This is a genomic window from Providencia stuartii (assembly GCF_029277985.1).
Lineage (GTDB): Bacteria > Pseudomonadota > Gammaproteobacteria > Enterobacterales > Enterobacteriaceae > Providencia > Providencia zhejiangensis.
Map to the genome: position 1 here is coordinate 230686 of NZ_CP119546.1, position 57671 is coordinate 288356.

At 42.7% G+C, this 57671-nt stretch carries 50 protein-coding genes (1 of these 50 running past the window's edge); 27 read left to right on the forward strand and 23 right to left on the reverse strand.

Annotation, left to right across the window (positions count from 1 at the left end; genetic code table 11):
• Positions 1-855: 855 nt before the first annotated feature.
• Positions 856-2580: a ubiquinone-dependent pyruvate dehydrogenase gene (poxB, locus tag P2E05_RS00990; protein ID WP_154622234.1), complete on the forward strand. Its 1725-nt coding sequence runs from the start codon at positions 856-858 to the stop codon at positions 2578-2580.
• Positions 2581-2656: 76 nt separating this feature from the next.
• Here the strand turns inward: poxB and P2E05_RS00995 are convergent, their stop codons facing one another.
• Positions 2657-3556, reverse strand: coding sequence for a DNA-3-methyladenine glycosylase family protein (locus tag P2E05_RS00995; protein WP_276122978.1), 900 nt, complete (start codon positions 3554-3556; stop codon positions 2657-2659).
• Positions 3557-3749: 193 nt separating this feature from the next.
• On the opposite strand from P2E05_RS00995, the gene P2E05_RS01000 reads away from it, so the two are divergent.
• Genes P2E05_RS01000 through P2E05_RS01010 form a run of 3 tightly spaced genes read left to right on the forward strand, consistent with a single transcriptional unit; the run spans position 3750 to position 5204 of the window.
• On the forward strand, positions 3750-4295 hold the full coding sequence (locus tag P2E05_RS01000; protein ID WP_276122979.1) for a DUF2569 domain-containing protein: 546 nt from the start codon (positions 3750-3752) through the stop codon (positions 4293-4295).
• A 38-nt stretch (positions 4296-4333) separates the two neighbouring features.
• Positions 4334-4696 (forward strand): DUF488 domain-containing protein, encoded by a 363-nt coding sequence (locus P2E05_RS01005; protein ID WP_154622231.1) that lies wholly within the window; start codon positions 4334-4336, stop codon positions 4694-4696.
• A gap of 13 nt (positions 4697-4709) precedes the next feature.
• On the forward strand, positions 4710-5204 hold the full coding sequence (locus P2E05_RS01010; RefSeq protein WP_154622230.1) for a DUF2569 domain-containing protein: 495 nt from the start codon (positions 4710-4712) through the stop codon (positions 5202-5204).
• Positions 5205-5245: 41 nt separating this feature from the next.
• On the opposite strand, the gene P2E05_RS01015 is transcribed toward P2E05_RS01010, so the two are convergent.
• From P2E05_RS01015 to P2E05_RS01045, 7 genes are all read right to left on the reverse strand, one after another.
• Positions 5246-6814, reverse strand: coding sequence for an ATP-binding cassette domain-containing protein (locus P2E05_RS01015; protein WP_249999665.1), 1569 nt, complete (start codon positions 6812-6814; stop codon positions 5246-5248).
• Between the two features lie 326 nt (positions 6815-7140).
• Positions 7141-8655 carry a glycerol-3-phosphate dehydrogenase gene (glpD, locus tag P2E05_RS01020; RefSeq protein ID WP_154622228.1) on the reverse strand — a complete coding sequence of 505 codons (1515 nt, stop codon included), beginning with the start codon at positions 8653-8655 and terminating at the stop codon, positions 7141-7143.
• Between the two features lie 460 nt (positions 8656-9115).
• Positions 9116-9874 (reverse strand): DeoR/GlpR family transcriptional regulator, encoded by a 759-nt coding sequence (locus tag P2E05_RS01025; protein WP_163860523.1) that lies wholly within the window; start codon positions 9872-9874, stop codon positions 9116-9118.
• 26 nt (positions 9875-9900) lie between these two features.
• Entirely contained in the window at positions 9901-10746 is an 846-nt protein-coding gene (gene glpG, locus P2E05_RS01030; RefSeq protein WP_249999667.1) for a rhomboid family intramembrane serine protease GlpG, read from the reverse strand.
• Between the two features lie 16 nt (positions 10747-10762).
• Positions 10763-11086 carry a thiosulfate sulfurtransferase GlpE gene (gene glpE, locus P2E05_RS01035; protein WP_154622226.1) on the reverse strand — a complete coding sequence of 108 codons (324 nt, stop codon included), beginning with the start codon at positions 11084-11086 and terminating at the stop codon, positions 10763-10765.
• 90 nt (positions 11087-11176) lie between these two features.
• Positions 11177-11755: a Fe-S biogenesis protein NfuA gene (gene nfuA / locus P2E05_RS01040; protein WP_154622225.1), complete on the reverse strand. Its 579-nt coding sequence runs from the start codon at positions 11753-11755 to the stop codon at positions 11177-11179.
• Between the two features lie 63 nt (positions 11756-11818).
• On the reverse strand, positions 11819-12502 hold the full coding sequence (locus tag P2E05_RS01045; protein WP_154622224.1) for a phosphoribosyltransferase family protein: 684 nt from the start codon (positions 12500-12502) through the stop codon (positions 11819-11821).
• 33 nt (positions 12503-12535) lie between these two features.
• On the opposite strand from P2E05_RS01045, the gene bioH reads away from it, so the two are divergent.
• A complete protein-coding gene (bioH, locus tag P2E05_RS01050) occupies positions 12536-13315 on the forward strand; it encodes a pimeloyl-ACP methyl ester esterase BioH (RefSeq protein ID WP_154622223.1) in 780 nt (259 codons plus the stop codon).
• Positions 13316-13365: 50 nt separating this feature from the next.
• Here bioH and P2E05_RS01055 read toward each other — a convergent pair whose 3' ends face one another.
• The 5 genes from P2E05_RS01055 to P2E05_RS01075 form a co-directional block, all read right to left on the reverse strand.
• Positions 13366-14571, reverse strand: coding sequence for a hypothetical protein (locus P2E05_RS01055; protein ID WP_249999669.1), 1206 nt, complete (start codon positions 14569-14571; stop codon positions 13366-13368).
• 109 nt (positions 14572-14680) lie between these two features.
• The gene (locus P2E05_RS01060; RefSeq protein ID WP_154622221.1) at positions 14681-14914 is read right to left on the reverse strand and encodes a FeoC-like transcriptional regulator; all 234 of its coding nucleotides are present in this window, start codon (positions 14912-14914) and stop codon (positions 14681-14683) included.
• A gap of 10 nt (positions 14915-14924) precedes the next feature.
• Positions 14925-17243: a Fe(2+) transporter permease subunit FeoB gene (gene feoB / locus P2E05_RS01065; protein ID WP_154622220.1), complete on the reverse strand. Its 2319-nt coding sequence runs from the start codon at positions 17241-17243 to the stop codon at positions 14925-14927.
• Positions 17244-17299: 56 nt separating this feature from the next.
• Complete coding sequence (feoA, locus tag P2E05_RS01070; protein ID WP_154622219.1) at positions 17300-17530, reverse strand: ferrous iron transporter A; 231 nt, start codon at positions 17528-17530, stop codon at positions 17300-17302.
• A 352-nt stretch (positions 17531-17882) separates the two neighbouring features.
• Positions 17883-20216 (reverse strand): Tex family protein, encoded by a 2334-nt coding sequence (locus tag P2E05_RS01075; RefSeq protein ID WP_249999671.1) that lies wholly within the window; start codon positions 20214-20216, stop codon positions 17883-17885.
• Between the two features lie 157 nt (positions 20217-20373).
• Here P2E05_RS01075 and greB point away from each other — a divergent pair, with 157 nt between their 5' ends.
• The 15 genes from greB to hemN all read left to right on the forward strand — a co-directional run bounded on the left by greB (position 20374) and on the right by hemN (position 36113).
• Complete coding sequence (gene greB / locus P2E05_RS01080) at positions 20374-20859, forward strand: transcription elongation factor GreB (protein WP_154624386.1); 486 nt, start codon at positions 20374-20376, stop codon at positions 20857-20859.
• A gap of 249 nt (positions 20860-21108) precedes the next feature.
• Positions 21109-21828, forward strand: coding sequence for a two-component system response regulator OmpR (ompR, locus tag P2E05_RS21570; protein WP_004923581.1), 720 nt, complete (start codon positions 21109-21111; stop codon positions 21826-21828).
• Positions 21825-23156, forward strand: a complete 1332-nt coding sequence (gene envZ / locus P2E05_RS01090; protein ID WP_154624387.1) for a two-component system sensor histidine kinase EnvZ — start codon at positions 21825-21827, stop codon at positions 23154-23156. The genes ompR and envZ overlap by 4 nt, the downstream gene beginning before the upstream one ends.
• Positions 23157-23343: 187 nt before the next feature.
• Positions 23344-24264 carry a hypothetical protein gene (locus P2E05_RS01095; protein WP_249999675.1) on the forward strand — a complete coding sequence of 307 codons (921 nt, stop codon included), beginning with the start codon at positions 23344-23346 and terminating at the stop codon, positions 24262-24264.
• Positions 24265-24783: 519 nt separating this feature from the next.
• On the forward strand, positions 24784-25827 hold the full coding sequence (gene pstS / locus P2E05_RS01100) for a phosphate ABC transporter substrate-binding protein PstS (RefSeq protein WP_154624389.1): 1044 nt from the start codon (positions 24784-24786) through the stop codon (positions 25825-25827).
• A gap of 111 nt (positions 25828-25938) precedes the next feature.
• Positions 25939-26895: a phosphate ABC transporter permease PstC gene (gene pstC, locus P2E05_RS01105; RefSeq protein ID WP_154624390.1), complete on the forward strand. Its 957-nt coding sequence runs from the start codon at positions 25939-25941 to the stop codon at positions 26893-26895.
• Position 26896: 1 nt separating this feature from the next.
• Positions 26897-27778 (forward strand): phosphate ABC transporter permease PstA, encoded by an 882-nt coding sequence (gene pstA / locus P2E05_RS01110; protein WP_154624391.1) that lies wholly within the window; start codon positions 26897-26899, stop codon positions 27776-27778.
• Between the two features lie 38 nt (positions 27779-27816).
• Complete coding sequence (gene pstB / locus P2E05_RS01115) at positions 27817-28593, forward strand: phosphate ABC transporter ATP-binding protein PstB (RefSeq protein ID WP_154624392.1); 777 nt, start codon at positions 27817-27819, stop codon at positions 28591-28593.
• Between the two features lie 13 nt (positions 28594-28606).
• The gene (phoU, locus tag P2E05_RS01120) at positions 28607-29320 is read left to right on the forward strand and encodes a phosphate signaling complex protein PhoU (protein WP_154624393.1); all 714 of its coding nucleotides are present in this window, start codon (positions 28607-28609) and stop codon (positions 29318-29320) included.
• Positions 29321-29809: 489 nt separating this feature from the next.
• Complete coding sequence (locus P2E05_RS01125) at positions 29810-30640, forward strand: ABC transporter substrate-binding protein (RefSeq protein ID WP_154624394.1); 831 nt, start codon at positions 29810-29812, stop codon at positions 30638-30640.
• Positions 30641-30742: 102 nt separating this feature from the next.
• Positions 30743-31495 (forward strand): amino acid ABC transporter permease, encoded by a 753-nt coding sequence (locus P2E05_RS01130; protein ID WP_272657826.1) that lies wholly within the window; start codon positions 30743-30745, stop codon positions 31493-31495.
• Between the two features lies 1 nt (position 31496).
• A complete protein-coding gene (locus P2E05_RS01135; protein ID WP_154624396.1) occupies positions 31497-32249 on the forward strand; it encodes an amino acid ABC transporter permease in 753 nt (250 codons plus the stop codon).
• Between the two features lie 218 nt (positions 32250-32467).
• Entirely contained in the window at positions 32468-33802 is a 1335-nt protein-coding gene (locus P2E05_RS01140) for an NCS2 family permease (protein ID WP_154624397.1), read from the forward strand.
• 203 nt (positions 33803-34005) lie between these two features.
• Positions 34006-34533 (forward strand): Der GTPase-activating protein YihI, encoded by a 528-nt coding sequence (gene yihI, locus P2E05_RS01145; RefSeq protein ID WP_154624398.1) that lies wholly within the window; start codon positions 34006-34008, stop codon positions 34531-34533.
• 206 nt (positions 34534-34739) lie between these two features.
• Positions 34740-36113, forward strand: coding sequence for an oxygen-independent coproporphyrinogen III oxidase (gene hemN, locus P2E05_RS01150; RefSeq protein WP_154624399.1), 1374 nt, complete (start codon positions 34740-34742; stop codon positions 36111-36113).
• A 38-nt stretch (positions 36114-36151) separates the two neighbouring features.
• Here hemN and ampC read toward each other — a convergent pair whose 3' ends face one another.
• The gene (gene ampC / locus P2E05_RS01155) at positions 36152-37285 is read right to left on the reverse strand and encodes a class C beta-lactamase (RefSeq protein ID WP_410242007.1); all 1134 of its coding nucleotides are present in this window, start codon (positions 37283-37285) and stop codon (positions 36152-36154) included.
• Between the two features lie 193 nt (positions 37286-37478).
• On the opposite strand from ampC, the gene P2E05_RS01160 reads away from it, so the two are divergent.
• The gene (locus P2E05_RS01160; protein ID WP_272657827.1) at positions 37479-38357 is read left to right on the forward strand and encodes a LysR family transcriptional regulator; all 879 of its coding nucleotides are present in this window, start codon (positions 37479-37481) and stop codon (positions 38355-38357) included.
• Positions 38358-38364: 7 nt separating this feature from the next.
• On the opposite strand, the gene glnG is transcribed toward P2E05_RS01160, so the two are convergent.
• The 4 genes from glnG to P2E05_RS01180 form a co-directional block, all read right to left on the reverse strand.
• Complete coding sequence (glnG, locus tag P2E05_RS01165; protein ID WP_272657828.1) at positions 38365-39810, reverse strand: nitrogen regulation protein NR(I); 1446 nt, start codon at positions 39808-39810, stop codon at positions 38365-38367.
• 9 nt (positions 39811-39819) lie between these two features.
• Positions 39820-40869, reverse strand: a complete 1050-nt coding sequence (gene glnL / locus P2E05_RS01170; protein ID WP_154624403.1) for a nitrogen regulation protein NR(II) — start codon at positions 40867-40869, stop codon at positions 39820-39822.
• A gap of 171 nt (positions 40870-41040) precedes the next feature.
• Positions 41041-42450, reverse strand: a complete 1410-nt coding sequence (glnA, locus tag P2E05_RS01175; protein WP_154624404.1) for a glutamate--ammonia ligase — start codon at positions 42448-42450, stop codon at positions 41041-41043.
• 377 nt (positions 42451-42827) lie between these two features.
• A complete protein-coding gene (locus P2E05_RS01180) occupies positions 42828-43484 on the reverse strand; it encodes a PadR family transcriptional regulator (RefSeq protein ID WP_230085891.1) in 657 nt (218 codons plus the stop codon).
• Between the two features lie 421 nt (positions 43485-43905).
• Here P2E05_RS01180 and typA point away from each other — a divergent pair, with 421 nt between their 5' ends.
• Positions 43906-45729: a ribosome-dependent GTPase TypA gene (gene typA, locus P2E05_RS01185; RefSeq protein WP_163860532.1), complete on the forward strand. Its 1824-nt coding sequence runs from the start codon at positions 43906-43908 to the stop codon at positions 45727-45729.
• A gap of 73 nt (positions 45730-45802) precedes the next feature.
• On the opposite strand, the gene abgT is transcribed toward typA, so the two are convergent.
• From abgT to P2E05_RS01200, 3 genes are all read right to left on the reverse strand, one after another.
• Positions 45803-47332 carry a p-aminobenzoyl-glutamate transporter gene (abgT, locus tag P2E05_RS01190; protein WP_154624406.1) on the reverse strand — a complete coding sequence of 510 codons (1530 nt, stop codon included), beginning with the start codon at positions 47330-47332 and terminating at the stop codon, positions 45803-45805.
• An 87-nt stretch (positions 47333-47419) separates the two neighbouring features.
• Positions 47420-48868 (reverse strand): M20 family metallopeptidase, encoded by a 1449-nt coding sequence (locus P2E05_RS01195; RefSeq protein WP_163860533.1) that lies wholly within the window; start codon positions 48866-48868, stop codon positions 47420-47422.
• A complete protein-coding gene (locus tag P2E05_RS01200) occupies positions 48861-50186 on the reverse strand; it encodes a M20 family metallo-hydrolase (RefSeq protein ID WP_163860534.1) in 1326 nt (441 codons plus the stop codon). The genes P2E05_RS01195 and P2E05_RS01200 overlap by 8 nt, the downstream gene beginning before the upstream one ends.
• Before the next feature lie 269 nt (positions 50187-50455).
• On the opposite strand from P2E05_RS01200, the gene P2E05_RS01205 reads away from it, so the two are divergent.
• From P2E05_RS01205 to fabY, 4 genes are all read left to right on the forward strand, one after another.
• Positions 50456-51379, forward strand: coding sequence for a LysR family transcriptional regulator (locus P2E05_RS01205; protein WP_163860535.1), 924 nt, complete (start codon positions 50456-50458; stop codon positions 51377-51379).
• An 87-nt stretch (positions 51380-51466) separates the two neighbouring features.
• Positions 51467-52081 carry a glucose-1-phosphatase gene (gene yihX / locus P2E05_RS01210; protein ID WP_154622469.1) on the forward strand — a complete coding sequence of 205 codons (615 nt, stop codon included), beginning with the start codon at positions 51467-51469 and terminating at the stop codon, positions 52079-52081.
• Between the two features lie 60 nt (positions 52082-52141).
• Positions 52142-52579, forward strand: a complete 438-nt coding sequence (gene dtd, locus P2E05_RS01215) for a D-aminoacyl-tRNA deacylase (protein WP_154622470.1) — start codon at positions 52142-52144, stop codon at positions 52577-52579.
• Between the two features lie 22 nt (positions 52580-52601).
• Positions 52602-53525, forward strand: a complete 924-nt coding sequence (fabY, locus tag P2E05_RS01220) for a fatty acid biosynthesis protein FabY (protein ID WP_154622471.1) — start codon at positions 52602-52604, stop codon at positions 53523-53525.
• 62 nt (positions 53526-53587) lie between these two features.
• Here fabY and P2E05_RS01225 read toward each other — a convergent pair whose 3' ends face one another.
• Complete coding sequence (locus tag P2E05_RS01225; RefSeq protein ID WP_249999677.1) at positions 53588-55387, reverse strand: AsmA family protein; 1800 nt, start codon at positions 55385-55387, stop codon at positions 53588-53590.
• Positions 55388-55503: 116 nt separating this feature from the next.
• Entirely contained in the window at positions 55504-56886 is a 1383-nt protein-coding gene (locus P2E05_RS01230; protein ID WP_163860537.1) for a uracil-xanthine permease family protein, read from the reverse strand.
• 235 nt (positions 56887-57121) lie between these two features.
• Between P2E05_RS01230 and gltS the strand changes: the two genes are divergently transcribed.
• Positions 57122-57671 carry the start of a sodium/glutamate symporter gene (gene gltS, locus P2E05_RS01235; protein WP_154622474.1) on the forward strand. Its footprint extends 665 nt past the window's final position, so the window shows 550 of its 1215 coding nt (coding positions 1-550); the start codon lies at positions 57122-57124; its stop codon lies off the right edge, out of view.

Consider the following 57671-nt stretch of genomic DNA (forward strand, 5'->3'; position numbering starts at 1 on the left):
CTTTTATGCTACTTTTTGTGGCGTTATTGACTTTTTAATCTCGCAATGAGTGCTTAATTAGGGGTGGTATTTATGCTGTTGTTTTTTAAAGAAAAAATAAGTGTGAATTCGACTTTGTTATATACGGTTTTTCGCCTTCCATTTGCAGATAATAAAATCCTGAGATAAGCCGACATCAATCATTCTGTGTTGAAAACAAAAGCCCGTTAAAATACCTTCAGGGTTATCTGATTATTTGGCAGGTTATTGCGTTGAATAATGAGCTGATAGGAAAATGGTATAAAGATAAAAAGCGTGACTAGCTGTTCTTTCTATTTGTGTCACAGTGAGTGGTCCTTTTGACCACCCTGAATGATTCAGCTTATATATTATCAGTCTGCTTATTCTACATTAAGTTGAATGAATATTGCTGGAATATTGCAGTATCATGACCATTGTGGCAATCGTCGATAATATTCATGTTTCAATAATTCCCAGCAAAATGAAAAGTGAAGGGGCATTTTATTTTTAGGATGACTAAGGGGCTGTTTTCAATTCGTGATGATAGCCAATAGGAACCTTATATAATCTTATTTCGATTTGTTGTTAAGTTATTGTTAATGCGGTTTATTTTTGTTATTTCATCTTTTCGCTATATTTAATTTATTCTGTATCCAGACTCTTCTTTTGATATTAGTGGATGATTATCCTGTTCTTACTAGCGATGGGTTTTCGCTGGTATGAACAGCAGATTTAATTAGTTACACTAAGTTAAGTAAATATACATTGGTTTAATAATGATGAAGTGTCACAGCGAGCATGATTTTGACTTGTTGTGAGTGATTTTAACTTAATCTGACTTAAAAGAGTGCCATTATGAAAAAACAGACTGTTGCATCCTATGTCGCGAAGGTCCTAGAAAATGCAGGTGTTAAGCGTATTTGGGGCGTTACTGGTGATTCACTGAATGGTTTAAGTGATAGCTTACGCCGTCTTGGCACAATTGAATGGTTAGGCACTCGTCACGAAGAGGTTGCGGCATTTGCAGCGGGTGCTGAAGCACAAATGACTGGTAACCTTACAGTTTGTGCAGGTTCATGTGGACCCGGTAATATGCACCTGATTAATGGTTTGTATGATTGCCATCGTAACCGTGTACCTGTATTGGCAATTGCGGCACATATCCCATCAAGCGAAATTGGTAGCAACTATTTTCAGGAAACACACCCAACAGAGTTATTCCGTGAATGTAGCCACTACTGTGAGATGATCTCTAACCCTGAGCAGCTTCCCCAAGTGCTTGGCATTGCTATGCGTAAAGCAATTCTGGAAAAAGGTGTGTCTGTGATTGTATTGCCTGGTGATATCGCGTTACGTGACGCACCAGAAACCGCTAATGATACATGGTATCAGCCGCAAGCTCCGTTGATCATGCCACAAACGTCTGAAATAGCTAAATTAGCGGATGCACTGAATCAATCAGAAAATATTACACTATTCTGTGGTGCGGGATGTGCAGGGGCACACGATGAAGTGGTTAAACTCGCAGAAACATTAAAGGCACCTGTCGTACATGCCTTGCGAGGTAAAGAGCATATTGAATGGGATAACCCATATAGCGTTGGGATGACAGGACTCATTGGCTTCTCATCGGGTTACCATGCGATGATGAATGCGGATACCGTTGTCTTACTCGGCACTCAATTTCCATACCGCGCATTCTACCCACAAGGGGCTAAAATTATTCAGATCGATATCAATGCGGGCAGCTTAGGCTCTCATTGCCATATTGATATGGGATTGATCGGTGATATTAAAGCGACTTTGACAGCCTTACAGCCGCATTTAACAGTGAAACAAGATCGCCACCATTTAGATAGCGCATTAAAACATTATCAAGAAGCTCGTAAAGGCCTTGATGATCTAGCGAAACCGGGGCATGAAGATGTGATTCATCCACAGTATTTGGCTAGTCGAATCAGTGCACTTGCAAATGATGATGCTGTATTCACGTGTGACGTCGGTACACCAACGGTTTGGGCTGCTCGTTATTTAAAAATGAACGGTAAGCGCCGTTTAATTGGTTCGTTCAACCATGGCTCAATGGCGAATGCAATGCCACAGGCAATGGGGATCCAATCCGTCGATAAAACTCGTCAGGTCATTACAATGAGTGGTGACGGTGGCTTTAGTATGTTGATGGGGGATCTGTTATCGCTAGCGCAAATGAATTTACCGGTAAAAGTGATCGTTCTGAATAATAGTGTTTTGGGCTTTGTTGCGATGGAGATGAAAGTCGGTGGCTTCTTAACTGAAGGTACAGACCTCCATAATCCTAACTTTGCTGCTGTGGCTAACGCCGCCGGTATCAAAGGAATTCGTGTTGAGAAAAGCGAAGACGTGGATGCGGCATTGAAAGAAGCATTTGCACATGATGGCCCTGTTGTGGTCGATGTGGTGACTGCAAAACAAGAGCTCTCTATGCCACCAACCATTAATCTGCAAGAAGCTAAAGGCTTTAGTTTGTATATGCTGAAGGCGATTTTAAGCGGTCGTGGTGATGAAGTTGTTGAACTCGCGAAGACAAACTGGATACGTTAATTCATCTATCGCTTTGCTGTTAGATTGACCGTTTAAGCCAACCAACCTTAGCCGGTTGGTTGGTATTTATAGGCCATTAATATCCTGCCGCAGATTGGCTACGCCATAAGTGTGCTGCCACTAAAGCACGCCATGGAGTGAACTCCTCAAGCCATTTTTCAGTTTCTTTCGCTGTAGGTTGCGTTTCCATACCAAGTAGTGATTGCAAGTTGCGCCGAACAGCAACATCGCCATGCAACGAGCCATCAAGATAATTAAAACCACGTAACAAGGCATAACTTACCGTCCATGGGCCAATACCTTTTAGGCTAACCAGTTGGCTGGATAATTTTTGTACCTCTTCAGCGTTGATTGGTGATGTGAGGTCGATGTGATGATTTAAGAGCGCTGCACATAGGGCTCTGAGCGCCGTCAATTTACTGGCCGAAAGCCCTGTCTGCCGTAGTGTCAGATCATCGACCGCAGTCACTTGTTGTGCATCTGGAAAACACCAAATTCCAGATGAATGCCTAGACCCTGTGGCTTGAATAAAACGCCGGCGTATTGCGATTGCCGCGGTAACACTAATTTGCTGACCGATAATAGCCCAAATTAAAGCTTCAAATGGGCTAGTCGATTGATAGATGCGCAGGCCTTGCTGTTGTTGAATTAATTTACCAAGAATGGGATGAGATAAATATTGTGCTTCAAATTGTTCGACCGCTTGTTGTAATCCAAGCATGTGCTTGCCTATCTCAACCAATTTTTGTTCGCAAGGTTGCGTTTCCCCCTTATCTATTTCAAGACTCATCGTGGCTTGATTGCCATCAATAGCAATGAGCAGCTGAGCAGGGGAGCGACCCCACAGTATGCCTTTACGTAATAAGTTTCCCTCAACAATTTCTGCAATATTGTGTTGGTCCCGTAAATGGAAGGCAAAAAAATCATCTGCCCGAAAATGGGAAGGCAAACGTAGTTGGGTGGTTATTTTTTGCATCACATAGGCCTTATCGGTGTCATTTTTGTCATATGTAGGGAGGCAAGCTGCATTTATTATTCAAAACCATTTTGGCATTTTAAATTTGAATTTCAAAGGTGATCTCTTAGCAAAAAAGAGTTAGATTTAAATCAAATATGAGTTACGCTTCAGCTGCTTTTGTTGTCTATAAATGAAAAGCAAGGATGTGATGATGAATGAATTAGAAGAACGCTCTACACAACGCGATGATCATAAGGTATTGAGTCAAAATACGCCTAATTCGTCTTTAAACGATAACAGGGAACTTAAACCCGCGGGCTTTGGTGGGTGGTTGATATTACCAATGTTGGGGATCATTATTTCTCTTTTTTATCTCCCTTATACATTTTGGCGTTCATATGCGGCAACATTTGAATATTGGGGACTTTTAACGGATCCTCTTTCTCCTTCTTTTATGCCAATGTTCAAAGAGCTTATCTATTTTGAAGTACTGGGTAACATAATTGTTTATGGAACATTGTTATTTTTATGTTATCTCTTTTTTACTAAAAAGAAATTAACGATAAAAGTCATTATTTTCTTTTATGTCTTTTCTTTAGTCTTAGTCATTGCCGATGTTATTCTTGTGAAAGAGCTTCTTTCCGTTCCTGTCGATGACGATGACACCAGAAATATTATTCGTGCGATGAGTGCCTGCGCTATTTGGATCCCTTATTTTTTGAAATCTGTTAGGGTAAAAAATACCTTTGTGAATTAAATCATCAGTCAATATTAAAGTGACTAACGAGAGGGTGCATGATTGACTGTAAAAGAGTTTATGATGCTGTCTCACCAAGCGATGGTTATCGTGTGCTGATTGACCGATTATGGCCAAGAGGAATTAAAAAAACAGATTTGCAATATGATGAATGGAAAAAAGAAGTGGCTCCGTCTAATGAGCTGCGAAAGTGGTTTCATCAAAACACCGATCAGTTTGATAAATTCGTTGAAAGATATCAGCAGGAACTGAATGATAATCCATCGGCATGGATCCCACTGGTCGAAAAAGCTCAGCAAGGTAATCTGACATTACTGTATAGTGCTAAAGATAAGCAGCATAATCAGGCACTGGTCTTAAAATCATATCTAGAAACAGCGCTAAGTCATAAAAAGAAATAAGGTTATTAATAAGATGGATGTAAATCAGCCGGCGACTTCAACGGCTCCTCAGAAAGCACCACTTCAGGGAATTGGTGGATGGCTTATTTTTCCTACGATAGGTTTGTTTTATATGCTGTATCAAACCATCATGATGATGCTGTTCGATATTAATCAAGTCAAATTAGCTTGGCATCTTGCGACTAATGTCAATTCTGATTTTTATGTCAGCGGATTTTCAACGGCCTTTTATTTGCTACAAATGAGTCATGGCATATTGATTGTCTTGTTGTTGTGGACTTTTATTGCCGCGTTAAAATGGCGGAAAAGTGCAAAGCTGCTTTTCATTATTTCTATGCTATTTTATATCGTAATGATTATTGGCTCGCGTTTTATCTTTCCTAGCGTTTTTGGTTTGGAAATTAAATATAGCTATATTATGAATGTGGCAAATAGCAGTTTTTATTGTTTGATTTGGATACCTTATTTTTTAGTGTCTGAAAGAGTTAAACAAACATTCATTAAGTAACCACAAGCTTATAGGCTGCCCGTTGGCAGCCTATAAGCTTATTAATCTGAGAGCACGAATTCATTTGTGATCCCACAGTTCTCGACAAAGGTGTCATCATGGGACACCAAAAATAAGGTTCCCTTGTAATCACTGAGCAATCCCTCTAATAAGTTCTTTGAATCTAAATCGAGATGGTTATCCGGTTCATCGAGTAGTAATACGGCTGGTGGAGTAGGGCTATGTGTTAGAGCCAATAGTGTTGTTTTTAGCTGTTCACCACCACTGAGATGCTTTATAGGTTGCAGTGATTTATCACCTCTGATCCTTAACATACCCAATTGCGTTCGCCATTGTTCAATGGTAAATGCAGGTTGATAATTATGCAGCGCTTCGGCGGCGGGTAAATCTTTATTCAATAAATTAAGATGTTGATCAAGATAGCAAAATGCAGGATTGATTCGATATTCACCTGATATGGCTCGTATTTCTCCTGATAATATTTTTAATAAGGTCGATTTCCCACTGCCGTTGCGTCCTTTAATGTGCCAATGTTCTCCCGTATAGGCCGTGAAGGAAAGTGGCGTGGTATGCCCATAAGGTAATTGCAATTGGGAAGCAAAAAGGGTGACTTTGCTGCCATCAGGTTGGTAATTTAGGGTCATCTTTTGTTGCTTGCTATGAATTTGTTTATCTTGGGTTTCCTGTAATTGCCCTTGCAAATCACTCATGACACGTTGGTGCCGTTCAGCGACATTGGATTGCCTTTTCTGTGCACGATTGGTTTTCATATCCAATAACAGCAGAGATTGGGAACCGCTATAACGAATCTTCTCACCTTGTTTACGACGCTGTTCCGCTTTTTGTATCGTGAGGTGCTGTTGACGTTTTTCTTGGCGGATTTGGTGATCGAGTCGCTCTGTTTTGGCTTCAATCGCGGCCATGGCAAACTGTTTTTGCTGCTCATAAAGCGCAAAATCCCCCCCGTACTCATGTAGGCCTTTATCCGTTAATTCAAAGATGGTTTGCATCTGCCCCAGTAACGAGCGGCTATGGGTGATCACTAAAGACCCAGCCTTATGTTCAGCTAGCTTGTTGCTTAACCATTGACGCCCTTCATGATCAAGATGGTTATCGGGTTCATCTAAGAGTAAGAAATGATTTTTATGGAGGAAGGCACGACATAGCGCTAGGCGTGTGCGTTCACCACCACTAAGATGATTAATAGGCTCATCTACCATAATGGGCAATTTGGCCGAGTCTAACAAGCTTTGCCACTCAGCGGGTAGGTGCCATTTATCTTCTAATAGCTCAAAATCTTCCATCGTCGCATTCCCTGTATCGACGCGTGTGAATGCATCGACTAATGCACTAACGCCTAAAGCATCCGCAATAGAATTCCCTTCAAGGCGAGTCAACTGCTCTACATGAATAAAAGGCATCATCCAATTGATATGACCTGTTGTGGGTATCATTTGTTGGGCAAGCAGGCGCATTAATACGGATTTTCCTTTGCCATTATTCCCAATGAGTGCATTTTGTTGGCACTGCAAGGTTCCGCTCAGAGGAGAAAACAGCGCATTTTGGTTAAATTCGATATTGAGTTGTGAGAAATGACAAGCAACAGTCATGTGTACCTCCTGAGTACAGGGGGCAGACAATACAACATAGTGCGTTCATTTCACGAAATGAGGGGCTGAGCGATTATTGTCTGCCAAAATCAGAAAAAGTTATACCGTTAAGGTATCTGTAAGCATTTTCTGGCAGATCTCAAATCATCGTCGGGGAATACCTTTAGTGAGGTTGAAGGAAAGCAACGTCATTATTTAATCAGACTAAATAGCTTTAAGCAACTGATAAAATACAATGACATTCACGACATAAAAAAGAAAAAGCCGGTCAGTGATAAACTGACCGGCTTTGACTGCATTGCCAACGAGATTTTTACAATTGTTTCTTATGACGCAATTGTGACTGGTTGAGCCGCTTTCATTTGCTCTGCCAGCCATTGTGCGATGCGCTGTTTTTCACTTTCATTCAGCCACATGCCCAATTTGGTACGACGCCAGATGGCATCATCTAATTCAGTTACCCACTCATGCTCGACTAAGTAACGTAGTTCTGCTTCATACAGGTTATGGCCAAAGGCTTCACCTAGGTCAGTGAGTGAGTTTGCACCCTCTAAGATGAGTTTGCTTTGGCTGCCGTAAGTTCTCGCAAAACGTAGTGCAAGGCCTTCAGGTAACCAATCATAACGTTGACGGAGTAAGCGTGCGTAACCATCACGATCACAACCTTCAATGTCGCCACCAGGCAAGACACCATTTTTAGTCCATGCAGCACCTGCGTTTGGATAATAAGGCGCCAGTTTTCCAACCGCTGCTTCTGCTAACTTACGGTAAGTTGTTAATTTACCACCAAAGACAGAGAGCAATGGCGCTTGGCCATTTTCATCGTGAATATCTAATGTGTAATCACGAGTAATGGCTTGTGGAGAGTCAGACTCATCGTCACATAATGGGCGAACGCCTGAGTAATCCCATACGATATCATCTTTGCTTAACTGTTTTTTGAAGTGGTCATTATAGACTTTCAGTAGATAAGCGACTTCATTGTCATCAATGCGCACATCTTTTGGATCCCCTTTATATTCGACATCGGTCGTACCGATAATGGAGAATTCATCCATCCAAGGGATCACGAAAACAATACGATTGTCTTCATTTTGTAAAATATAGGCTTGAGGCTCGTCATGCGCACGTGGTACGACAATATGGCTACCTTTAATAAGGCGAATGCCATAAGGTGATTTCAGTTTCAAACCATCGTCAAAAAATTCTTTCACCCATGGGCCTGTCGCGTTAACTAAGCCTTTAGCTCGCCATGTTTCTTTTGTGCCAGTCAGAAGGTCTTCTGCCTCAACAACCCATAGGCCGTTTTCACGGTAGGCTTTAGTTACTTTTGTCCGCGTACGAACTTCACCTTTTTTACGTACCACTTCTTGAGCGTTTAGTACAACTAAACGCGCATCATCGACCCAGCAGTCAGAATATTCGAAACCTTTATTGAGTTCAGGTTTGAGCACTGAATTTTGACCAAACTTCAATCCTTTACTACCCGGTAAACTGGTACGTTTGCCTAAATGGTCATACAAGAACAAACCGATACGGATCATCCAAGCTGGACGTAGATGAGGTTGGTGCGGCAGACGGAAGCGCATTGGAAATGCGATATGTGGCGCAAGTTTTAATAATACTTCACGCTCAGCTAATGCTTCGCTGACGAGGCGGAATTCGTAATGCTCAAGATAACGTAAACCACCGTGGATCAGTTTTGAACTCGCAGATGATGTCGCACTGGCTAAGTCTTGAGCCTCAAGCAGCAATACAGATAGTCCACGGCCAGCGGCATCTGCCGCGATACCAGCGCCGTTGATACCGCCGCCGATTACAATCAAGTCTTTAGTTTCCATGCATCCCCCTGAGATGTTCGAAACAAGTTCTATAATGTTCGTTTTCGCTCATTTGATTGTAATCAAAATTGGCTAATATGCCAACTACTAACCAATAAAAAACAACAACTGCGTGATAAAGATAACAAAACAGTCTCATTAACCATAATAATAGTGTGTTTATTTTTACAAAATGAACATGTTCGAGCATTAACGAAAGGTCGTCATTGGGTGAGTAATCGTATGAGAGGCAAAGAATAAGTCGCTTGAAAGGCGACAGAGATTCCAAAAAGGTTCAGAGAGATGCAGACTGCTGACAAACCTATTATGTTTGGCGGCAAGTCGAATAGGTTTTGAAAATAAACGAGAAAATCAATTTATTGATTTTCGGCTGATAACACAAAGCGGGAAAAACTACGCTTTTATCCCACTTTGTCAACAACCTCAGATGGTCGCTTAAGCCACCATCTGGAGGCGTGATTTAGCACAGTTCTAGTTGTACATTGTGTTGCTCAATGACTTTTTGAATACTGTCGGGGGGGAGTTTATCGGTAAATAAGTAGTCGATAAGGTTCATGTTACCAAGGTTGACCATCGCATTACGGCCAAATTTTGAATGGTCTGTCACTAACATGACACAGCGTGAATTTTCAATAATGGCACGTTTAGTGCGCACCTCATGATAGTCAAACTCAAGTAATGAGCCATCCATATCAATTCCACTGATGCCTAAGATGCCGTAATCCAGCCTAAATTGGGAAATAAAGTCTAGAGTCGCTTCACCTACAATACCACCATCTCGTGAACGCACCTCGCCGCCTGCTAAAATCAAACGAAAATCTTCTTTTGGCATGAGGAGTGTTGCGACATTCAAATTATTCGTCACGACTCGGAGGTTTTTATGATTCACTAACGCATGCGCAACCGCTTCTGGGGTTGTACCGATATCGATAAATAAGGTCGCACCGTCAGGGATCTGGCTCGCGACGCGTTGTGCAATCCGCGCTTTTTCATTTGACCACATAATCTTACGGTCATGGTAGGCCGTATTGACAGAGCTAGAAGGCAACGCGGCACCACCATGGTGGCGCTGGATTTTGTTTTGTTCAGCAAGGTCATTGAGGTCACGACGGATCGTCTGAGGGCTAACCTCGAAATGTTCGACAAGCTCCTCAGTGCTCACATAGCCCTGAAGGCGAACGAGTTCAATGATTGCATCATGTCTCTGGGTCTGTTTCACGGTGTTAGCCTCTAATTATATATGTTCTATCTGGAGCTCTGGTGTTTAAAAGTATGCTTATTATCCCATATTCCCATCAATAATCCGATAATTAACCCTGAGATATGTGAGGCATTGGCGATATCGTTACCTAGAACACCTAAGTTACCTAAAAAGAGCCAGACGATGACAAAAATCATTAATCCCCGAGGGGCACTTACTTCTTTTTCCGGTTGACGCTCACCCGTTAACCAAGCATAACTGATAAGAGCATAGACCACACCGGATAACCCACCAAAATTAGACTCACTGTACAGAGATTGAGCCCAATTACAGAATAGGGCAGAAACGAGAAAAATGGTGAGCAGTTTTCCAAAGCCTAATCGACGTTCAACCTGACTGGCTAAATACCACCATAAAACCAGATTAAAAACGAGTTGGGAAAGTGAAAACTGAACGAATACAGGGCTAAACCAGCGCCACAACTCAAATTGTTGATCTTCTCTTGGCCATGCAAAATAACGCAATACATCAAGGTGTTGAGTCATATCTAGCCAAAAATAGACCCCGATGCAGATGAGTATTACAGCGATGGTTAAAGGGCCTGATTGCGCTTTTAAGTTCGCGAGTGTCAGGGTATTGCGATATTTAAACCCTGCTTCTGTAGTGCCTGTTTCCCAACTTGCTGCGATATAACGTGGATTTGTCGGGTCTTGCAAAAAACGCTCGAGTTCATGTTGTACTTTCGCTAGGTGCTCTTCGTCATTGAGCCAAAGTTCAACTTGTTGCTGTTCTGGGACTGTGTGTATTTTTAATGGAATATGTTGGCTTGCCATATAATCGACAAAAGCCTGAGCCATTCTGGGATTTTCGAATGAAACAACGTGGATCATGAATGGATGTTCTCGCTTAGAGAGCCGTGACGGCTTGTGGATATTCCCTTAACCAAGCTTCGAAACCACCGTTTATGCTATAAACGGATTCGAAACCAATATTAATCAGATACTGTGCAGCGCCTTGGCTACTATGACCGTGATAGCACATCACCATGATAGTTTGTTCATAATCAGTTTGTTCTAGGAAGGTGCTCAGTGTTTCATTGGTCAAATGATAGGCGCCACTCGCGTGACCCGCACGAAAACTTTGTGGATCACGAACGTCCACTAATATTGCGGAGCCATCAACCCAATGTTGGTATGCCTGTGCAGGCGTTAGCGTCTCAAATTGTTCCATAACATACCGGATAGTAAAGGTGGTTTAATAATAAGAGACACCCGCAGTACAATACGGGTGTCGTAAAAACAGGTTAAATCGCGTGAACATTTAGTAGAATGAGTGTTCACCACGTTGGTGTTCAGTCAAGTCTTTCACACCTTTCAACTCACCTTCAAACATTTTCAGAAGTTCTTTTTCAATCCCTTCTTTTAAGGTGACATCGACCATAGAACAACCGTTGCAACCCCCACCAAACTGTAAAATAGCAAAGCCATCATCGGTAATTTCCATCAGTGATACGCGACCACCATGGCTAGCCAGTTGTGGGTTAATTTGTGATTGTAAAACGTACTCAACACGTTCGATAAGTGGTGCATCATCAGCCACTTTACGCATTTTTGCATTAGGTGCTTTAAGTGTGAGTTGTGAACCTAATTGGTCAGTCACGAAATCAATTTCAGCGTCTTCTAAGAATGGCGCACTGATTTCATCAACATAAGCCGATAAAAGCTCGAATTTCAGCTCTTGGTCTGTTGCTTCAACAGCGTCTGGTGGACAGTAGGAGACACCGCACTCAGCAGAAGGTGTACCCGGGTTAATGACAAATACGCGAATTTGGGTTCCAGGCTCTTGATTTTCCAGTAATTTGGCAAAATGAGCTTGTGCTGCTTCAGTAATATTAATCATAATCATTTGCTCAATAATAGTTGACCGCTTTAGTTGGTTATAATACGCCCATTTGCCCCCTTTCTACAAGGTGCGACACAGGGACCAAGCCTGTACTGTCTGTACACCCGCACAAATCAGCAATTGTGCAGCGGCTTGCATGGTGGCTCCTGTCGTTAATACATCATCTAAAATCGCGACTCGCTGACCTGTTATAGGCCTCGTCAGGGTAAATGCACCATTAAGATTACTGTAGCGGTATTTACGTTTTAATGTTATCTGAGTCAGTGTATCACGAGTGCGTAATAATGAATTTCTTGAATAGGTGATATTTAACCATTTGGATAAATATTCGCCAATAAAGGCAACATGGTCAAACCCACGAGACCACAGGCGTTTAGAGTGTGGTGGGATTGTCAGCAGTAAATCAGGTTTAGGCCAAAGTGATTGACGATAGCCATTTAGCCAATGTAAGGCATAGATCTTTGCAAGGGTAAAAGCCAGCTGAGGTTGTGGATGAAATTTATAACGATGGATTAACTTTCTCAACGGGGCTTGATATGGGCTTACCGTAATCAATGTATGCCAAGCGGGGGGATGCTTCAAACAGCGGCCACACATGATGCTGCCTTGTTCGGTAGGGAGTGCGCAACGATGGCAGCAATTAGGCATTGACGGCAAGTGCCTTATGCAAAATGAACAGATTCCTTGGTCAGCTAATTTTAATGGCTGTTGGCATAGCCAACAGGCACCTTGCATTGCTAGCATAGACATATTCCTGTGAAAAAAGAGAGTGTAACCATGACACAACTGTATTGGGAGACAATTGGGGAAGGTTCTCAAGATCTTGTGCTGCTGCACGGATGGGGGTTGAATGCTGAGGTATGGCGTTCAATTATTCCGCGAATCGCCCCGCATTTTCGTTTACATCTGGTTGATATGCCGGGTTATGGCCGTAGCCAAGGTTTTGAGGCGATGGATCTACAAACAATGGCCAATACGCTGTGGCAAAATGCCCCCGAAGGCGCTATTTGGCTGGGTTGGTCTCTCGGTGGGCTAGTTGCTAGTCGTATCGCACTTGACCATCCATTCCAGATAAAAGGGTTAATCACTGTCGCTTCATCTCCCTGCTTTCAAGCTCATGCGAGTGATTGGCCGGGAATAAGATCCGAAGTATTAGTTGGGTTTGAACATCAATTAGCAACAGATTTTCAGCGCACAGTCGAACGTTTTCTGGCATTACAAACATTAGGAACAGAGAGTGCTCGTAATGATGCTAGGTTACTTAAAGCCATTGTTACCGATCAGCCTGTGCCGAAAGTAGAGACCCTCAATGCCGGATTGGAAATGTTGCGCGTTGTCGATTTACGCGATGAGTTAAAACAGCTCACAGTTCCGTTTTTACGCCTTTATGGTTATCTCGATGGACTCGTGCCACGCAAGGTAGCTGCCTTATTGGATGATAGGTATCCCAACTCCCCTTCCGTAGTGATGCGTCACAGTGCGCATGCGCCATTTATCTCCCATCCAGATGAGTTTTGTGAATACTTACTCGATTTTTTGGCGCGTTTAGAAGGATAAAGCCGTAGGAGCAGTGGTCAAAAGACCACTGACTAGCGATAACAAACAGGTTATGAACTAAAAAGACTGTCATAAGAGGGCAGTGGTGCAGGCGTATGGGAGGCGTTTGACTCCCTCATCACTAACTCGCTTGGGGGAGCCGATGGTTCAAAGCGGAATGGAGGAGCAGAAGGTTCAAAAGCGGTTGCATGCCGATTGAACGATTGCGGTTGGTTGACCGATGGACGAATGTGATAAAACTTTTTGTATTTCAATGTGTCAATTGAAAGGCCATGTTGATGGCTATAGGTTTTGGCTTTCGTGATTAGGCTATTCAAAAAGGTATCTAAGTTATTGAAGGTCTTGATGCCCACATTAGGGTCAAAGAGTGTAAAAAGGGGGGTATCCTTTTTAGGATCCTTACGAATATAACCCGCTAAGGTATCTTCACCGATAAAAATTTGTATCCCTGTTTCTTTACGGCTGGTTTTGGCAAGCTGGGCGTCTTCACGTAGCATATTCTCAATGTCTACGGGAGCGCTGATTTGAAATAAATAGGTTAACGTTGTCTTGCTTTCTGCGTTTAAACCATTTTCTTTCATCGATTGATCATACTGTTTTAATTTAGGGCAGCGCATTTGCTCTGCGGCGATATTAAGACAGGCTTGTATTAACGCATCATTAGGCTTTCGAACCAATTCTGCAAGATTACCGACAACACTATTTTCCAGTTTTTCAAAGAAAATGTGGCTTAAAGAGGGGGGTAATTTATTAACGTTGTGCAGCACTTTAAATTTTAGTGCTACGAAATATTGATATGCTAATTGATGAACTCTGTCATTATACTTTTCAAAATGTTGGTGTTGCACGAATGGATTATGCGGGTTACTCGCATCCGCTCTTTTATGTTTTATGAGTGACTGTTCGGGGGTTAACGCTTTACCCTCAATCTTAGCGGAACAGGAATAGTACTCTTGATAGCGTTTTATTTTATCTAATGGTTTCTGAGTTTCGAGTATTTTTTGGATACTTGCGGTCATTAACTCATGAGAAATAGCCGTTTTACTTTGTGACCTGCCATCAGATTTAAGATAATTTTGAGCATGAGATAATAAGTTAATATAACTATTCCCTTTATTTTTGACTGAGGTGATCAGGAAGTAAGCGGTAAGTCCTTTACTTAAGTTATATTGTGCTTCTGGTGGGATCGTTTGGTTCTGTTGGCGAAAGTAGTTTTCGGTGTGATTTACAAATAATTGTTTATCAAAGTGTGGCATAAATACATCCTCTTTTTCATTGAATGAGATGATGTATTTTAGTGATCAGCTTGATGAAAACTTTAAAAAAGAGACAATGCCAAAATATTATTGCTCTCTCAATAATCTGTTATTTGATTTTATAGATAGGGTGTGAACAGCCGGTACTTTCGGGGCAACCTTTACAACTTGTGCTGGTTAAACAAGCACTAACATCCACTTTTTCTAATTTTCCCATCGCGACTAACTTTTCCAACATGGCTTGCACCATAGGTTGAGGCGCATGGGAGTGTTTACAGAGTAAGTCAATGTCAGCTTGCCCATACAGTGCAATTAAGTCTCTGATTTGTAACAAGCTGACCATGATTAACCCCTTAGTGACACGTTTTGCCTGAGCAATCGGAACATGATTTAGCGGTAGCACTGGCTAAATTCAGAGTGACTCGACTGCGCGCTCGGCGTAATAAGGCAAAGAGCACCATATTAAATATAATGACTGTAACAATGGTTATTAAGCTACTTTGTGGATGCAGGCTGAATGTCGCGGTTTGGTAAAATAGAGCCGCTAAACTGTAAGCGACATTGAGTCCCCATAAAATCGAGAAGCTCATCCAGCTTTTATTGGTTTCTCGCGCAATGGCTCCCATAACCGAAACACACGGGACATACAGCAACACAAAGATGAGGTAGCTGTATGCCGCGATGTCAGAACCAAATTTAGCCGCCATGGTTCCCATCGAACCGGATTCCATTTCGCCATCACCTTTACTGGCTTCGATAGGATTTGAAAGGGCACTTAGGGTAAAGGTCTCTTTCAAGCTATCCCATGTTTCGACTACTGCATCTTCAAGTTCTGCTAGCAAATCAAATGACTCAGCATCGAAAGGTTCTGCCGTAATACTTTCCGCGGTATACAGGGTGTTTAAGGTCCCCACAACGACCTCTTTTGCCATTGCCCCCGTAATTAAGCCCACTGTGGCTTGCCAGTTATCTGTGTGCACCCCAATCGGTTGTAAAACAGGCGTGATCACTTTACTGACGGAAGCTAAAGCAGAGTCATTAATATTATCAACGGGTTTGCCGGATAAAGAGAAACTATTCAAGGCACCAATAAACATACTGGCGATAACGATCACTTTACCTGCACGAACCACAAACCCTTTTAAGCGCTGCCATGTTTGGATCAATAAGGTTTTAAGGTGTGGAACATGATAAACCGGTAGTTCCATGACAAAGGGGGAAGCTTCACCACGCATGAGTGTATGTTTGAGCAGGAGACCCGTTAAGATAGCCACCACGATCCCCAAAATGTAGAGTGAAAAAACAATACTCGCCCCATTTTTACCAAAGAATGCCGCCGCAAATACGGCAAAAATTGCCAAACGTGCACCACAGGACATAAACGGTGCCATGAGCACGGTAATTAAACGTTCACGTGGTGCATCCAGTGTACGCGCCCCCATAATAGAAGGAACGTTACAACCAAAGCCAACAATCAGTGGTACGAAGGATTTACCGGGTAGGCCTAACGCTTGCATTAACCTGTCCATCACAAATGCGGCGCGAGCCATATAGCCTGAATCTTCTAAGACCGATAAAAATAGGTACATCATACCGATTTGCGGTACGAGTGGGAGAACGGTATTAATACCTCCACCAATCCCTTGGGCGAGGAATACTGTTAGCCAATCAGGGAAACTAAAATAATCACCAATCCATTGTATGCCATGAATAAAAATGGCTTCTGAAGCCCCTTCAAAGAACGGTTGTAGTGCACCGCCAATATTAATGGCCAGAACAAACATCAGATACATGACAAATAGGAAAATCGGCACCCCAAGCCAACGATTTAAAATAATTTTATCCAGTGACTGAGTTAATTGATTAGGTTCAGCAGCACTATTGTTTATCGCTTTTTCACAGATAGCGGCGATGGATTGATAACGCGCATCCGCTATTAGCAGTTCAGGTTCTTCATTTAAGCTATTTTTTAAGTTTTGCTGAGTAGCATGTAGTTGTGCTTCTGTAATATTTGCACGTTGGCGACTATAAATATCACCTTCAAGAATTTGCAACGCCAGCCAACGACGCTGCTGTTGACTGAATTGTTGTGCTGAAATTTGTTCTGATAATGTATCGACCGCTTGTAATAGCGCCGTGGGATACTCAACCAAGGCTGTCATGTTATTTTGTGGGTGATTATCAATAGCTTGTTTGAGCTTATCAATGCCCGTTGCTCGAGTTGAAACTAAAGGAATAACAGGGCAGCCTAATTGTTGCTGTAATTTTTCCACATCGATTTCAATATGTTGGCTTTGTGCGATGTCCAGCATATTCAGCGCCACAATACAGGGCACGCCTAATTCAACTAATTGTAATGTCAGATAGAGATTACGCTCTAAATTAGAGGCATCTACGACGTTGATGAGCATATCGGCTTCACCGCTGAGGATAAAATAGCACGCGATTTGCTCATCCAGCGATGTTTGCTCAGAAATCGTTGTTAAAGAGTAAGTCCCCGGTAGGTCGACTAACTCAATATGATGTTGCGTTGTATTAAAGCGCCCAACCTTTCTTTCGACAGTCACCCCTGCCCAGTTACCAACACGTTGGCGAGACCCTGTTAATTGGTTAAACAGTGTGGTCTTACCTGCGTTTGGATTGCCAATTAGACCGATAGTTAATGGTTTCATAGTGTTTACCAGTAATAAAAATTTAAGATAACGACCTGGTGCAGTAATCCGTGATGTTAGGTGGCTGTGGTTTCGTCAAGGTTAAGTAACGCTAAATCTTTTTTGCGTAATACAAGACTCACTCGATGTGTTTCGATTTGAATCGGATCACCGAAAGGAGCACAACGCACCACCTTAAAGATAGAGCCGGGTAATAGACCAAGTGAAAGCAATTTTTGTCGGTAAGCGGGGCTTATCTGTGGTGAGAAACCGAGTATTTTGTAGCTATGTTGAGGAAGTAATGACATAACGCCTTCCGTTTATCATGAGTAGTAATGATAATTATTAAAAATATAATTTTTTATGGACCAAAAAAGACAGTAAGTAGTAATAAATCTAATTAATAATGAGAATTATAATCATCAACTATTCACTATATTTAGCCTCTTTTTTCGTCAAGCTGAATTGATATGGATCAACTAAGCATTGAGTATACGGGCACTTCGGATTGATGAACCTAAGTTGTGCAGGTAAATAAAAACAGTTTAATGTATTCGTTTTGTTAAATATTAACGTAATGAAATTGTCGGGGTGGGATTAAAAACCTCTACAATCAAAGAGAAAGTCGATTGTAGAGGTGTTTTTATTGCGGAGTCTGACTTAGCGTTTTTTGCCAAATGCGGCGGCGAGGGCATCGCTCATCGCACTGTTTCCCGCGGAACTATTATTTTTTCGTGAAGTATCGCGAGGTGTCGACGGTGTTTTCCGTGAGTTTCTATCTTGCGAATGGTTCGTTCTACGCGATGGACTATGGCTATCACCCGGTTGCTCATCTAAGCGCATAGTGAGCGCGATGCGTTTACGCGGAATATCAACGTCGATCACTTTGACTTTTACAATATCGCCAGCTTTGACCACTTTATGCGGGTCATCGACATAACTGTTAGACAGCGATGAAATATGGACTAAACCATCTTGGTGAACACCGATATCGACGAACGCACCGAAGTTAGTGACATTAGTGACTGAGCCTTCAAGGATCATGCCCAATGTCAAATCATTCATGGTTTCGACACCTTCAGCAAAGGTTGCCGTTTTAAACTCAGGCCGAGGGTCTCGACCCGGTTTATCTAGCTCTTTGATAATATCCGTGACGGTAGGAACACCAAACTGCTCTGTTGTAAAATCATGGGGGCTTAAACTATTCAAGGCTTGTGAGTTGCCCATGATCTCTTTGAGAGGTTGACGAACGGCATCGAGAATTTTTTCAACGACAGGATAAGCCTCTGGGTGGACTCCAGACGCATCAAGTGGGTTGTCACCGTTAGTGATACGTAAGAAACCGGCACATTGTTCAAAGGCTTTTGGCCCTAAACGAGTCACTTTCAAGAGCTGTTTTCGGTCGTTAAAACGGCCATTCTCATCTCGCCAATTCACGACATTCTGAGCGATCATTTTGCTCAAACCAGCAACACGCGTAAGCAAAGCGACAGATGCCGTGTTTAAGTCAACCCCGACTGAGTTTACACAATCCTCGACTACCGCATCGAGTTTACGGGCTAGTTGCGTTTGGCTGACGTCGTGCTGATACTGACCAACGCCAATCGATTTCGGATCGATTTTTACTAATTCAGCGAGGGGGTCTTGCAGACGACGCGCGATAGAAACGGCCCCACGTAGTGATACATCAAGGTCTGGGAACTCTTGTGCTGCCAGCTCTGAAGCGGAATAGACGGATGCGCCCGCTTCACTCACAATGACTTTTTGTGCCGTCACTTCAGGATACTGTTTTTGCACTTCGGCAAAGAAACGCTCTGTCTCTCTAGAAGCGGTACCATTACCAATGGCCACCAATTCCACTTGGTGCTTTTGGCATAAGGCAGCAACCACGGCGGCGGCTTTCGCTGCTTGCCCCGTATGTGGATAGATAGTCTCTGTTGCGATGAGTTTACCTGTTGCATCGACGACCGCGACTTTAACGCCGGTACGTAAGCCGGGATCGAGGCCCATCGTTGCGCGCATCCCAGCGGGTGCGGCCATTAATAGGTCATGGAGGTTACGCGCAAATACATTGATTGCTTCATCTTCTGCTTTTTCTCGCAAGGAACTCATGATTTCCGTTTCAAGATGAAGCAGCACTTTGACACGCCATGTCCAACTGATGACGGCTTTACGCCATTGGTCGGCTGGTGCATTGTTTAACCTAACATCAAGGTGACGTGTAATGATTTCTTCACAGTAACTCTCTTTAGGCGGCTCTTCGAATTGTGGGTCACAATTCAGTGACAGTTGTAAGATCCCTTCATTACGACCGCGGAACATGGCTAATGCGCGGTGAGAGGGAACGGAAGAAACAGGCTCTTGATGATCAAAATAGTCGCTAAATTTTGCTCCCTCCGTTTGTTTTCCGTCAGCAACTTTGGAAACAATGTGGGCATTTTTTAGCAAATAGTCACGCACTTTGGCTAATAATGTCGCATCTTCAGCGAAACGTTCCATTAAAATATAACGGGCGCCATCAAGTGCCGCTTTGACGTCAGCAACCCCTTTTTCTTCATTGATATAGGCTTGTGCTAAATCATCCGGTGATTGGCTAGGGTCATGCCATAAGGCTTCCGCTAATGGCTCTAAACCTGCTTCAATCGCGATTTGTCCACGAGTACGGCGTTTAGGTTTAAAGGGTAAGTAAAGGTCTTCTAGTTCGGTTTTATTGAGGGTATTGTTGATGGCAGCGGCGAGTTCAGGGGTGAGTTTCTCTTGTTCTTCTATTGACTTAAGGATAGTTTGCTTACGCTCATTCAACTCTCGTAGATACCCTAAACGGCTCTCCAGTTGACGAAGTTGGGTATCATCTAGCCCACCGGTCACTTCTTTACGATAACGGGCAATAAAAGGAACAGTGTTTCCTTCATCCAGCAGTGTGATAGCAGAAAATACCTGTTTCGTCTGAACTTGTAGCTCTGCTGCAATTATTTGGCTTAGAGTTTCATTCATGTCGCTTTTAATACCTAATCAATGAATAATAAAAAAATTTATGGCACTGTTATACTTGCACAGAGGCAGAATTTCTAGGGCGAACTTTATTAAAGTCAAAGAATAATTCTGTATATAATTTATAATTATCTAACTTGCTTACTAATTTATAAAGGTTATGAATAAGAGTCTGTTAATCACACGCGAAGGCTGGGATGCTCTGGACAAAGAACTTAAGTACCTTTGGAAAGAAGAGCGTCCAAGAGTGACCCAATCCGTTTCTGAAGCCGCAGCACAAGGCGACCGCTCAGAGAATGCGGAATATATTTACGGCAAAAAACGCTTGCGAGAAATTGATCGTCGAGTTCGTTTTTTATCTAAAAGATTGGATCAACTCAGGATTGTCGAACCTGACCCACGGCAAGAAGGGCGTGTTTTTTTTGGGGCATGGGTTAAACTAGAAGATGATGATGAAAATATCAGAATATTCCGGTTAGTGGGTGCTGACGAATTTAATCCCTCTAAAAATTGGATTTCGATTGACTCTCCAGTAGCTCGAGCACTAGTTGGTAAGCAGGTTGACGATGAAATTACTGTCAACACGCCGGGGGGGATTGTGACCTATTCGATATTAGAAATTAGTTATAAACCTCTAGCCCTATAACGCGTAAAATTATTCATTAAATTTCAAGTTGATGGTAAATTAGAGCATTAACTATTTTATATTTAACTTATACGCAAAATAATTAAGTTATATACCACTATCACAGGCTAGCGAAAAAACGCATTAATATGATGAGGCGATCATTTAGATAACTGTGAATTTGGTGACACCCATAATTTTTGGGAATGGTGGGTATGCTCTTATTTTTAAAGATAATTTCAATAGATTGCACATCTTGAGGGCTACAAAATGCAAGAAAGTTATAAAGTTCTTGTTGTCGATGATGATATGCGTTTACGTGCCTTACTAGAACGCTATCTCACGGAACAAGGGTTTCAGGTACGTAGTGCCGCCAATGCAGAACAAATGGATAGGATCCTCACGCGAGAATCTATTCATCTTATTGTTTTAGATTTAATGTTGCCGGGTGAAGATGGCCTGTCAATTTGTCGCCGTTTGCGTAGTCAAAATAATCCGATTCCGATTATTATGGTGACGGCAAAAGGTGAAGAAGTTGATCGTATTGTCGGTTTAGAAATTGGTGCCGATGACTACATCCCGAAACCATTTAACCCGCGTGAATTATTGGCGCGTATCCGTGCGGTATTACGTCGTCAAGCAAACGAACTACCTGGTGCACCATCTCAGGATGATGCCATTATCACATTCGGTAAATTTAAACTTAACCTTGGTACTCGTGAAATGTTCCAAGGCGAAGAAAATATGCCTTTAACCAGTGGTGAGTTTGCCGTACTAAAAGTGCTGGTTTCGCATCCAAGGGAACCATTATCTCGTGATAAGCTGATGAGCTTGGCGAGAGGCCGTGAATACAGTGCGATGGAACGTTCAATTGACGTGCAAATCTCACGTTTACGCCGTATGGTTGAAGAAGATCCTGCTCATCCCCGCTATATCCAAACAGTTTGGGGACTGGGTTACGTGTTTGTACCGGACGGTAGTAAAGCATGAAGCGATTGAGGTTCTCTCGCCGTAGTACATTTTCTCGTTCGTTATTTTTGTTCGTTGCCTTATTGTTTGCCAGCCTTGTCACCAGCTATATGGTGGTATTGAACTTTGTTGTGATGCCAAGTTTGCAACAGTTTAATAAAGTACTGGCTTATGAAGTACGAACTTTAATGACGGAAAAGATGGTGCTGCAAGATGGAACCACTGTGCGGGTTTCTCCTGCATTGCGTAAAAAGATTTATAATGAGTTAGGGATCACATTTTATGCCCAATCAGCTGCCATGGAAGAAGGCTTAAATTGGGCTAAAGAATATGATTTCCTCAGTGAAAACATGTCTGAATATATTGGCGGTGAAGCTAAAGTCCGTTTAGAACTTGGCCGCGAATATCCTATTCTTTGGCTAACGTCTTATCTTGCCCCCGATATCTGGGTACGGGTACCTTTGACCGAAATAGGGCAAAACCAATTCTCGCTAGTATTCCGTTATACATTAGCAATCTTTCTGTTTATTTTTGCCGGTGTTTGGCTCTATATCCGTTATCAAAATAAACCCTTACTGGAGCTTGAATACCATGCTGGTCAAGTAGGTAAAGGGGTTATTCTGCCTGCTATGCAGGAAAAAGGCGCCGCAGAGGTAAGAGCCGCAATTCGCTCCTTTAACCATATGGCAGCCGGCATCAAAACACTTGAAAATGACCGTACTATATTAATGGCAGGGGTCAGCCACGACCTCCGTACACCATTAACACGCATACGTTTAGCGACGGAAATGATGAGTCCAGAAGATGGTTATCTTGCTGAATCCATCAATAAAGATATTGAAGAGTGCGATGCGATCATTGGTCAATTCATGGACTACCTGAAGACCGGTCAAGAAATGAATATGGAGTTCTGTGACCTGAATGCAATCTTAAATGAAGCCGTCACCGCGGAAAGCAGTGTTACAGGTGAAATTGAAACGGCATTTGAGCCAGGTAATCTGATTGTGAATGCCAATCCATTGGCGATTAAGCGGGCAATTACGAATATGATCGTGAATGCCTATCGTTATGGTAATGGTTGGATTAAAGTCAGCAGTGGTAAAAACGAAGACTCAGTCTGGTTCCAAGTGGAAGATGATGGTGCAGGAATTAAGGAAGAGGATATCCAACGTCTCTTTCAACCGTTTGTGCAAGGGGAAAAAGCGCGTAGCAATAAGGGAACAGGCCTTGGCTTAGCGATTATCCGCCGTATTGTCGACGCCCATGAGGGCAGTATCGAAATTCATAAAAGCGAACGGGGGGGTTTTGCCATTCGCGCGCTGTTACCATTGAAAGAAAAAGAAGAATAACAGGCTGTTAGTGAAATGAGCTGTCAGCCTATCTCATCTCTTTAACTAAAATATTCTTAAATTGTATTCATTCCTAATTATTTACCTCATAAAACATGCCGTTTATAAATAAAATAATCGTTATATAAAAGACTCAGCAATTGTTTCGTTTGGATAATAGATCCAAATAAAATAATTGGGTGAATCTATGCAGATTAATTTTTTTAAAACGATCCGTTCTTCTCAAAGTCAAAATGCATGCGCGAGGATAGAAGGAAAGGGAGACCAATCTGCCCTATTTCAAAAAATAAAGCGTACACGATGTACCATAATAGGGTTCTTTCAAGAACCTAAAAAGGTGGCTACACCGGTGACGTGGGGTCGACAACTGACCGCGGTTATCCAATCACCGGAACATCAATTGGCAACATCAAAATCACCGCTATCTATTCCAGTACCGCCGCCAATGCCTGAGTTTGGTACTCCGCTTGCTCAACCAACAAAAGCAGGGAAAATAGGGATGGGGCAAGTGTTTGCGGAGCTAAAAAGTTGTCAGGCTTTTATCAATCATGCCAAAAAGCGTGAGGGGCTTGAAAAAAACGCAGTGGCTTCAACCGATACGCCACCGCCCCCTCCGCCGATGGCAAAGTTTCTGGGTATTGGCAAAATGACTGTTGCTCCGCAAACTCAGGGGGAAAAAACCGGCATGGCGCAAGTGCTGGCGGAGCTAAAAAACCATCAGGTTTTTATCAATAATGCCAAAAAGTGTGAGGGAGTTGAAGAGACCTCAGTGGCTCCAACCGATACGCCACCGCCCCCTCCGCCGATGGCAAAGTTTCTGGGCATTGGCAAAATGGCTGTTGCTCCGCAAACTCAGGGGGAGAAAACCGGTATGACGCAAGTGCTGGCAGAACTGAAAAATCATCAAGTTTTTATCAATAATGCCAAAAAGTATGAGGGGCTTGAAGAAACCTCAGTGACTTCAATCGATACGCCACCGCCCCCTCCGCCACTGAAAGGCATCCACAAAATGACGACGCCCTCTCAAACTCAGGGAAAGAAAGTCGGTATGGAGCAAGTGCTGGCTGAGCTTAAGGAGTATATGCTGCACAAAGCAAATAAAGAATAATGTCGGTCTATGTGTATTTTGAAATTGGATATAAGATCGATTATTGTCGCTAACGTGCTCATTTTACGCGTCAATGGGCACGTCATGGCGGTTTGCTTGTTAGGTGTTTAACCATCGTTATTTGCTGTAGCGCTTAGAAAATCATAAAGCGCGTATCTTGCAATGAACTGTTATCTATCCCCTCATGACAAGTGTATGCGCTTTTTGCTATGGTGAGCAGAGCAGTATTGATCGATCCTGAGAGGCGGCAAAAAAGAATTGTGCGACTTTTTTATGACAGAGTGTCATTTTTGCCTCATGACAGATTGGCCGAGTATTATATTTCTTACCATCTGATTTTATTGTTAATTTTTTTTATTGGCCTTCCGCTTTGCTTCAATAAATACGCTAAAATAATCAATTGTCATAAAACTGTCATAAATCAGACATGTTGTTGTCATCAAATTGTCCTATTTTTCCTACCGTGACATTTCACCAACAATTTACACTTAATTGTTTCTATACATCCCCGGAGGGATTATGAAAATGATGCGTACAACCTTAGCTAGCGTAATGGCAGCAACTCTTTCAATGACTGCGATGTCTTCTTTTGCTGCCACAAGCTTAACTGGCGCGGGTGCAACATTCCCTGCCCCTGTTTACGCTAAGTGGGCGGACTCTTATCAGAAAGAAACAGGTAATAAAGTGAACTACCAGGGAATCGGTTCTTCTGGTGGCGTTAAACAAATTAATGCGAAAACAGTTGATTTCGGTGCATCTGATGCGCCATTGACTGATGAAAAATTGAAGCAAGATGGCCTGTTCCAGTTCCCAACAGTTATCGGCGGCGTTGTCTTGGCCGTTAATGTGAAAGGTATCCAGTCTGGTCAATTGACATTAGACGGAACGACGTTGGGTGACATCTATCTTGGCAAAATCACCAAATGGAATGACCCCGCAATTGCTAAGCTGAACCCTGATGTTAACTTACCAGACCAAAATATTGCGGTAGTAAGACGTTCTGATGGTTCCGGTACCACTTTTGTCTTCACTAGCTATTTATCGAAAGTGAGTTCAAATTGGAAAAATGACATCGGTGCGGGTTCAACGGTTAATTGGCCGAAAAACAGCGTAGGTGGTAAAGGTAATGATGGCGTTGCAGCCTTCGTTCAACGTCTACCAGGCTCTATCGGTTATGTTGAATATGCTTATGCAAAACAGAATAATCTTGCTTATACTAAACTCGTTTCAGCGGATGGTAAGGTGGTTTCACCAACAGGTGAAAGCTTCAGTGCGGCAGCGAAAAAAGTGGACTGGTCTAAGTCATTCGCTCAAGACCTGACTAACCGTGATGGTGAAAATGCATGGCCAATCACATCCACCACATTTATCTTAGTTCATAAAGATCAAGCGAATGCAGAAAAAGGAAAAGCGGTGCTCGACTTCTTTAACTGGGCTTACGAAAAAGGTGGTCAACAAGCTGAAGCATTAGATTACGCTGTACTACCCGCAGAAGTTGTGACAGCAATACGTGCAGCATGGAAAACAGAAGTTAAAGATAGCCAAGGTAAACCACTGTTTTAATCAGTGAACCTCGGGTTGGCAATGGATGGCGGATGCTTAGGATTAACATCCGCCTTCTGACGTAGTAACTAAATCCTACTAATAAAGTAGGTGTAGGATGAGACAAAGCGCATGGCCGAGAAAACAACGGCATTTAAAGCACCGAGCAAGTCAGGCGATGTGATATTTAGCGCATTGGTAAAAATTGCCGCACTAATCACTTTGTTAATGCTTGGTGGCATCATTATTTCCCTTATTTTTGCCTCGTGGCCGAGTATGCAAAAATTTGGGTTTTCGTTTTTATGGACTAAGGAATGGGATGCACCCGCGGAGGAGTTTGGGGCATTAGTGCCAATTTATGGCACCATTGTGACGTCATTGATCGCCCTGATTATTGCTGTACCCGTCAGTTTTGGTATTGCACTTTTCTTAACGGAACTGGCTCCTAACTGGTTAAAACGCCCTTTAGGTATTGCGATTGAATTGCTCGCAGCAATTCCAAGTATTGTTTACGGTATGTGGGGGCTATTTGTTTTTGCGCCTCTGTTTGCTGAATATTTCCAAGAGCCTGTCGGCAATGTGATGTCAAGTATCCCGATTGTCGGTGAGCTTTTCTCGGGTCCTGCATTCGGGATTGGTATTTTGGCGGCAGGGATTATCCTCGCCATTATGATCATTCCTTACATTGCCTCCGTTATGCGTGACGTATTTGAACAAACACCCGTCATGATGAAAGAGTCGGCATATGGTATTGGTTGTACCACATGGGAAGTGATCTGGAATATTGTTTTACCTTATACCCGTAATGGTGTGATTGGTGGCGTCATGTTAGGCCTTGGCCGTGCTCTTGGCGAAACCATGGCGGTGACCTTTGTCATCGGAAATACTTATCAACTGGATAGCTTCTCGTTATTTATGCCAGGAAACAGTATTACGTCAGCACTAGCGAATGAGTTTGCCGAAGCAGAAAGTGGATTACACACTGCTGCACTGATGGAACTTGGGTTAATTCTCTTTGTTATCACCTTCATTGTTCTGGCGATATCAAAACTCATGGTTATGCGCTTAGCGAAGAACGAGGGCCGTTAATATGTCGACATCTCAACATTTTGTTATTAACGAAAAAGAACGTGCCCGTCGTCAAGCATGGCGTCGTCAGATTAACCGAATGGCCTTATTTGTTTCAATGTTAACCATGGCCTTTGGTCTGTTCTGGCTGGTTTGGATTTTATTTTCAACGGTGACCAAAGGGATTGATGGGATGTCCCTTAACTTGTTCACAGAGATGACTCCGCCACCGAATACTGAAGGTGGTGGCCTCGCTAACGCCATCGTCGGAAGTGGCTTGTTGATTCTGTGGGCAACGGTGATAGGCACCCCTTTAGGTATCTTAGCAGGGATCTATTTGGCAGAGTATGGCCGTAAATCATGGCTCGCTTCTGTAACGCGTTTCATTAATGATATTTTGTTATCTGCACCATCAATTGTTGTAGGTCTGTTTGTCTATACCATTGTGGTTGCACAAATGCAGCACTTCTCTGGCTGGGCAGGCGTTATCGCTTTAGCACTGTTGCAGATTCCGATTGTTATCCGCACAACGGAAAATATGTTGAAACTGGTGCCGGATAGCTTGCGTGAAGCCGCATATGCGTTAGGTACGCCAAAATGGAAAATGATTTTATCTATTACGCTTAAAGCATCTGTATCCGGGATTATTACAGGGATCTTGCTAGCGATTGCTCGTATTGCGGGTGAAACCGCACCATTACTGTTCACTTCTTTGTCGAATCAGTTCTGGAGCACAGATATGAGTGAGCCAATTGCTAACTTGCCTGTGACTATCTTTAAATTTGCGATGAGTCCGTTCTCGGAATGGCAACAACTGGCATGGGCAGGGGTTCTATTAATCACCCTATGTGTCCTGTTAATTAACATTATCGCACGCGTTGTGTTTGCTAAGAAAAAACACTAACACCCGGATTGAATAGAGATTTATAGAGAGAAGTTGCCATGATTAATGCAAATCAGATCGCAAACAGTAAAATTCAAGTACGTGACCTTAACTTTTATTACGGTAAATTCCACGCACTAAAAAATATCTCGTTAGATATTGAAAAAAACAAAGTCACCGCATTTATCGGCCCATCCGGTTGCGGTAAATCAACGCTGCTGCGTACCTTTAATAAAATGTATGAGCTGTACGGTGAGCAGCGAGCAGAAGGTGAGATTCTGCTAGACGGTCAAAATATTTTGACTGATAAACAAGATATCGCGTTATTACGTGCCAAAGTCGGTATGGTATTCCAAAAACCAACACCCTTCCCGATGTCTATTTATGACAACATTGCCTTTGGTGTCCGTTTATTTGAAAAGTTATCGCGTGTTGAGATGGACGAACGTGTTCAGTGGGCGTTAACCAAAGCTGCGCTGTGGAATGAAACCAAAGATAAACTGCATCAAAGTGGTTATAGTCTTTCTGGTGGTCAGCAACAGCGCTTGTGTATCGCTCGTGGTATCGCTATTCGCCCTGAAGTTTTATTATTAGATGAGCCATGTTCAGCCCTTGACCCCATTTCAACTGGGCGTATTGAAGAGTTGATCAGCGAACTCAAATCTGAATATACCGTGGTCATTGTCACTCACAATATGCAACAGGCTGCACGTTGTTCGGATTATACGGCCTTTATGTATTTAGGTGAGTTGATTGAGTTTAATGACACAGACAAGATGTTTACCACACCTGAAAAGAAACAAACCGAAGACTATATTACAGGTCGTTACGGTTGATAGGGAGCCGATTATGGATACGCTGAATCACAACAAACATATTTCTGGGCAGTTCAATGCTGAATTGGAACATATCCATACAGAATTGATGACAATGGGAGGGCTGGTTGAAGAACAGCTCACCAAAGCGATCACTGCCATGCATAATCAGGATGAGGCTCTTGCGCGCGAAGTTATCGAAAATGACCATAAAGTGAATATGATGGAAGTGGCTATTGACGAAGAGTGCGTGAAAATCATTGCTAAGCGTCAGCCAACAGCCAGTGACTTACGCCTCATTATGGCTATTTCAAAAACCATCGCTGAACTCGAACGAATTGGGGATGTTGCCGATAAGATCTGCCAAACAGCATTAGAAAAATTCTCTCATCAACATCAACCTTTGCTGGTTAGCCTTGAGTCATTAGGGCGTCATACGGTACAAATGTTGCATGATGTGCTTGATGCTTTTGCGCGAATGGATTTGGAAGAAGCGATTCGGATTTATCGAGAAGATGAAAAAGTTGACCAAGAATACGAAGGAATAGTACGTCAACTGATGACGTACATGATGGAAGATCCAAGGACGATCCCAAGTGTATTAACGGCATTGTTCTGTGCCCGTTCGATTGAACGTATCGGAGATCGATGCCAAAACATTTGCGAATTCATTTTTTACTATGTGAAAGGGCAAGATTTCCGTCATGTAGGTGGCGATCAATTGGAAAAAATGATCACCAAAAAATAACGGTCAAACTTTGCGTTGTCGCATTGTTGGTTGTCATTACCAACCCCAGTCACAGACTTATGTGTGTGACTGGGGTTTTGTTTTTTATCGCCAGCGTCAACACGTGTGAGTGAGGTTATTGAGCGTCGTTTTCGTTCATTTCGATATGCTTAGAGTGTTTTTATGTGATGCAGATTTTAGGTTTTTGGTGATCTTTTAAAAGACTCCCGTTATCACGCTATTTTCATATGATATTAAACACGGACGAGTTAGTTAGAAAAAACCGTTTATTCATCCTCATTAAAGGTCCTCATAACGATTGTACGCATCAAACAACCCTTAAAGGTAACGTGAATCATTTTACAGACTCTCTTCATTGCTTGGTGACCTATTTTTCTGCGTATATTCTTTTTTGATATAAATATATCATTTAATAGTATTTCAAGAGATAAGCCTTCCTTGATAATTTGTGGTAGTCGATTTACATAAATTTACCGTCAGAGGTGTTCAATGAAAGCTCGCGTTTTAACTACCGCACTACTTGCAGGCCTTGCGCTGGTGGCCAATGTCGCCAATGCAGATAAATTGGATGATATTAAGCAAGCTGGTGTTATTCGTATCTCTGTGTTTGACAGTAATCCACCATTTGGCTTTATTGACCCACAAACAAAAAAACTCGCGGGCTATGATGTTGATATCGCGCAAGCGATAGCCGATGACCTCGGCGTGAAATTGGAATTGCGTCCAACTAACCCAGCTAACCGTATTCCTCTACTGACCTCAGGTAAGGTCGATCTCATTGGGGCAAATTTCACAATTACTGACGAACGCGCTAAGCAGGTTGATTTCTCGATTCCGGATTTTGCGACAGGGCAGAAGTTTATTGCTCGCAAAGGGGTCTTGAAAACGCCTGACGATATTGCCCCATTACGTATTGGTGCGGATAAAGGCACGGTACAGGAAGTGACCTTACGTGAGCGTTATCCAAATACGAAAGTGATCTCTTATGATGACACGCCACAAGCATTTGCTGCTTTGCGCAATGGTAATGTCCAAGCGATAACGCAAGATGACGCGAAGTTAGTCGGTCTGCTGGGTAACTTGCCAGAAAAAGTGAAGGCTGATTTTGAAATATCTCCGTTTAGTATCACTCGTGAATATCAAGCGGTTGCAGCAGTAAAAGGTGAAACGCGTTTAATCGAAAATGTGAATAACACCTTGTTGAAATTAGAAAAAGAAGGCAAAGCAGAACAGATTTATAACCGTTGGTTTGGCCCTGATACTAAGGCAGCGCAACCTCGCGGTGAATTCAAATTCGCTCCTCTTGAACAACAAAAATAATGATAACCATCTGATATATCGATTCAATATATTGAATCAGCACTTCAGAATAAATAACCCCGCTCATTATTGCGGGGTTCTTAGTTATACAAGGCAGCAGTTATGTTTGAAAAATTTATTAGCGGCGAATTTTTTTCTCAGCATTTTTTGGCTCCTGAGTATTTGGAATGGTTTGGCTATGGCTTTTTGCTGACGATTTGGATCTCGGTTTGTACCATCATTGCTGCAACGCTATTAGGTTTTGTCGTTGCCGCGGCAAAGGATAGCCAAATTGCCCCGCTACGTTGGGGGGTCAGTGTGTATATTTCCATTTTCCGTAATACACCTTTACTGGTTCAACTGTTTTTTTGGTATTTTGCGTCAGGGGAGATTTTATCATCGGAGATGATGGCATGGCTCAATACACCGCATGAAATCCACGTGGTAGGTATCACGCTGAGCTGGCCTTCATTTGAATTCTTAGCGGGTTTTGTTGGGTTAACATTATATACGGTACCATTTATTGCTGAAGAAATACGCTCAGGGATCCGTGGTGTACGCCAAGGCCAAAAATATGCAGCCTTTGCACTTGGTTTAACGGGATGGCAAGCCATGAAACATGTTGTGTTGCCACAGGCGGTGAAAATCGCCATGCCTCCTTTACTGGGGCAATACATGAATGTTGTTAAGAACTCGTCGTTAACCATGGCAATTGGTGTTGCTGAGCTCTCTTACGTCTCACGCCAAGTGGAAAGCCAAACATTACAAACATTCACTGCATTTGGCCTCGCAACAGTGCTGTATATCGCCATTATTGCGGTTATGGAAGGCTGGGGACAATGGCGAGTGCAACGAAATTTAGTGGAAGGGGTATAAGATGGATTTTTCAGTGATTGAACAAAATTGGCAATATTTGTTATTTGGCGCTTTTCCTGATGGTCCTATAGAAGGTGCAGCCCTTACACTGATTATCAGCTTAATTGCGGGTGCCGCATCGATTGTGCTGGGAACACTTAGCGGTGTTGCATTAGCCATGTTACGAGGGTTTTGGATGAACCTATTCGCGGCTATTTTAGGCTTTTTCCGTGCTATTCCAGTCATTATGCTAATTTTTTGGACCTATTTCTTCTTACCTGTGGTACTCGGAACAGAAATACCGGGCATCGCTTCGGTCGTTTGTGCGCTCGCATTAATCACCTCTGCCTATTTAGCTCATGCTGTAAAAGCAGGTATTCTTGCTATCGGGAAAGGGCAATGGCAGGCCGGATTATCATTAGGCTTTAGCCGCTGGCAAGTTTTATGGCAAATTGTCTTACCGCAAGCATTACGTATGATGGTTCCTTCATTTATTAATCAATGGGTGGCTTTGATTAAAGACACTTCCCTTGCTTACATTGTTGGTGTCGCGGAATTGTCATTTTTGGCGACACAAGTGAATAACCGTGAAATGGTGTATCCACTCGAAATTTTCTTATTTGTTGCCTTTATTTATTTTGTTATGTGCTTAACGTTAGAGATGATCGCGAACTTCGTGGCAAAACGTTTAAATAGTCATCAAGGGGCTAAACCATTTGCGCCAAAGCGTGCCTTGCTATTTTGGCGTAGACAAAAACTACTCGCGTTATCTTAATCAATTCAAGGTGGCGATTGCTGATGGGGTCGCCACTGCTTATGCAAATTTTATTTTTCTACTGTCTATTTCAATTCATCTTGTTGTATCAGTAAGTTAACTCATTTATGGATCTTTGATTTACGCAAACGTTTTCTTTTTTTCATTTTAACGGTAACACTCTCGATTTGTTTGTTGTAGGATAGGGCGAAAAAAACTTTTTTTGGGCGCTATATCTAATGAGTAATCAATCTTCTAGCTCTGGACAACAACAGGGTCTGTTTCAACGCGTGTTTAAATTACAAGAACACGGGACAACGGCGAAAACAGAAGTCGTTGCGGGCTTCACCACCTTTCTCACAATGGTCTACATTGTCTTTGTTAACCCTCAAATCTTATCTGTCGCTGGGATGGATATTAAAGCTGTTTTCGTCACCACCTGCTTAATTGCGGCGATAGGCAGTATTCTTATGGGGCTGTTGGCAAATCTGCCAATCGCAGTAGCTCCAGCGATGGGGCTAAATGCTTTTTTTGCGTTTGTCGTCGTCAGTGCGATGGGATATTCATGGCAAGTGGCGATGGGGGCTGTATTTTGGGGAGCCGTTGGCTTATTCATTTTGACCCTATTCCGTATTCGTTATTGGATCATCGCGAATATTCCATTAAGTTTACGCGTTGGTATCACCAGTGGTATCGGACTGTTCATTGCGATGATGGGGCTGAAGAACTCGGGGATTATTGTGGCGAACCCAGATACACTCGTCTCTATCGGTAACTTTACCCAACATAACGTGTGGTTAGGGGCTTTGGGCTTTTTCATTATTGCGATCCTAGCGGCACGTAATATCCATGCGGCAGTGCTGGTCTCCATTGTGATCACAACCTTAATTGGCCTTGCATTAGGGGATGTGCAGTTCAATGGTATCTTCTCTATGCCGCCGAGCGTGATGACCGTTGTTGGCCAAGTTGATATTATGGGATCCTTGGATTTAGCGCTATCAGGCGTTATTTTTGCTTTTATGTTAGTTAACTTATTTGACTCTTCGGGCACCATGATTGGTGTGACAGATAAAGCTGGGATCACGGATGCGCGTGGAACTTTCCCTCGCATGAAGCAGGCGCTCTATGTCGACAGCCTCAGTTCTGTCGCGGGTTCGGCGATGGGAACCTCCTCCGTTACTGCTTATATTGAAAGCTCTTCTGGCGTGTCGGTTGGCGGACGTACAGGGTTAACTGCCATTGTGGTTGGTGTGTTATTCCTATTGACCATGTTTATCTCACCACTAGCGGGTATGGTTCCTGCTTATGCGACAGCTGGCGCGCTGATCTACGTTGGGGTGTTGATGACATCAAGTTTAACGCGTGTGAAATGGGATGACTTAACGGAATCAGTTCCTGCATTTATTACTGCGGTGATGATGCCCTTTAGTTTTTCGATCACGGAAGGGATCGCGTTAGGCTTTATCGCTTATTGCGCAATGAAAGTGGGTACCGGCCGCTGGCGCGAGTTGGGGCCATGCGTCATTTTAGTTTCCGTTTTATTTATTTTAAAAATGGTTTTAGTTGACGCTTAATCTTCTTTCCTATCAAACGGCTCCAATCGTCGGAGCCGTTTTGTTTATCAACTCCTCTCTATGACAGACAATTCGAGCTATAATCAACAAAGCTGCCATGCAAAATACAAAAAAACCGTTTTAATTGCTGCGCAAATGCTTTCACAGCTTGAGGGATTCTGCTAGATTCCGCAGCAGAAACTGACTTATCAAGGTATCAGACCATGAATTCACCAAAAAAACCGGCAAGTAAAACTGCTAGCAAAACGAAGAAAAAGTATCGCAAAACAAAAGAAGAGCTCAATGCAGAAGGGCGTGAGCGTAAGCGCCAGAAAAAGCATCGTGGCAATAAATCGGGGGCTCGCTATCAAGAAAAATCGTCTAATAGCCAGTCTGGCAAGCAAAACGACAGCCTTGACCCACGCCTTGGTAGCAAAAAACCAGTCCCATTGGTGGTTGATGCAAATGCCGTTTCCACACGTACGACGCCAGTAAAAGAGCCTGTCGCAAAAGTGAAATTATCACCCGAGCAAGAGCTAGAAATGCTGGAGCAGGACGATCGTTTAGATAGCTTATTAGCGCGTTTAGAAGAGGGTGAAACGGTCACCACGGAAGAGCAAAAATACATTGATACTTGTTTAGACCGTATTGATGAGTTGATGTCTATTCTGGGTATCGAGCTCACTGATGAAGAAGAAGAGGAAGATGAAGAAAAACTGGATGACATTATGCGCATCTTGAAAAGTAAATAAGCGTCTTTTTCACTCCCCCTGCTTGCTGGGGGGAGTATTGAACAAATTTCATTCAAACTGTATCACTTTTGGTGTTGCATCAACTCTCACCGCCCAATCACAAGTTATAATTTCTTTTATGTTATTATGTCGTGTATATAAGTTAGCCAATAAAAAAACATAAGATGTGGCCTGTAAACCGGCATTCGGCCAATTAAGGAATGTTAATGTCAGAGCAAAATATCGTTTGGGATCTTTCTCTTATCCAAAAATATAATTATTCAGGACCCCGCTATACGTCATACCCGACGGCCTTAGAGTTTAATCAGTCGTATGATGAACGTGCATTCGTGGCGGCAACGCAACGCTATCCTGAAAATCCATTATCGCTCTATGTTCACATCCCATTCTGCCATAAGCTCTGTTATTTTTGTGGCTGTAATAAGCTAGTGACACGGCAAAAGCATAAAGCAGATGAATATTTACAAGTTATTGAAAAAGAAATTATTCAGCGTGCCGCACTATTAAAAAATCGCACTGTGACGCAAATGCATTGGGGGGGAGGAACTCCAACTTATCTCGATAAAGCTCAAGTGAGCCATCTTGTCGCACTATTAAAAAAACATTTTCATTTCTCAAACGATGTTGAAATGTCGATTGAAGTTGATCCGCGTGAAATTGAACTCGACATGATCGATCACTTGCGGAGTGAAGGATTTAATCGCCTAAGTATGGGCGTGCAAGATTTTAATAAAGAAGTTCAGGTCTTGGTGAACCGCGAGCAGGATGAGGATTTCATTTTTGCGTTGATTAATCGAGCAAAAGAAACGGGGTTTACATCAACGAGTATTGACCTTATTTATGGGTTACCCAAACAGACACCAGAAAGCTTTGCTTTCACTCTGCAAAAAGTGATTGAGTTGTCGCCTGACCGCCTGAGCGTATTCAATTATGCGCATCTACCAAACCTCTTTGCTGCACAGCGTAAAATCAAAGATGACGATTTACCGAGCGCAGAGCAAAAACTCGATATCTTGCAAGAAACGATCGCGACATTAACGTCACAAGGCTATCAGTTTATTGGTATGGACCACTTTGCGAAGCCACAAGATGAGTTAGCGATAGCACAGCGCGAAGGCGTTTTACACCGTAATTTCCAAGGTTACACCACGCAAGGGAACTGTGATTTGTTAGGTTTAGGCGTGTCTGCTATCAGCATGCTTGGGGATAGCTACGCTCAGAACCAAAAAGATTTAAAAACTTATTATGCGCAGGTTGAAGAGCAAGGTCATGCGTTGTGGCGTGGTTTAGTATTAACCGATGACGATTGTTTGCGTCGAGATGTGATTAAGACGCTAATTTGTAATTTTCAGCTTCAATATGCACAAATTGAATCCCTTTATCCCATTAACTTTAAAGAATATTTCTCGGAAGACTTAGCCTTGTTAAAACCGATGGCGGAAGATGGGTTAGTTGAAATAACAAATACAGCAATTAAGGTATCCCCTCAAGGCCGTTTGTTGATTCGAAATATTTGTATGTGTTTCGATGTTTATTTACGCAATCAAATGCGTCAACGTCAATTTTCTCGAGTGATATAACCGATTGTGGCTCCGTGTTATGACGGAGCCATTGTCTTTTAACGAGCGATCTTTTCTAATAGTTGATAAGTTGCTGTAATGCGCTGAGGGATAGGTATCCATTTATTGGATAACATCACAATGGCAATTTTTTCTTCTGGAATAAATACAGCGTATGTGGCGAAGCCATTCGTTGAACCCGTTTTGTTATAATAAGCACGTATTTCTGGCGCCATAGCGGGTTTGATCAACTCAACTTTTTGCGGCTTTAGTGCCATATCATCACGATTACCCTGAAGCAATTGCGCCAAAGAAACTGGCCATGGATAGCTTTCCCACATCATATCTTGTACAAAAGAATCTGTGAGATAAACGCCCGTATGCGTATTCTCAACCGCCTCTTGCCAAGGTTTAGCCACTTTAATGGTCTGCATATTGATCTCTAAATAACGGATCAAATCTTTAGCATTTGATTTTAAGCCATAGGCTTCAGCATCAAGGATTTCAGGGGTAACTCGAACGGGTTGATCTTGCTTGTTATACCCTTGTGCATAATATTTTTCTTGGTTTTTAGGGACATGAATATAAGTATGTTTTAATCCAAGTGAAGGAAGCATCAATTTTTCCATCGCTTGAGAAAATGGCATATCAAGTTGTTTGGCTGTTACGATGCCGAGCAACCCAACGCCAAGGTTTGAATAAGCACGATATTGCCCAACGTTGTGCTCAGGAAGCCACTTTTGATAGTACTCGATCAGTTGCTTGTCAGTAGTGACACCATTTGGCACAAATAACGATAGACCTGACGTATGGGTCGCTAAATTCATCACGCTAACATTATCAAAAGCACTGCCTGTTAGCTCAGGTAAGTAATGGCTGACAGGTTGGCTGAAATCTAACTTACCTTGTGTTTGCGCATAAGCGGCAAGCGTTGCTGTGAAAGTTTTTGATAATGACCCGATTTCATACAATGTTCTATCCGAAACAGGTCGTTGGGTCTGCTTTGACTGTACACCATAGTGGTAAATTCTTTGCTGTCCATCCACAGAAATAGCAATAGACATACCCGGAATATTTTCTTGCTTCATCAGCGGTTTGATAATGTCATCAACCGCTTGTTGTGTCATCGCTGACGCTGAAAGTGAAGTAAAGGCTAAACTCAAAGCGACAAAAAGCCGTCCCTGACGAAAAATATTTTTCATAGAGTTATCCGTTAAAGTAAAAGTTTTCGTTGTTACTGACAAAATTCAGGTATGCTAATCCTTCAACATCAAATTTGTTGTAGAGTCGATGAATTCTGCATGTACTGGTGATTGGTAGAAAGTATGCCTATTTCCAACTCTGATTTAAAACGATATAAAATTCGATGAGGCAAAAGAAAAACTTATGTCAGGAAATTATCGTCATCGCCTTCCTCTAAATGCGTTGAGGGCATTCGAAGCTTCTGCCAGACATTTAAGCTTTACGCGAGCAGGTTTGGAACTGAATGTCACGCAAGCGGCGGTAAGCCAGCAGGTTCGCCTACTGGAAGAGCAACTTGGATTAGAGTTATTTGTTCGTTTACCTAGAGGGCTGGCATTAACCGATGAGGGGCTTGCTTTACTTCCTGTTTTGAGTCGCTCTTTTGACCAAATAGAGTCATTATTGCAACAGTTTGAGGATGGTCATTATCACGAAGTACTGAGTGTATCAGTCGTAGGAACTTTTGCTGTAGGCTGGTTGTTACCCCGTTTACCTGCTTTTACTGAGTTATACCCTTATATTGATTTGCGTATTATGACCCATAATAACGTGGTCAATTTAGCCGCAGAAGGTGTTGATTTCGCTATTCGTTTCGGTGAGGGGCTATGGCCATTAGCTGAAAATACGCCGTTATTTCCGGCCGCCCATACTGTGCTTTGTTCTGAAAAAATAGCCCATAAATTGCCCCATCCTTTGGACCTAAAAGAGCACCGTTTAATGCGTTCTTATCGTAAAGATGAATGGGAAAAATGGCAGATTGTAGCGGGACTTGAGCCGTGGCGTGTCAAAGGACCCATATTTGATTCCTCGCGCTTAATGGTTGAAGCAGCATTGCTGACCGACAGCGTAGCCCTTGCACCAAGTTGCATGTTTGAGCATGAATTAAGTGCGGGAACCTTAGTTCAACCATTTGATATCAGTGTAACACTCGGGGGATATTGGCTGAGCCGTTTAAAATCTCGCCCAATAACCCCAGCAATGGTGATTTTTCAAAATTGGTTACTGACTGAAGTTAAATCGTGATAAAGGGTTACTCGATGCCTAGCTCTTTTAATTTTCGAGTTAATGTATTGCGACCCCATCCAAGTAAACGAGCAGCCTCTTGTTTATGTCCATGAGTATGCTTAAGTGCACAGCTCAGCATGGTGTATTCCATTAACGGTACTGTTTGTGCAAGCAAATTTTCTTTCCCTTCCGCGAGAGCGTCTTGAGTCCATTGCTCAAGTAATTCAAACCATGCTGTATTATTGCTTGCGACATAATGGCATGTCGTGGATTCAGTGGATGCATCATTTTGCTGCTGGTGACCGAGTAAATCTTCAGGTAAGTCTTGTGGCAAAATTTCTTGGCTTGCCGCCATCACGGTGAGCCAGCGACACACGTTTTCCAATTGCCTGACATTACCGGGCCAATGATAGTGTTGTAAAAGACGTTCACTCTCTGGATGCAGCAATTTGCTATCAACCCCAAGCTCTTTGGCGGTATTTTGCAAGAAATAGTATGCAAGGCGGGGAATGTCCTCGATTCTTTCTCGTAATGGTGGGAGTTGCACACGAATGACATTTAAGCGATGGAATAAATCATCACGGAACAACCCTTCTTTAACCCGTTTCTCAAGATCTTGGTGAGTCGCAGCAATAATACGGACATCCACTTTTACAGGAGTATAGCCACCTATACGATAAAATTGCCCCTCCGCAAGTACCCTCAGTAGCCGCGTTTGGATATCGAGTGGCATATCACCAATCTCATCCAAGAATAGAGAACCGCCATTTGCTTGTTCGAAACGACCTTGCCTAACTTGTGTGGCACCGGTGAATGCCCCCTTTTCGTGACCAAAAAGTTCAGATTCAATCAGGTCTTTAGGGATGGCCGCCATATTTAGTGCAATAAAAGGCCCGTTGGCTCTAGGGCTATGTTGGTGTAGCGCATGAGCCACTAATTCTTTACCTGTTCCTGATTCACCATTAATTAGCACACTAATTGATGAGCGAGAGAGACGACCGATAATACGGTAGACCTCTTGCATAGCAGGAGCCTCACCTATCATGGTTGAAGAGACGCTTTCCATTTTTTGTTTGGGGTCACGTTCGACATGATTTTGTTCACGACTATGATTTAAGGCGCGTTCAACCAGCGCAACGGTTTCATCAATGTCAAAAGGCTTAGGTAGATAATCAAAAGCGCCCGATTGGTATGCATTCACCGCGGCATCAAGGTCAGAGTGCGCTGTCATAATAATAATGGGTAATAATGGGTGTGACTGTTTTAGCTGAGTGAGAAGGGCTAAACCATCCACACCAGGCATACGAATATCCGATAACAAAACATCAGGTTGGTCATGTGTTAGCGCCGCGAGGACGCTATCTGCGCTATCAAAACAGGTGCAATGAAAAGAGGCACTATTTAATGCACGCTCAAGTACCCAACGAATAGAACTGTCATCATCAACAACCCAGATTTTTCCCTGTTGCATTGTTATCTCCTATTTTTTAATTGGTAGATAAATAGAAAACTCGGTATGACCGGGCCAACTGGTAAATTCAATTTTTCCTGCATGTTGGTCAACTAAACTATGAACGATGGATAGACCTAATCCCGTGCCACCTAAGCGACCACTTACCATGGGGTAAAATAAGGTGTCTTGTATAGCTAATGGAATGCCTGGGCCATTATCTTCGATATCGATACGTGCCGCTAAGCGATAACGTTCACCTTGCAACATCACTTGAAATGCGGTGCGAGTTCGTAATGTAATCGTACCACCTGTCTCAGAAAGCGCTTGTAACGCATTACGAATAATATTTAGCAGAACCTGCTCAATTTGGTCAGGATAGTATTCAAGGTCAGGCAAGCTTGGATCATAATCGCGGACTAATGTGATGTTGTCTGGTTTTTCTAACGACACCAATCGGACGATATTTTCAGCGCTATGATGAATGCTTTGTTGTGTTTTAGGACCGGGGTATTGTGGGCCTAGTAACCGGTCAACCAAGGCTCTTAGCCGATCTGCTTGCTCAATAATGACTTGTGTATATTCGTTTAATTGTGGATCCGGCAAGGCTTTAGAGAGCAACTGAGCCGCTCCTCTTAGGCCGCCTAAGGGGTTTTTGATCTCGTGAGCAAGCCCTCTGATGAGCTCTCTTGCTGCTAATTGTTGGGCATTTTGTACTTGTTCTTGGCTTAGCCGACGTTGACTGTCTAATTGATAAAGCTCTAATAAAATAAATTGGCTAGAAAAAGGCTGTGCGCTTAACGCCATCACATGGGAGTGATTATTAAACACCAGCGTGACCTCGTTATCGGTAAAACTGTGGCCTTCTTTTAAGCTGTTTAACATTAATTCGTCATTTAAAGAGCAATAACTACAAAGAACAGGTAATGGTGTGCCATATATCTTGCGTTGACTTTGCGCAAGTATTTGCAAAGCCGCGTGATTAGCATAATGAATCACAAGGTCATAATCGACAATTAAGACGCTGTTTAACAGTGAGTTGAGGATGTGTTCCGGTGCTGGCAAATGTTCGGCTTTCATGTAATTCTGCTCCTGCACTATTTTGGTGCATTATACTTGATTTACCCAACAAAGCTGCAACTTGAATAACAATGCCGTCAATTTATCTATTACTAAAAAGTCAGAGAAAAGGCCCCATCAAAGATGGGGCAAATGTTTCACGGCAACAAAGACTAGCAGTGGAACGGCGTGTTACACACTGTAGTACATTTCAAATTCTAGTGGATGCGGCGTCATGCGGACACGTTGAATATCGTTACGCAGTAATTCAATGTAGGCGTCGATAGCGTCATTAGTGAAGACACCACCACGCGTTAAGAATTCGCGATTTTTATCTAATTCATTCAGCGCTTCTTCTAATGAACCCGCAACCGTTGGGATCTCTTTCGCTTCTTCTGGTGGCAAGTCATACAAGTTTTTATCCATTGCATCACCTGGGTGGATCTTGTTGATGATGCCATCAAGACCCGCCATCAGCTGGGCAGCAAACGCCAAATAAGGGTTAGCAGCAGGGTCTGGGAAACGAACTTCAATACGGCGCGCTTTGGTGCTAGCAACAACAGGAATACGGATAGATGCTGAGCGGTTACGTGCTGAGTAAGCCAACATAACGGGTGCTTCAAACCCTGGAACCAAACGTTTATAGGAGTTGGTTGTTGGGTTAGTGAAGGCATTCAACGCACGAGCGTGTTTGATAATACCGCCAATGTAGTAAAGCGCCATTTCAGATAACCCGCCGTACTTATCGCCTGCAAATAGGTTGATACCATCTTTTGACAGTGACATATGACAGTGCATACCTGAACCGTTATCGCCAACTAAAGGTTTTGGCATAAAGGTCGCTGTTTTACCATAAGCATGTGCGACGTTATGCACGACATATTTATAAATCTGAGTTTCATCCGCTTTTTTCGTCATTGTATTAAAGCGACATGCCACTTCGTTTTGTCCAGCAGTAGCGACTTCATGGTGATGCGCTTCAACCACTAAGCCCATTTCTTCCATTGTGGTACACATTGCAGAACGCAAGTCCTGTGAAGAATCGACAGGCGGAACAGGGAAATAGCCGCCTTTTACGCCTGGACGATGACCTTTGTTACCACCTTCATATTTAGTGCCGGTATTCCATGCCGCTTCAATATCATCGATATGATAGTAGCTGCTGTGCATGCTATTACCAAAACGGATGTCATCAAAGATGAAGAATTCAGGTTCTGGCCCAAATAACACGGTATCCGCGATCCCACTAGAACGTAAAAAATCTTCCGCGCGTTGAGAGATAGAACGAGGGTCACGGTCGTAACCTTGCATGGTACCTGGCTCAAGGATATCGCAACGAATGATCAATGTTGGATCCGCAAAAAATGGGTCAAGCATTGCAGTTGATGGATCTGGCATGAGCACCATGTCAGATTCGTTAATGCCTTTCCAGCCACCAATCGATGAACCGTCAAACATTTTGCCTTCTTCAAAGAAGTCTTCGTTGACTTGATGAGCAGGGATGGTGATGTGCTGCTCTTTACCTTTGGTATCAGTAAAACGCAAATCGATAAATTTTATTTTGTGCTCTTCTATCAGCGATAAAACGTGTTCTGAGGACATCGTCGGCTCTCCTGGTCAGGTCGGTTTTGCAAAATAATCACAGGCAGTTGGATTATTTTTTGCCATTATTTCTGGCTTTTCAGCGTCAGTTAATCAAGGTGTCACTTCTTACATAAAAATATAAGCGAAAAACGTGCCAACTTTTAAAATAGCCTAAATACGGCATATTACAACGTTATGACAAACGGATAAGGAAATAAACAGCAGTAATTGCACTAATATGGTGCAATTTGCTTTTTGATTGCACAGATGTAGTGCAATTTGACTAGGATGGGATTTAAATTGACGTAATAAAGTCGATTGATTGGCTATTTAGCCTTGTGCTTGACGTCTAAGCCCAAGGCTGTTCATTTTATAAAAATGGCTAAATAACAACATTATTCATCGATATTGTCAGTCAGTAATGTGTTTACTTGCTCAATTTGCTGTACTGCATCATTAATGATCTGTGCGATTTGGCGTGTTTGGGTTTCATTTAGTTGCTTTAGCACCATTTTATGGCGCAATAATGCTTTGAAACGGTGAACCGCCATTTCGATTTCTTCGGATAAATTACCGCCGTGCTGCATGTCGCGAGCTTTGGCTAATTTACGGAAAATAGTGGCCTCAATCTCTTGATTCGCTTTTAAATGTTCGGCACCTTCCGCGGTAATTTTGAAGCTTTTACGATTACGTTCAATTATTTCTGATTCAAGAAAACCTTGCTCTTCAAGTAACGTTAGCGTTGGGTAAACGACCCCAGGGCTTGGTACATATAAACCACTGGACGCTTCTTGAATATCTTTAATAATTTCATAGCCATAGCTTGGTTTTTTGGCAACTAATGACAGCACCATAATGTGCAAATCACCATGGTCGAATAAACGACGTAATCCACGTCCACGACCTTTATGACGACCTTCGCCATGTCTACGGCCCTTACCATGACAATGACGACCTTCACCATGACCATGATCTTCGCCGTGGCAACATTGATGTCCATGGCCGTCTTCATGGCGTGAATGATAAACATGACGGCAGGTATGAATTCGCATATAATCCTCCTTAATTAGATATATCGAATTAGCTTGAGTTAAATATAAATAGATATATCTAATTAGTCAATTTAGATATATCTAAATCACATTAAAAGGGTCGAAAACTAGATATTGTGCAAAAAAATCTATTTTTTATTCTTTTTTTAGGCGGATAATTAATGGTACAAAGTGTATTATTCTGCTACTTTGTGGTTTTTCAGTACTGATACGGGTTATTTTCTGATATATTCCGCGATTGTTACGCAACTGAATGTTTTTTAGTTAAAAACTTTTTATACAGTGATGGGTTTCACATTTATTCCACTTGTGCGGAAAAACGTGTAAAATAACAGCAAATTAACGTAGAAAGTATGCTTCCTATATCGATTTAGGCGCAATAAAGCATATTCCTTTCCTGTCAATTAAACGGTAAAAATCCTTGTCAATTCAAAACTTAAGAAATATCGCCATCATCGCTCACGTTGACCATGGCAAGACAACACTGGTTGGTAAATTACTACAGCAATCAGGCACGTTCGGTGAACGTGAAACTGTAGATGAGCGTGTTATGGACTCCAATGACTTGGAGAAAGAGCGCGGTATCACCATCCTTGCTAAAAACACCGCGATCAAATGGAATGACTATCGCATTAACATCGTAGATACCCCAGGCCACGCCGACTTCGGTGGTGAAGTTGAACGTGTTATGTCAATGGTTGACAGCGTTCTGCTGGTGGTTGATGCGACTGATGGTCCTATGCCTCAAACGCGTTTCGTTACCCAAAAAGCGTTTGATAATGGCTTAAAACCCATTGTTGTTATCAATAAAGTTGACCGCCCAGGCTCACGTCCTGATTGGGTAGTTGACCAAGTATTTGATTTATTCGTTAACTTAGGTGCAACGGATGAACAGCTTGATTTCCCTATTGTTTATGCATCTGCAATAAACGGTATTGCGGGTCTTGACCATACTGATATGGCTGAAGACATGACCCCACTTTACGAAGCTATCGTAAAATACGTTGAGCCACCAAAAGTTGATTTGGAAGGCCCTTTCCAGATGCAAGTATCACAGCTAGATTACAACAGCTACTTAGGTGTTATCGGTATTGGTCGTATCAAGCGTGGTACAGTGAAACCAAACCAGCAAGTGACGGTGATCGACAGCGAAGGTAACACTCGCAATGGTAAAATTGGTAAGGTACTGACTCACTTAGGTTTAGAGCGTATTGACTCTCAACAAGCTGAAGCTGGTGACATCGTTGCGCTGACGGGGTTAGGTGAACTTAATATCTCCGACACGATTTGTAACGTGGGGAATGTGGAAGCGCTGCCTGCATTAGCGGTAGATGAGCCAACAGTTAGCATGTTCTATTGTGTTAACACCTCACCATTCTGTGGTCGTGAAGGTAAGTTTGTGACATCTCGTCAGATTCTTGACCGCTTGAATAAAGAACTCGTTCATAACGTGGCGTTGCGTGTTGAAGAAACCCAAGATCCAGACGCATTCCGTGTTTCTGGTCGTGGTGAGTTGCACTTATCTGTTCTGATCGAAAATATGCGTCGTGAAGGTTTCGAATTGGCGGTTTCTCGTCCAAAAGTTATCTTCCGTGAAGTTGATGGTCGTAAACAAGAGCCATTTGAACAAGTGACCTTAGATGTTGAAGAACAACACCAAGGTGATGTCATGAAGGCGTTGGGTGAACGTAAAGGTGACCTACGCGATATGATGCCAGATGGTAAAGGTCGTGTACGTCTTGACTACATCATTCCTAGCCGTGGCCTGATTGGCTTCCGTACTGAGTTCATGACGATGACATCAGGTACTGGCTTACTGTATTCAACATTCAGCCACTATGATGATGTTCGTCCGGGTGAAATCGGCGGCCGCCAAAATGGCGTATTGATTTCAAACGGTCAAGGTAAAGCGGTTGCTTATGCACTGTACAGCCTGCAAGACCGCGGTAAGCTGTTCTTAGGTCACGGTGCAGAAGTGTATGAAGGCCAAATCATTGGTATTCACTCACGTTCAAATGACCTGACTGTTAACTGCTTAACAGGTAAGAAATTGACTAACATGCGTGCATCGGGTACTGACGAAGCCACAACGCTGTCGCCACCAATCAAAATGACTCTGGAACAAGCGCTTGAGTTTATTGATGATGACGAGTTAGTTGAGGTCACTCCACAGTCTATTCGCCTACGTAAGCGTCACTTGACTGAAAACGATCGCCGCCGTGCAAATCGTTCAAAAGATGACTAATTATCGTTAGCGAGATAGCTATCATGAAGAAGGCGCCCAAAAGGCGCCTTTTTTATCCGTATAGGCAGATGCGTTAAGGATGGAGTAGAGGATAAACCCCTGGGCCTATTGGTAAGCCGGCATAGTACCAACCTACGAGTAGTAATATCCAAACGCCAAAGAAGACTAATGGGTAAGGCAAAATTAAGGTGTAATAGGTGCCGAGTTGGGCATTTTTGTAATATCGCTGCAAGAAACCTAAAAATAGTGGCAAGAAAGGGGACATAGGCGCTAGCGGTAATACGGCAGAATCTGCAATGCGGAAAACTATTTGGGCAAAAGCTGGGTGGAAGCCTAATAAAACAAACATGGGCACAAAGATAGGCGCTAGGATAGACCAAATCGCCGAGCCACTCGCAATAAACATACATAAAAATGCGGATAAAAACATCAAGCCAATAAACGCAGGAACACCTGTCATCCCTAAATTTTCAAGTAAGTCAGTTAAACCTATTGCCATAAATTTCCCCATATTGCTCCAATTGAAAAAAGCAACAAACTGGGAAAGTGGGAAAACCATAACAATAAAGCCTGCCATGCTTTTCATTGGATCAACTAATAAATCAGGGATATCGTTTGGTTTTTTAATCTGCTTTGTCGAAATACCATAAGTAATAGATACCACAAAGAAGAAAATAATAATGACAGGAACAATGCCTTTAATGAAAGGAGATGGAATAACCGAGCCAGTTTGAGGGTCACGAAGCGGGGCGCCTTCCGGCACAACCATTAACGCAACAATAGCGATAAAGATGAGTGCTGAAAGTCCGCTCATTAATAACCCACGATTTTGTAATGGTGTCAGTTTTTCTAAGCGGTCATTAGAGGTTCCTTCCCATTTTGGTAGCCTAGGCTCAATAAATTTGTCCGTGAGTAATGCGCCAGCAATCGTTAAGACAATCACGGAAGTCGCCATAAAATACCAGTTATCAATCACACTAACATGTAAGTTAGGGTCAATGATCATTGCCGCCTCAGTACTAATGCCTGAAAGTAAAACGTCGGTGGTGACAATGAGTAAGTTAGCGGTGAATCCCGAGCCTACGCCGGCAATAGCGGCGAGTAAGCCTGCAACTGGGTGACGCCCTACCGCAATAAAAATTAATGCGCCTAATGGGGGCATGACGACAAGAGCCGCATCTGATGAAATATGGCTAAAAAACGCGATAAAGAGCACCATGTAACTGGCATAGCGTTTATTAATTCCTGACGCCATTTTGTACATTAAGGCTTGCAATAAACCTACTTTCTCAGCGAGACCCGCCCCGATAACTAATGCGAGAATTGCCCCAAGAGGCGCGAAGCTACTAAAGTTTTTGACGATATTAGGCAATATCCATTGAATGCCTTCAACGCTCAATAAATTCTTAACCGAAACCAGTTCACCGTTAGCGGGATTTTTGACGGATAAATCGAACCAAGACAGTATTGCAGTAGCAACCATTAGGATCGCGAGAAGATAGACGAAGAGAATAAAAGGATTAGGTATTTTATTCCCGACACGCTCTATCCAACGAAAAATAGCACCTGGACTTTTATTCATTGAAGTTGCAGTTTGATTCATGATGTTTTCCTATGTATTTGCAATTATTGTTATTTTTATAATTGTGATGGCGGGCGTTATGATTGTTATTTGCCCGCCAATGTCACGTTACTGCAATTTTGACGGCTTCACGTCAGATGGAATTGGACAGTGATAAGGTTGTTCATCACGCTGACGTTGGAATTCATTTTTTGCTTGAGCAAGTAAGCTGGGTGTCGTTAATAGTTCGACGGCAGTAGCGGCCATAATTTTTCCTGCTAATAACATGCCTTTATGCGCAATGGATGTTCTGCCTTGTGCAACTAATTGCCATGTATGTAGAGGCGTACCGAATGCAAAGCAGGGACTAAAACACTGTGCGGTCGGGGTCACCCAACTGACATCGCCCACATCGGTGGAGCCGTACATCAGTTCTTTTGATTCAACATAAGGTAAAACCTCATCTGTTAGCGCTTTATTGCCTTGACGTTCACCCCAATGAACCGCTTCTTCACCACCACTACGCGCTGCATTTAATTTGGCATTGCGTAAATCATCTTTAGTGAGTGTGGCATGGATCTCCTCGGCAAATTGGCGTTCTTGCGAGTCATATTCAGGAATGCCGTAAGTGGTAATATGTTGGTACATCGCTTTTTCAATCGTACGATTTGGTACATAATTTGAACATGCTTTATCAAAACGAATATCGAGTTCTGTACCTGTCATCAAGGCGGCACCTTTAGCGATATCAATAACGCGTTGATATATATCTTGAGCTTGGTCTAGTTGAGGAGCGCGTACAAGGTACAAGACTTCAGCATCGGCTTGAACGACATTTGGGGAGGCGCCCCCTGTATTCGTCACTGCATAGTGAATACGTGCTTCTTGGATAACATGCTCACGTAAGAATTGAACACCCACATTCATTAAACTGACGGCATCCAGCGCACTACGTCCTAAATGAGGTGAGTTTGCCGCATGTGCTGCAATACCTTTGAAACGGAACGCTGTCTGGATATTGGCAAGTGATTGCACATTAAAAACGCCACTGAAAGATTCAGGATGCCAGGTGACAGCAGCATCTACATCATCAAAGAGGCCTTCTCTTACCATGAAAGTTTTACCAGAACCGCCTTCTTCTCCAGGGCAGCCATAGAAACGTACGGTGCCTGACAACTGGTTTTCTTCGAGCCATGCTTTTACAGCAAAGGCTGAGGATAATGCGGCAGTGCCAAGTAAATTATGCCCACAACCGTGGCCGTTACCATTTTCAATAACAGGATTAGGTTGACTACAAGCCGAATGCTGACTTAAACCTGCAAGTGCATCGTATTCACCGAGTAAAGCAATAACAGGGGTACCTGAGCCAAAACTGGCGATGAACGCGGTTTCTATATCACCAACCCCTCTTTCAACCTGAAATCCCTCTTGCTCCAGCGCATCGGCAAGAAGATTAGCAGAAAAGGTCTCTTCAAACCGCGTTTCAGGGTGGTCCCAAATCGCATCACTTAACTGGGTAAAACGAGTACGATTTTGCTCAATATAATTATTAATAAAGGATGTGAATGTCTTACTCATGAGTTTTGCCTCCAAATTCAGGTAGCGAAAGCGCGATGGTCGCTAAGGTTTTGACGGCAACAGGCATGACATCTTCATCAAAATCAAAGCGCTCGTTGTGGTGACCCGCGCTTAATTCAGTACCGAAAATCATATAGGTTGCTTGTCCACCTTGTGCTTTTGTACGCTCCATAAAATAGGTCGCATCTTCTGAACCCGCAGCTTGAGGTTTATCTTTGATGACGGAGGTCAGCTCAGGGATTTTGTTCTGTGCAAGACCCATAATAAAATCGACCCATTCAGGGCTAGGGTGACTACTTTGTGCCGCTCCCATTAAGTTGATTTTGAAATCAACATCCTGCATTTTTGCTGCACCTTCGATGACATTAAGTGCTTTTTGATACATAAATTCGTTGATTTCATTCGTTTCGCCGCGTGTCTCGACTTTCATTAAGGCGTGATCGGCAATCACATTACGTCCGATACCTGCATTCAGTACGCCAACATTAATACGAGAGCTACCTTCACTGTGACGAGGGATAGCATATAGGCCAAGTGTCGCTTGAGCCGCAGCCACTAATGCGTTTTTACCTTCTTCGGGCCTTGCTCCCGAATGGGCTGCTTTACCATGAAATGTGACATCAAATTTAGTCGTAGCGAGAAAACTTTTGCTACCGCACACGAGTTCCCCTTTCGGAACACCTGTACCGATATGTATTGCGACAAAAAAATCCACATCATCGACCACACCCGCGGTTGCCATTGATTTTGCTCCGCGAGTTCCTTCCTCAGCCGGTTGGAAAATCAGTTTAATTCGACCTGTTAGCTGTGATTGAAACTGCTTCAATATATGAGCTAAACCAAGGCCAATAGCGGTATGTCCATCATGACCACAGGCGTGCATCATGTGTGAATTACAAGAAGCAAAGCCTTCTGCATGAGGGCGGTGTTGTGCGGTGAGATCCTCATTAAGGTCTAATGCATCCATGTCGACACGAAAGGCGAGTGTCGGTCCTGGTTTACCGGTATCTAATGTGGCAACGATACCGGTAAATCCGCCAGAAAAATGGGGAAGCCATTCTGTTAACGCACCTTGCTCAATAGCGCGTTTTTCTTGTTCGGCAAACTGTTCTGGTGTCGGCAACCCCATACGATCTTCCGCTTTAATAACGTCTTTTCCGAGTTGTAGCTGATAGCCAAGGCGAGCGAGTTCATCTGCGACTCGTGTTGCGGTTCGAAATTCAAACCAACCTGATTCTGCATATTGATGGAAGTCACGGCGCCAAAGTTGTAGTTGATGTGTGATGGACTCAATGGCGTTATTTAAAGAAATCTCCATAATTGTTATCTCTTTTAGTTATCACGATAAAATAGAATGGCTCGGTATAAATACCCAGTACGATTTGATTTCGGTGAAATTAAATTTTATTTAATAATTTCAAAATAATTTAATATGTTGTGTTTCTTTATTTTAATAAATAAAAATAGTTAATAAGTATTGATGTTAATTATTTGTTATCGTCATGCATTGACTGTACACAATCAAAATAGGGTAAAAAAGATACAATTATCTTTGCCTATATAACTAATGGTTATCAGGGAATTCATATGGCTTTGCCAATAAAACTGAATCAGTTGAGAGCGTTTGTCGAGGTAAGTCGCCATGGCAGTATTAGAGCGGCTAGTCGTTTTTTACAGCTTTCTCAGCCCGCATTAACGAAGTCTATTCGTGAATTAGAGGCTTCTTTAGGCGCAAAATTGTTTATTCGCAGTAATCAAGGGATCTATCTGACGGAAAGTGGAGAAAGTTTTTTGCGTCGTGCCAGTATCATTCTTGAAGAGTTACGTGTCGGGCAAGAAGAGATACAGCAGCGTATAGGCTTATCCAGCGGCACGATTAATATTGGGGTTGCAGGCAGTATTGCGCGTTCAGTGATGCCAAAAGTGATTATTCAATTCCATCGTGACTTTCCAAATATCAAAATTCGGATTATGGAAGGACAACTCTTGACGATGTTACCTCAGTTACGCCAAGGTGAGCTCGATTTCACTGTAAATACGTATTATCCCGGTAGCCTAGATGCGGAATTCAATTTTGAACGTTTAATGAGCAAGGAATACAAGGTGATCATGCGTAAAGATCACCCAATGAAGCATGCCACCTCATTAGAGCAGCTCACCCACTGTGATTGGACGATGCCAACACCGAAAGGCACTTACTATAAGCAACTGTCTGAAGTGTTCTCTAGGATGGATAAACCGATGAGCTTTAGTGTGACATGTGAAACCTTGATCGGTTGTATGAGTTTAGTGGCGCAGAGTGATTTCTTGACGATAGTGTCTATCGATACTATTGATGACCCTCTATTTGAACAACAATTCATTGCGCTCGATCTCGCTGAAAAGCTTCCTTATGCGACTTTTGCTCTTGTACGGCGACGAGATCATACGTTATCGCCAGCAGGTGAACATTTGGCGAGATTATTCCGTATCTACTGTCACGATAGAGATGATGGTCACGTGTATTCATAAAAAACAAAAAATAATCTGTAATTAGGGCTGTTCAGTTGTATGAATAATGATTAAAGTGAATTTAGTTAATAACAACGAGGAAACGGTATGCTGTATATCTTCGATATGGGTAATGTGATTATTGATATCGACTTTAATCGTGTATTTGATAAATGGTCAGAACTCAGTGGAATACCGTCTGAGCAAATCAAGTCGCGGTTTACTTTTGGGAATATCTTCCAACAACATGAATGTGGCAAAATCTCAGATATCGAATTTGCAGAAATGTTATGTGAAGAACTTGGCATTACACTCAGTTTTGAAGAATTCGCGGAAGGCTGGCATGCGATATTTATGTCAGTAAGACCAGAAGTGATTGATATCATGGAACGCCTTCGTGAACAGGGGCATCGTGTGGTTGTTTTATCTAACACTAACCGCCTACACCTTGATTACTGGCCTGAACATTATCCTGAAATTGCAGCTTCCTCAGACTTTTTATACTTATCTCAAGACCTGGGGATGCGCAAACCTGATCCAGCTATTTACCAATATGTTCTTGAATCTGAAGGATTTGATGCAGCTGATGCTATCTTCTTTGATGATGTCGAGGACAATATTAAGGCTGCCGAAGCATTAGGTATTAAAGGTGTCCATGTCGTGAATAAAGACACGGTACCTGAATATTTCCGCACTTATGACTTCAGTGCTGAAGTCGAATAATTGATGAATTATCACCATGGAGTAACCTAAACTGTTACTCCATATTTTTGTCGAGTTATCATGATTGCATTAATACAGAGAGTCGCTCATGCAGCAGTGGTTGTTGATGAGCAGGTGGTTGGTCAAATTGATTCTGGGTTACTTGTTTTGCTCGGTGTTGAAAAAGATGATGATGAACAAAAAGCAAAACGGTTGTGTGAAAAAGTACTTGGCTATCGGATTTTTAGTGATGAACAGGGAAAAATGAACCTGAATGTTCAACAAGCGGGTGGGAGCTTATTAGTTGTCTCTCAATTTACATTGGCAGCTGATACTAAAAAAGGAATGAGACCTAGTTTTTCTGGGGGAGCTGAACCTACGCGGGCTGAACAATTATATGAATATTTTGTTGAGCAAAGTCGCCAACAAGGTGTGATCACTGAAACAGGGCAATTTGCCGCGGATATGCAAGTCAGCCTGACCAATGACGGTCCTGTGACTTTCTGGTTGCAAGTCTAATTCTACTATTAAGGGGGAGACTATGTACCATCTGCGTGCACCGAAAGATGAAGCGGAATTTGATGCTTATTACCAGTTCCGCTGGGAGATGTTACGTAAACCCTTTAATCAACCATTTGGTTCTGAAAAAGATGGTTATGATCTTACCGCTTACCACCAAATGGTTGTTGATGATAAAAATCGTATCTTAGCCATTGGTCGGCTTTATATTAATGCCGATAACGAAGGCGCGATTCGTTTTTTAGCGGTGAATCCAGCAATGCAAGGAAAAGGGCTGGGTAAACTCATTTTGATGGCGTTAGAGTCAATTGCGCGGCAAGAAAGTGTCAAACGTATTGTGTCGAGCGTCCGAGAAGAAGCGGTTCCCTTTTTTCGTAAGATAGGCTTTGAAAGCCGAGGTCTGATTGCCGGTGAGCTCAAAACACCTGTTCGTCACTATTTAATGATCAAACCGATCGAGACACTTGACCAGATCCTTCATCGCCCTGATTGGTGTGGAGAGTTACAACAAGCTTGGTATAAATATATCCCATTAAGTGAAAAAATGGGGGTTCGAATTGAACAATATACAGGGCAAAAGTTTATTACCACTATGCCAGAAGCTGGCAACCAAAACCCTCACGAAACGATTTTTGCAGGAAGCCAATTTTCGTTAGCCACCCTGACAGGTTGGGGATTGATTTGGTTATTAATGCAAGAGCATCAACTCGGTGGTGATATTGTATTAGTGGATGCCAATATTCGTTATAGCAAGCCAGTGAGTGGTAGACCCACCGCTATTGCGGATATGTCGCAAATGAGTGGTGACCTTGACCGTCTTGCGAGAGGGAGTAAAGCAAGGGTAAAACTTGAAGTGACAGTGAGTGGAACTAACGGCGAGGCGGGGGCCGTTTTTAGCGGTGTGTATATGGTGTTACCTGTTGAGAAAACAGTAAAGTCACTGTAATGCCTTTCGTATATACTGATTTTAAAGGCAGGCCAAGCGTGATCGCTGGCCTGCCTTGTTATTTATTGAGTAATCAGCGCGGGAATTTGCTCATTTGTTGGCAAAATATTCGTGGGAATAGCGTCGGGAGCCGTAGCAGGAGCGGGCTGAGGCTCCATCGGTGAGGCCTCATTTTCAACTGATGAGGTGACGACGCCTTTCACAACGGTTCGATACATCTGTTTCCCTTGTAATGGTATTGCCACTAATTCACCATTTAAGCTGCTAGCTAATGATGGTGCTAACAAGTCACCTTGCAATGAGGCATCAAAATCACCCACGATTTGAGATGGGAAGCCTTGCCAACCCCATTGATTTAAAGCGGAAAGCTCAATATTAGTCCCTGAGGCTCGGAGTAAAAAGGGGATTTTTTTAGGGGATTGCTTGACTAATAACCCTAACTTCACCAGCCCTTTGTCTGTGCTTGTAGTGAATGAAGCCGCAGCAGAACTTTGACCACTTTGGCGTAAGTCCATATAAGGCCGACGTATCATAACTTGATTGATGGTTCCACTATCGGCATTAAAGGTGGCCTTGCCACTCCAAATCCCCCATTGTTTTTGTTTAATAAGGCTGACGTCTTCTATTTTGCCGCTCAGTGCCGTGAATTCGAATGGGAAACTAGGGGCAATATTCATCAATAAAGACTGCGATAAGGTAAATTGTTTGATCGTTAAGCCGGATAACCAATCAGGTGAGGGTTGGCTGAAGAAATGTAGCCAATTTTCAGGCAAGGTATATAAAATACCGGCTAATTTGCCGTCATTGAGTGTCAGCGTTTTATTATTACGTTGCCATACACCATTAAGGCTAAATACCCCTTTGTAATAATAACCTGAAAGTTTCTCGATATTGAGGTTATCGCCTTGAAGGTTGAGATTGCCAATCAGCGTATCAAGTTGTTGATCATTAATAACGAGTTGATTAATGCTGAAATTAATATGACTTTCTGGGCTACTCCAACTACTTCTGACCCAGTCAAGGTGGTCGATTTCAGTATTGAGCCCTGAAATTGCCCAATCTTTTCCTTGGATATCCACATTAGTGAGAGCGACATTTTTCAAGGACACTGTACGGTGACTATTGAGAGCCTGATTTAATGAAGCAAAGGGAATATTATTTTGCCAACCAACTTTGTCCATGACTAAAGAATCAACTGTGATGGTGCTGTCCGTTAACACCTTTCCTGAGCCTTTAATATAACCATTATTGAGGTAGCCACTGGCTTGAGTAAATTCAGTAAGATTTTTTTCGAGCTTACCGGTGACTGCAACCGTTTTTAATGGTAACTCATTAATATTCAATTCTTTTGTGGTAAATCGAAAGTCTCCGTAGCCGAAAGGATGGTTAGTCGTGGGGTGCCATGGTGTAATGCCACCCGTAAAGCCAAATACGTTGAACTTATTATTTGCTTGATTTAGTTGAATACGGCTATTTTCAAATTGCAGGATATTGGCATTTAAAGGTATTGGCGTGGCAGTCTCTACAGAGGAGATATCTAAATTCCCTTCGGTGATGACTAATCGACGAATGGCGGTGCCACTCAATAAATTACGCCAGTTTATATCAACAATCATTTGCTTAGCATCCAAAGTCATATCTTTATGACGTGACACAATGTTGACGTCTTGAAAGATAAATTCTCCAGCATTGGCAAACTCATGCCCCATGATACCCACTTTAATATCATAATCAGTGAATTTACTTAACAACTGACTGGCATAGGATGCACCCCAGCGTGTTTGCAGCCCAGCGTAAGTAAATATAACCACTAATAACAACAGTAGTAAAAGGGTCGTGATGAGCTTAGTTAACCACCTCATGGTTTATCTGCCTCTCCATATATTGGATTGTTTGGATGAAAGCGCTGCCGGGTAAATGACTAAGATAGAATACAGAATAACCGCCAGTGTATTCAACTCTGGCGGTAAATGATAGGTTACTTTTCGTGAGGGAAAATTAAATTCAGAATAATTGCAGTTAAACCGCCTGCCGCGATACCGGATGAAAATAAAGTTTTCAGCCAGTCCGGCGCAAACTGTAAAATCAACGGCTGCTGCGAAACCCCCATTCCGACGGCAAGGGATAATGCAATAATCATGATCGCTCGACGATTAAGTGGTTCACGGGAGACAATACGTACGCCAGATGCCGCGATGGTTCCGAACATCACAATTGTTGCTCCGCCAAGTACAGGCTCAGGGATCTGTTGTACAAAACCGGCAACAGCTGGGAATAACCCTAATAAAACAAGCATTAACGCTACGATATAGCCGACATAACGGCTGGCGACGCCAGTAAGCTGTATCACCCCATTATTTTGACCAAAACAGGAGTTAGGGAAAGTATTGAAGACGGCAGATACCATCGAGTTCAAACCATTCGCTAAGACGCCACCCTTAATTCGCTTCATATAGATTGGACCACGTACCGGCTGTTCTGAAACATCGGATGTTGCCGTAATATCACCAATCGTCTCTAAAGAGGTCACCATAAATATTAGCATCAGCGGAATTAACAGATTCCAATCAAACGACAACCCATAATAAAACGGCTCAGGTATCGTTATCATGGATTGTTCCGCGTTTGTCTCTTGAGCTGTAGGTAACATATCTAACCACCAAGCAGCAATATAACCAATTGCCATGGCGATAACTAAAGAGGCAACACGCAAGTAAGGATTTTTTTGACGGTTAAGTAAAATGATAACAGCCAACACAATACCCGCTAGCAATAAATAATCAGGGGAACCGAAAGTATTATCAGAAATTGCGGTATGACCACCACCAATAGATGTTAATCCGACTTGAATGAGTGATAAACCAATTATCATGACAACAACACCCGAAACGAGAGGAGTAATTACCCGTCGTGCTAAATGTAGGAAGCGAGAGAGTACCACCTCAGTGAGCGCTGCAACCAGTAGTGTGCCAAAAAGTGCCGCCATCATCGAAGGAATATCAGCACCACCTTGTTTAAGTGCAACCCCTCCCATAATCAAAGGTGCAACAAAGTTAAAGCTTGTACCTTGTATTGAGAGTAACCCCGACCCCACAGGACCCCATGCTCGGATCTGTATTAAAGAGGCAATACCAGAAGCAAATAGAGACATGCTAATAATACGCTGAGTGTCATGCGCTGGAAGCCCCAATGATTGGCAAATGAGCATTGCCGGGGTGATCACTGCAACAAACATCGCTAAAAGATGCTGTCCAGCTGCAAATAATGCTTGGGGGAGAGGAGGTCGGTCTTCTAATCGGTAAATGAGTTCACTTTTAGGTGCGACGTCAACAGCCTGTTTTTGAGATACTTCGGTGGTCATTTTGGTCTTTCTCTGCCAACAAAAAAAGCATTGTAAAGCGACTAATTTAAAAAGCAATCGTTTGCGCGAAAAATATTTCTTCATTGTTAGATAAGGAATGTCACATTTTTATATGTTTTAACTTGTGTTTATCGCCAATTTTTTTTCTAATTCAGTTACCTGCTTTTGGCGTTTTAAGGAAGAAATTAACGTCTTACTAGTTTTAAATAATATTAACAACAGACGAGGTACATAAATGTATCATCTCGATGTCTACGGTACGCTTGTGGCAGCTACCCTTGTGCTATTGCTCGGACGTAAACTTGTAAAAACAGTTCCTTTCCTAGAGAAATATACTATCCCTGAGCCTGTTGCAGGCGGGTTGCTGGTCGCTTTTAGCTTATTAGTGATCAAGCAAGTATTCGATTGGAGCTTATCTTTCGATTTATCATTACAAGAACCGATGATGTTAGCCTTCTTCGCGACAATCGGTTTAAACGCAAACTTAGCCAGCTTGAAGGCTGGTGGTAAGGCACTCTTTATTTTCATCTTTGTGGTTGTAGGCTTACTGCTAGTACAAAATACGGTTGGTATTGCCTTAGCGGAATTACTTGGTCTTGATCCTCTTATGGGGCTGCTTGCTGGTTCGATTACCTTATCAGGTGGTCACGGTACCGGAGCTGCATGGGGTAAGATCTTCACTGAAAATTACGGTTTCCAAAGTGCAACTGAAGTTGCGATGGCATGTGCAACATTTGGTTTGGTACTCGGTGGATTAATCGGCGGTCCAGTTGCACGTTTCCTGA

Bases quoted from the DNA above. Each gene is read 5' to 3' on its own strand.
- poxB (WP_154622234.1), top strand. From the start codon at position 856: ATGAAAAAACAGACTGTTGCATCCTATGTCGCGAAGGTCCTAGAAAAT.
- P2E05_RS00995 (WP_276122978.1), bottom strand. From the start codon at position 3,556: ATGCAAAAAATAACCACCCAACTACGTTTGCCTTCCCATTTTCGGGCA.
- P2E05_RS01000 (WP_276122979.1), top strand. From the start codon at position 3,750: ATGAATGAATTAGAAGAACGCTCTACACAACGCGATGATCATAAGGTA.
- P2E05_RS01005 (WP_154622231.1), top strand. From the start codon at position 4,334: ATGATTGACTGTAAAAGAGTTTATGATGCTGTCTCACCAAGCGATGGT.
- P2E05_RS01010 (WP_154622230.1), top strand. From the start codon at position 4,710: ATGGATGTAAATCAGCCGGCGACTTCAACGGCTCCTCAGAAAGCACCA.
- P2E05_RS01015 (WP_249999665.1), bottom strand. From the start codon at position 6,814: ATGACTGTTGCTTGTCATTTCTCACAACTCAATATCGAATTTAACCAA.
- glpD (WP_154622228.1), bottom strand. From the start codon at position 8,655: ATGGAAACTAAAGACTTGATTGTAATCGGCGGCGGTATCAACGGCGCT.
- glpG (WP_249999667.1), bottom strand. From the start codon at position 10,746: ATGATCCACGTTGTTTCATTCGAAAATCCCAGAATGGCTCAGGCTTTT.
- glpE (WP_154622226.1), bottom strand. From the start codon at position 11,086: ATGGAACAATTTGAGACGCTAACGCCTGCACAGGCATACCAACATTGG.
- nfuA (WP_154622225.1), bottom strand. From the start codon at position 11,755: ATGATTAATATTACTGAAGCAGCACAAGCTCATTTTGCCAAATTACTG.
- P2E05_RS01045 (WP_154622224.1), bottom strand. From the start codon at position 12,502: ATGCTAGCAATGCAAGGTGCCTGTTGGCTATGCCAACAGCCATTAAAA.
- bioH (WP_154622223.1), top strand. From the start codon at position 12,536: ATGACACAACTGTATTGGGAGACAATTGGGGAAGGTTCTCAAGATCTT.
- P2E05_RS01055 (WP_249999669.1), bottom strand. From the start codon at position 14,571: ATGCCACACTTTGATAAACAATTATTTGTAAATCACACCGAAAACTAC.
- P2E05_RS01060 (WP_154622221.1), bottom strand. From the start codon at position 14,914: ATGGTCAGCTTGTTACAAATCAGAGACTTAATTGCACTGTATGGGCAA.
- feoB (WP_154622220.1), bottom strand. From the start codon at position 17,243: ATGAAACCATTAACTATCGGTCTAATTGGCAATCCAAACGCAGGTAAG.
- feoA (WP_154622219.1), bottom strand. From the start codon at position 17,530: ATGTCATTACTTCCTCAACATAGCTACAAAATACTCGGTTTCTCACCA.
- P2E05_RS01075 (WP_249999671.1), bottom strand. From the start codon at position 20,216: ATGAATGAAACTCTAAGCCAAATAATTGCAGCAGAGCTACAAGTTCAG.
- greB (WP_154624386.1), top strand. From the start codon at position 20,374: ATGAATAAGAGTCTGTTAATCACACGCGAAGGCTGGGATGCTCTGGAC.
- ompR (WP_004923581.1), top strand. From the start codon at position 21,109: ATGCAAGAAAGTTATAAAGTTCTTGTTGTCGATGATGATATGCGTTTA.
- envZ (WP_154624387.1), top strand. From the start codon at position 21,825: ATGAAGCGATTGAGGTTCTCTCGCCGTAGTACATTTTCTCGTTCGTTA.
- P2E05_RS01095 (WP_249999675.1), top strand. From the start codon at position 23,344: ATGCAGATTAATTTTTTTAAAACGATCCGTTCTTCTCAAAGTCAAAAT.
- pstS (WP_154624389.1), top strand. From the start codon at position 24,784: ATGAAAATGATGCGTACAACCTTAGCTAGCGTAATGGCAGCAACTCTT.
- pstC (WP_154624390.1), top strand. From the start codon at position 25,939: ATGGCCGAGAAAACAACGGCATTTAAAGCACCGAGCAAGTCAGGCGAT.
- pstA (WP_154624391.1), top strand. From the start codon at position 26,897: ATGTCGACATCTCAACATTTTGTTATTAACGAAAAAGAACGTGCCCGT.
- pstB (WP_154624392.1), top strand. From the start codon at position 27,817: ATGATTAATGCAAATCAGATCGCAAACAGTAAAATTCAAGTACGTGAC.
- phoU (WP_154624393.1), top strand. From the start codon at position 28,607: ATGGATACGCTGAATCACAACAAACATATTTCTGGGCAGTTCAATGCT.
- P2E05_RS01125 (WP_154624394.1), top strand. From the start codon at position 29,810: ATGAAAGCTCGCGTTTTAACTACCGCACTACTTGCAGGCCTTGCGCTG.
- P2E05_RS01130 (WP_272657826.1), top strand. From the start codon at position 30,743: ATGTTTGAAAAATTTATTAGCGGCGAATTTTTTTCTCAGCATTTTTTG.
- P2E05_RS01135 (WP_154624396.1), top strand. From the start codon at position 31,497: ATGGATTTTTCAGTGATTGAACAAAATTGGCAATATTTGTTATTTGGC.
- P2E05_RS01140 (WP_154624397.1), top strand. From the start codon at position 32,468: ATGAGTAATCAATCTTCTAGCTCTGGACAACAACAGGGTCTGTTTCAA.
- yihI (WP_154624398.1), top strand. From the start codon at position 34,006: ATGAATTCACCAAAAAAACCGGCAAGTAAAACTGCTAGCAAAACGAAG.
- hemN (WP_154624399.1), top strand. From the start codon at position 34,740: ATGTCAGAGCAAAATATCGTTTGGGATCTTTCTCTTATCCAAAAATAT.
- P2E05_RS01160 (WP_272657827.1), top strand. From the start codon at position 37,479: ATGTCAGGAAATTATCGTCATCGCCTTCCTCTAAATGCGTTGAGGGCA.
- glnG (WP_272657828.1), bottom strand. From the start codon at position 39,810: ATGCAACAGGGAAAAATCTGGGTTGTTGATGATGACAGTTCTATTCGT.
- glnL (WP_154624403.1), bottom strand. From the start codon at position 40,869: ATGAAAGCCGAACATTTGCCAGCACCGGAACACATCCTCAACTCACTG.
- glnA (WP_154624404.1), bottom strand. From the start codon at position 42,450: ATGTCCTCAGAACACGTTTTATCGCTGATAGAAGAGCACAAAATAAAA.
- P2E05_RS01180 (WP_230085891.1), bottom strand. From the start codon at position 43,484: ATGCGAATTCATACCTGCCGTCATGTTTATCATTCACGCCATGAAGAC.
- abgT (WP_154624406.1), bottom strand. From the start codon at position 47,332: ATGAATCAAACTGCAACTTCAATGAATAAAAGTCCAGGTGCTATTTTT.
- P2E05_RS01195 (WP_163860533.1), bottom strand. From the start codon at position 48,868: ATGAGTAAGACATTCACATCCTTTATTAATAATTATATTGAGCAAAAT.
- P2E05_RS01200 (WP_163860534.1), bottom strand. From the start codon at position 50,186: ATGGAGATTTCTTTAAATAACGCCATTGAGTCCATCACACATCAACTA.
- P2E05_RS01205 (WP_163860535.1), top strand. From the start codon at position 50,456: ATGGCTTTGCCAATAAAACTGAATCAGTTGAGAGCGTTTGTCGAGGTA.
- yihX (WP_154622469.1), top strand. From the start codon at position 51,467: ATGCTGTATATCTTCGATATGGGTAATGTGATTATTGATATCGACTTT.
- dtd (WP_154622470.1), top strand. From the start codon at position 52,142: ATGATTGCATTAATACAGAGAGTCGCTCATGCAGCAGTGGTTGTTGAT.
- fabY (WP_154622471.1), top strand. From the start codon at position 52,602: ATGTACCATCTGCGTGCACCGAAAGATGAAGCGGAATTTGATGCTTAT.
- P2E05_RS01225 (WP_249999677.1), bottom strand. From the start codon at position 55,387: ATGAGGTGGTTAACTAAGCTCATCACGACCCTTTTACTACTGTTGTTA.
- P2E05_RS01230 (WP_163860537.1), bottom strand. From the start codon at position 56,886: ATGACCACCGAAGTATCTCAAAAACAGGCTGTTGACGTCGCACCTAAA.